Here is a 57,671-nt window from a genome sequence, read left to right as displayed (position 1 = left end):
TCAGGGCCGTTCAAGCGCGGTTGGCTGCGCGGTCGTGCTCATGTCATGTTCACGCGGCCATTTGCATTGGCGCTGTTCTGCGCGGCTTGGCGGTTGGGGCGGGGCAGCCCATTCTTTGTTCCAGTCGCTCGCGGTCCAGCACCGCAATGCGGCCTCGGCTATAGCTGATCAGGCCGGCCTGGCTGAGCTTGAGCGCGGCGGCGGTCACGCCCTCGCGGCGCACGCCGAGCAGATTGGCCAGCAGTTCTTGCGTCATCATCATGGCCTCGCTGGGCAAGCGGTCCAAGCCCATCAGCAGGCGTCGGCACAGGAGTTGGTCGATGGAGTGGTAGCGGTTGCAGGCGGCGGTCTGGGCCACCTGCGCCATCAAGGTCTGGGTGTAGCTCAGCAGCATGGCCTGGAGGGCGCCGGCGTTGGTGACGGCCTGCTTGACCAGATGGGCCGGCAGGCGCAGCCCCATGCCCGCGCTTTGCACCACCGAGCGGCTGGGCGTGGCGTTGCCGCCCATGAAGAGCGAAACGCCGACCATGCCGTCGCGGCCCACCACGGCGATCTCGGTCGACTCGCCGTCCTGCGTCAGGTAGAGCAGCGAGACAATGGCCGTGGTCGGGAAATAGGCATAGGCCGCCGTGCTGCCTGACTCGCACAGCACCTGGCCCAGGCTCAGCGCCACCGGTTCCAGCGCTGCAGCCCAAGGTGCCAGATCCTCGTAAGGTAAATTGGCCAGCAATTGATTCTGGCGCGGCTCGCAGCTCGGGAAGAGCTTTGGTTTCATGACGGGCTCCGATGCGTTTTGGAGCTTCCATCTTTGCCTTGCACCGCCTCGCTGAACATCAGCCGGGGGCTGATGCTGCTGTCAACTCTGTCCTACAGATGCAGCCAAACTGGGGAGCTTGGTTCGCTGGCTCGAAGCAGCGCGAATCAAACTGCCAGGATGCTGGGCAGCAAGCGCTTGTATTCCTCTTTCACCACGGCATAGCATTCACAGCTGCGCCGCTCCAGCCCGGGGCGGTCCAGCACCGTGATATGGCCGCGCGCATAGCGGATCAAGCCGGCTTGGCTCAGCTTCAAGGCACTCTCGGTCACGCCCTCGCGGCGCACGCCCAGCATATTGGCGATCAGCTCCTGGGTCATGACCAGCTCTTGGCCGCGCAGGCGGTCCAGGCTCAGCAAGAGCCAGCGGCAGAGTTGCTGGTCGAGCGAATGGTGGCGGTTGCAAACCGCGGTTTGGGACATCTGCGTGATCAGCGCCTGCGTGTAGCGCAGCAGCAAGTGCATCACCGGGCCGGAACGCTTGAACTCGTCCTTGATGGCCTGCGCCTTCATCCGCAGGCCTTGGCCCGCGCTTTGCACCACCGCACGGCTGGGCGTCGAATCGCCGCCCATGAAGAGTGAGATGCCCAGCAGGCCCTCAAAGCCGACCACAGCGATCTCGGCCGAAGCGCCGTTTTGCATCACGTAGAGCAAAGACACGATCGCGCTGGTGGGGAAGTAGACATGGCTGAGCGTGCTGCCTGGCTCGTACAGCACCAAGCCCAGCGGCATGTCCACGCTCTCCAGATGAGGCAGCAGGCGCTGCCACTCCGGCTCGGGCAGGGCGTCGAGCAGGTGATTCTTGCGAAGGTTTGAGGGGGCACCCATCAGAAACTCCAGGCGGCGAATATTGGCGAATACGGCCAATAACGGCGAAAGCTTGCGGTGAGGGGCCTGGTCAGGTTGAACCGGCAGTGTAGACGGCTACCGTGGCTGAAACGGCCCTGCTGATGAAGTTAGGGGGGCTGACCGGTGAGCGCGTTGCTCTGGCGCAATGCAGGCGAGAAATGCCGCCGCTTGTGTGCGCTGGCGCACAGACCGAGCGTGTCGCCGCCGAGCTAAATGCCGGGCAGCAAGCGCGGCCCTGAGGGCCAGCGTTGCGCATTCACTGACAGCGGAAGCCCCAAGCCATGGAGTTCAAGGACTATTACCGCACGCTAGGGCTTGAGCGCAGCGCCACGGCCGATCAGATCAAGCGCGCCTATCGCAAGCTGGCGCGCAAGTACCACCCCGACGTCAGCAAAGAGCCCGACGCGGAGGCCCGCTTCAAAGAGGTCGCGGAGGCGCATGAGGCGCTTTGTGATGTGGAGCGGCGCGCCGCCTATGACGCGATCGACAAAGACGCGCAAGGCGGCAAGGCGTTCAAGCCGGCGCCGGGTTGGAGCGATGGTTTTGCCTTCGAAGGCGGCGAATTCGCGGGTGGGCCGAACGGCGCGAACGGTCCGGACGGCAGCCACAGCAGCTTCTTCGAGGCCTTGTTTGGCCGCCAAGCCGGGCGTGGCAAGGGCCGAGGCGCGCCGCATGACTTCTCGCAACGCGCCGGTGCAGACCAGCATGCCAAGGTCAGCATTGCTTTGCTGGATGCCTATCGGGGCGCCGAGCGCACCATCACCTTGCATGTGCCCATGCTTGACGCGGGCGGCGCCGCGCGCATGCAAAACAAGCGCATCCAGATCCGCATCCCCAAAGGCATACAGGCCGGTCAGCATCTGCGGCTGGCGGGGCAGGGTCATGCTGGCGCCAGCGATGCGCCCCCAGGGGATCTCTATCTTGAGATTGCGTTTTTGCCGGATGCGCGCTTTCGGGTCGAGGGCGGCGATGTGTTCATGGACCTGCCGCTGGCACCCTGGGAGGCGGCCTTGGGTGCGACGGTGGCCTTGCAAACCCCTGACGGCGAGCTGGCCCTGACGGTGCCGCCGGCGTCCGAAAGCGGGCGCAAGCTCCGGCTCAAAGGGCGCGGCTTGCCGGCCTTCAATGCCGGTGCGGCCGGCGATCTCTACGCGGTGTTGCAAGTGCAGCTGCCGCCGGCCGACACGCAGGCGGCCGAAGACGCCTACCGCAGCATGGCGGCGCAGTTCAGCGCTTTCAACCCACGCGTTTCGGTGCAGGCTTGAGGAGCAGCATGATGGCAATGACTATGGCCCCACAACTCGAGCAAGCGATGCTGGTCGAGCGCGAGCTGAGATTCACGCTGAGCGGGCTCAGCCAAGCATGCCAGGTGGAGAGTTTGTGCCTGGTCGAGTTGGTGCGCGAGGGCGTGTTCGGGCGCATGGACGAGGACATGTCGCAATGGATGTTCGAGGGCGCCGCGTTGCGCCGTGCTCGCTTGGCGCTGCGCCTGCAGCGCGAACTCGATCTGGGCCCGCACGGCACGGCCCTGGTCTTGGATCTTCTGGATGAAATTCAGCAATTGAAGCGGCAGCTCGCAGCGTTGCCTAACGCACAGACCCGGCAGACTTGAGATCGTAAGTTTGAAGCTCCTTTTTGCGGAGACTTCTATGCAGAACTATCAAGTGGCCCTCATCGTCGGCAGCCTACGCCGCGAGTCCCTCAATCGGCAGTTGGCCGGCGCCGTGATGCGCTTGGCGCCAGATTGGATCAGCTTCAAAGCAATCGAGATCGGAGACTTGCCGCTCTACAACCAGGACGACGACGCCAATCCCGCAGCTGCCGTTCAGCGTCTGCGGGCCGATGTGCAGGGCTCGCAAGCCCTGCTTTTTGTGACGCCCGAATACAACCGCTCCATCCCCGGCGTACTCAAGAACGCCATCGATCATGGCTCGCGCCCGTCCGGCCAAAGCGTTTGGGCGGGCAAGCCGGCCGGGCTCTTGGGCGTGTCGCCGGGGGCGGTAGGCACTGCGGCGGCGCAGCAGCATTTGCGCAATGTGCTGTCTTGCCTGGATGTGCCGCTGATGCCCGCGCCCGAGGCGTTCTTGCAGGCTCAGCCCGGCCTCTTTGATGCAGACGGAGGCTTCGGGGCCAGCGCCAAGGATTTGATGCAGCGCTGGGTCGAGCATTACCTCGCTTGGCTCAAGCGGCACGCAGATTGAATCTCGCGGCCTTGCTGTAGGCCCTGTCCGACAAGGGCGCGCGGGCTCTGCTGATGGTGGCCGCGCCCCCCCGCCAGCATGATGGCTGCAGTCCTTGATCACCTATGGAGAAGCCATGAAAAACATCAACACAACAGCAGCAATGCAAGCAATACCGGCCCAGCGCCCCGCCATGAAGGCCGGGCCCAAGCTGGCTTCGGCCGCTGTGCTCGCTTGGGTCGCCGTGTTGGCGGCTTGCTCCAGCACGCCGCCCACCGCACAAATGGCCGTCAGCAAGGCTGCCGTGGAACGCGCCGACACCTCGGCCGCAGTCGACGCGCCCGTCGAAGTTGCCGCCGCGCGCGCCAAGCTCAATCTGGCCAATGCGGCCTTTGCCAAGCAGGACTTTGAACTGGCCCGCCGCTTGGCCGAACAGGCCGAAGCCGACGCGGCCCTGGCCGAGAGCCAAGCCCGCTCGGTGCGCTCGGCGCGCGCGCTGGCCGAGGTGCGCGAAGGCATCCGTCAGCTGCGCGACGAGATGTCGCGCAAGTAAGTGAACAAAAGACTCGTTTGCCGCCGCCAAACCCACAGGAAACCAGCCCCATGAAATCATTCGCCTACTCTCCCAAGAAGACTTCCAGCCTGCTGTTGACCAGCCTCTTGCTGGGTGCTTGCGCCAGCACGCCGCCGGCGCCACCGGCCGCCTTGACCCAAGCGCGGCAAGCCGTGCAAAGCGCCGAGGGCGACCCGATGGTGCGCACGCATGCACCGTTGGAGTTGAAGACCGCGTCCGACTCGCTCGGCCGCGCCAACGCCATGTTGGCCAAGGGCGATGACGGCCCCGAGCTGGCCAGCGCGGCCTATGTGGCCAATCAACAAGCGCGTCGCGCCGTTGCAGTGGCCTTGGCCAAAAGCAATGACGCAGCCGTGGCCGGCAGCGTGGCCGAGCGCGAACGCGCCCGCGCCGATCAACGCACCCAGGAGTTGGCCAGTTCGCGCAAGCAAACCGGCGTCGCGCAGCGTCAAGCCGCTGCGGCCGAACAGGTCACGGAAATAGCCGTCGCGACAGCCGCAGGAGCGCAGGCAGACGCGGCCAAAGCGCAAGCCGAGTTGTCGGCATTGCAGGCGCAAAAGACCGAACGCGGCATGCTGGTGACGCTGGGCGACGTCTTGTTCGAGCTCAACCGCGCCGAAGTCAAGCCGGCGGCCCAGCAGGCTATGCGCAAGCTGGCCGACTATCTGCAGCAGAACCCCAAGCGCCAGGTCTTGATCGAAGGCCATACCGACAACAGTGGCGGCAGCGCCTTGAACGATGCCTTGTCGCTGCGCCGCGCCGATGCGGTCAAGGCCGCGCTGCTGAGCGCCGGCAACGGCCTGCCGACGGTAGCCATCTCAACCGTGGGTCACGGCGAGCGCTTTCCGGTGGCCGACAACAGCAATGCCAGCAACCGGGCCTTGAACCGTCGAGTCGAGATCTATATCTCGGAGAACGACCAGCCCGTGCGTCCGCGTCGTTAAGCGAATGGGGCAAACCATGTCTTACAAACACGCTGCCGGCACCTGGAGTACCTCGTCATTTGGCGACAGCGCCGACACCTCGCCCGGCGAACTCCAGGCCATGGGCGAGCACCTGGGCCTGTGCCGGGCCAATAGTGGCGCCGTCTTCAGGCTGCGCTGTGCGGCCGAGAGCTTGCACGGTTTTGTCGCTCCCCGCTTCATCACCAGCCTGATTCTGGCCCTCTTGCTTTTGATGGTCGGCAGCGTCTTGCTGGGCTGAGCGATGGGCAGCTCTGAGCGCCCCCAAGGTCGCAGCATTGCTGCGCCCGCCGCCCCGAGAGGGGGCCGGGAGACCTTTGGGGCTGCCGCGTTTCCCCGCGAGTTGCAGCGCCTGCTGCCCGAAGCCTCGCCCCTGCTATGCGACATCCTGGGCAGCCAGCATGGCGCCCTGCAAGCACCGATCCGGGCCGAGATCTTCGGCCAGCAGCGCTTTGCCCAGCATGGTCGCAGCCTCGGTGCGACCCACAGCGCCGAGCGCGCCAGCGCATTTGCGGCGAGTTTTTTTCCGCGCCTGCGCAGCAATGTTCAAGCGCTGCGCCAGGCCCATCGCTATATCGGCGAGCGTGCCAAAAGTGGCTATGACATCAGCCCCGCAGCCGAATGGCTGCTGGATAACTTTCACCTGGTTGAGGCGCAACTCAAAGAAGTCCACGAAGGGCTGCCGCGCAGCTATTTCCGCGCCTTGCCGGTGTTGGTGGATGAGCCGCTCGCTGGCCTGCCGCGCATCTATGGCGTGGCCTGGGCTTTTGTCGCCCATACCGACGGCGCTTTCGACGAGGACTTGCTGCTGCAGTTCCTGTCCGCCTACCAAGAAACGCGTGAGCTGAGCCTGCGCGAGATCTGGGCGCTGCCGACCACCTTGCGGGTCGTGCTGGTGGAAAACCTGCGCCGCTTGGCCGAGCGGGTGGCGACCAACAAGGCTGCACGCGAAGTCGCTAACCTTTGTTTTGATCGGCTCGACAGTTTCACCACCGGTGCGCTGGAGGACTTACTGGCGCTGCTGAATCGGCGCGGCGTCGGGCGGATTTTCCTCGCCCAGATGGCGCAGCGCCTGCAGGATCAGCGCATGACCGGGGAGCGCCTGAGCGACTCCTGGCGGGCGCGCTGGTTGAGCGAGGCCTTGCCTGACTTGGCCGCCGCACAGCTGCAGCAAACCGCCGATCAGACCGCCGACAACCTGAGTGTCAGCAATGCCCTGACCAGCTTACGCGCCATCGGTGATGCCGACTGGCCCGACATCGTCGCGCGCAGCAGCAGCTTGATGCATGTGATGATGGGCTCGCCGGTATTCGCGGCCGAGCATATGGTCAGCCGCGACCAAAGCCTGCACGCGATCGAGCGCCTGGCGCGGCGCAGCGGTCGCAGCGAGGTGGCCGTGGCGCAGGCCTTGTTGGGCCTGATGGACGTGTCGCATGGGGCGATCGACGCCAAGGACAAGGTCGCTGGTCAAGCGCACGCCAGCAAAACAGACGCCAGCCATTGGCTCAGCGGCGCCGGCAGGCCCGCCCTTTGGGCCGCCCTGGGTCTGCCGGGGCGGCAGATCGGCCTGCTGCAGCGCTACACGCGGCGCCTGGCCCTGCCTTTTTATCTCTGTGCACTGCTGTGCGGCAGCATTGGGCTGGTGGCCTGGGGCTTGCCGGCGCAGGCTACTTGGCCCTTGGTGGCCTTGCTGATGTTGTTTCCGGCTTCAGAAGCGGTGGTGGCGGTGATCAATCGGCTGGTCAGCGAGTCGGCCCGCCCCAGCCTTTTGCCGCGCCTGGCCTTGGCGCAGGGCATACCGCCGGAGCATCGGGTGATGGTGGTGATGCCGGCGATGTTGAGCAGCGCGGCGGCCGTGGCCGAGTTGGTGCATCGCCTGCACCTGCACTATCTTGCCAATCCAGAGCCTCAGGCCCAGTTCGCCTTGTTGAGCGATTGGCTCGATGCGCCCACGCCCGAGCTGGCAGGCGATGCGGCTTTGCTGGCGCTGGCCCAGTCACAGCTGAGCAAACTCAATCTGCGCCATCCGCAGCTGAGCGAGCAGCGCGCGCCGCGCTTCATCTTGCTGCACCGCCGCCGGGCTTTCAGCCCCACCGAGCAGGCCTGGATAGGCTGGGAGCGCAAGCGCGGCAAGCTGGAGCAACTGATCACGTTGCTGGCCGAGCCCGGCGGTGAGTCCAGCTTCGTCGACCTCGGCGAGCTGTCCACGCCCATGCAGAACACGCGCTACATCGTCACCCTGGACAGCGACACCCAGCTGCCGCCGGGGCGCTTGCGCGAACTGGTCGGCGTGGCCGCCCATCCGCATAACCAACCCAGGCTTGATCCGAGCGGGCGCTTTGTCGCCCAGGGTTATGGCATCTTGCAGCCGCGCGTGGTCACGCCGCTGCCGGCGCCCAAGGACTTCACGCTCTATCACTGGTTCTTCGCTGGCCAATGCGGCATCGACCCCTACAGCGCCGCCAGCTCCGAGGTCTACCAGGACTTGTTCCAGGAGGGCAGCTTCAGTGGCAAGGGCCTGCTGCATGTGCAGGCGCTGCATGCCGTGCTGCATGCGCGCCTGCCCGAGGGCCAGGTCTTGAGTCACGACCTGCTGGAGGGCGCGCTGGCTCGCTGCGCAGCGGTCAGCGACATCACCGTGGTCGAGGACGCCCCTTTCCATGCCGACGTGGCCGCGTCGCGCGTGCACCGCTGGACCCGTGGCGATTGGCAGTTACTGCCTATTCTGTTGAACCCCTGGCGTTACCCCTTCCGGGCCGTCAGCCGCTGGAAGATGTTTGACAATTTGCGCCGCTCCCTGGTGGCGCCGGCGTCCATGGCTTTGCTGGTTTTTTCGCTGGCGGGCTCCGGTGTGCCGATCTGGGTGGCCTTGGGCCTGGTGTGGGCCGCGCTGGCGGCGGGGCCCTTGCTGGGTGCCTTGGCTGGCTTTGCGCCGAGCCGAGATGATCTCGCCCTGCGCCATTTTTACGGGCGCGCCGGCAGCGATTTGCTGCGCGCCTTGCTCAGTGGGGCCTGGCTGCTGGGGCAGTTGATGCAGCAGGCGCTGATGGCGCTGGACGCTGTCGCACGCGCGCTGTTCCGTATGTTCATCAGCCGCCGCCGGCTGCTGCAATGGACTACCGCCGCGGCCGCGCAAGCCGCCGCCAAGACGGCGCTGCCTGCGGTTTTGCGCCAACATTGGCGCGCTCCCTTGCTGGCCCTGCTCTTGTTTGTGGGCCTGCTCTACACGGGCACCGAGCATCCCCTGTTGGCGGCCTTGCTCTGCGGCGCCTGGCTGACGGCGCCGCTGCTGAGTTGGTGGGTGAGCCGCCCGAATCTGGCCTGTGAGCAGCCCGTGCTGCTGGCCGCCGAGCAGATCTATCTGCATGGCGTGGCGCGAGATACCTGGCGCTTTTTTGAGCGCTGCATAGGCCCCGGCGACCGCTATTTGCCGCCCGACAATTTTCAGACCGACCCGCAAGACATGCTGGCGCATCGCACCTCGCCGACCAATATCGGCCTGTACCTGTTGGCTGTCCCTTGCGCACGCGAGTTCGGCTGGATAGGCACGCAGGAGCTCTTGAGTCGGCTCGAAGCGACGCTGGCCAGCCTTGCCGCGCTGGAGCGCCACCGAGGTCACTTCTTGAATTGGTATGACACCGAACGCGGTGCTGCGTTGTTGCCGCGTTATGTGTCCACCGTGGACAGCGGCAATCTGTGTGGCCATTTGCTGGCCGCGGCACAGGCCTGCCGCAAGCTGGCGCAAGCGCCCTTTGACACCGAGGCGGGCGCGCGTGCGCAGCGCATCGCACAAGAACGGCTCGCCCCTTTATTGACCAGCCGCTGCGGCGCAGGTGCACCTGTGCGCGAGCAATTGCGCTGGTGCCTGGCCGATCTGCGAGCCACGCGGCGCTCGGCTGCGCTGGACTTGGTGGCCGCCGAGCAGCCGGCGGCTATCGGCCGCTTGCTGGCGCTGGCCGGCGCCTTCGAGCGCTTGGCGATGGAGGCGGATTTCAAGTTCCTCTACCACCCCAAGCGCCATCTTTTCCATATTGGCTACCGCGTCGCCGAGCAGCAGCTGGACTCGGGCTTTTACGATTTGCTCGCCTCGGAGTCGCGCTTGACCAGCCTGTTTGCCGTGGCCAAGGGCGATGTGCCGGTGCGCCACTGGTGCGCACTCGGGCGGCCGTTTTTTGCGGTCGAGAAGGTGGCGGGCCTGCGTTCCTGGTCGGGTTCGATGTTCGAGTATTTGATGCCCAGCCTGGTGCTGGACGAGCCGCATGGCAGCGTCTTGCGTGAAGCCTGCCTGGCCGCGCTGCAAGAACAGGTGCGCTTTGCCGCGCAGAACCAGACGCCTTGGGGAATTTCAGAATCAGCGATTGCCGGGCGCGATTACACGCTGGCCTATCAGTACGCGCCCCAAGGTGTGCCCAGGCTGGCGCTGCGCCGCACGCCGAGCGATGAGCTGGTGATTGCACCTTACGCCACCGCGCTGGCCGCGCAGATCGCGCCGCAGGCGGCCTGCCGAAATTTTGCCGTGCTGGAGGGGCTGAGCCCCGCTGTGCGAGGGCGTTATGGATTTATCGAGGCGCTTGACTATTCACCCGCCCGCCAGGCCGGCAAGGCCCGCTTCACCCCGGTCAGCACCTTTATGGCTCACCACCAGGGCATGAGTGTGGTTGCGCTGGCCAATGTCTTGCTGGGCGGCGTGGCGCAGCGCTGGGGCATGGCGCCGGCGCAGATTGAGGCGGTCGCCTCGCTGCTGCATGAGCGTGCGCCGCGCGAGGTGCCGGTCTTGTTCGAGCCTCCGCAAGGTTGGGTGCAGCCCACGCGGGAGTTGCGCGCGCCCAGCTTGCTGCGCGAAGTGTTGCCGGGCGAGACCGCCGTGGCCCCGACCCATCTGCTGTCGAACGGGCGCTACAGCGTCTCGCTGCGCGCCAATGGTGCGGGCTGGAGCCGTTGGGGGCGGGTCGGCATCAGCCGCTGGCGCGACGATGCCTTGCGTGACGCGCTGGGCAGCTTCTTCTATCTGCGTGGTTTGACGCCCTCTGCCGGGCCCGGCTTGGTGTCGCTCACCCAGCATCCGGCGCCCGATCCGGCCGCTCAGTACCGCAGTACTTTTCATGCCGATACCGTCTGCTTCGAGGCGACATGGCCGCAGCTGCAGGCCAAGCTGACCGTCTGGGTCAGCCCTGAAGACGATATCGAGTTTCGCCAGGTCGAGCTGCGCAATCTGAGCGAGCGAACGCTGAACTTCGAGCTGATCTCGGCCTTCGAGCCGACCCTGGCCGAGCCGCGCGCTGACGAGGCGCATCCGGCCTTCTCCAAGCTCTTCTTGCGCGCCGAATGGCAGGCCGAGGATCAGGCGCTGCTGTTTGAGCGCAAGCCACGCCTGGACACCGAGCAGGGTGTGTTGGCGGCGCATTTTCTGGCCGACGGCGGGCCGCATCTGCTCGGCCTGCGCTGCCAGACCGACCGCCACCAATGGCTGGGCCGCAATCGGCAAGCTGGCCGGCCCTTGGCTGATTTTGAGACCCCCCTTGACGCCGATGACAGCGCTGAGCCGGGCATGCCGGCCGAACAGGACACCGGTCTGGACCCGGTCTGCGCCCTGGCCGCGCGTATACACATCGCGCCGCAGGCCAAGGTGGTGCTGACCTTTGCCACTGCCGCTTGCGACAGCCGCGCCAAGCTGGACGCCATCATCGACAAATACCGCCAACCCAGCCATGTGCAGCGGGCCACGCTGATGTCGGCCACCTTGACTTGCATCCGTTTGCGCACGCTGGGCCTGAGTGCCGAGAACTTGGCCGCGCTGCAGTCGGTCACGACCGCGCTGCTGCTGAGCTTGGCGCGGCCGCAAGCCGCCACGCCGGACGATGGGGACCCCGCACTGTTGGAGGCCACGGCGGTCTGTGATCGACGCGTGTTGTGGCGCTTCGGTATCTCGGGCGACAAGCCCTTGATCCTGGTGTCGGCAGGGGTGCTGCAGGGCCTGGGGCTGCTGCGCACCTTGGCCAAGGCGCTGCGCCTGTGGTCTTGGGGCGGGGTGGCCTGTGATCTGGTGATCATCAACGGCGAGCCGGCCTCTTATCTGATGACCTTGCAGCGCGAACTGCTGGCCCTGCGCGAGCGCCACTTGGCCGAAAACCAGGCCGGCGCCGCAAGCGGGCAAGACCTGAGCGGCCTGCACGTGCTGCGCGCGGAGGAGCTCTCGCCCTCCGAGCTGAGCAGCCTGCGCACGCTGGCCTGCCTGCGCCTGCATGCTGACGGGCGGCCGCTGCCGCACCATATTGCGGACTGGCTGGGCCAGCATGAGCAGGCCTTGGATGCACGCCTGGAGGCTTCAAGCACGGTCGTAGGCCCCGAGCTCGGGCCCCATGTGCAGACCTCTGCGCAGCAATTCCAAGGCAAATTTGGCGGCGCCGCCACACCCGAGCTGGGCGAGTTCAGCTTCGAGGTCGACGCACAGCGCAAGCCGCAGCGACCTTGGATCAATGTGCTGGCCAACCGCGACTTTGGCGCGCAGCTGTCCGAGTCGGGTGGCGGCTACAGCTGGGCCTTGAACAGCCGCATGAATCAACTCACCCCATGGGCCAATGATGCCGTGGCCGACCCGCCGGGTGAATGGTTCTTGCTGCAGGATATGGCGACGCTGGCGGTCTGGAGCGTGGCGCCTGGCGCTTGGGGCGAGGCCGAGCTTGGCTACGAGGTGCGGCACGGTCAGGGCTATAGCGTGATCAAACACCGAAGGGGCGACCTGGGCGTTACGGCGACCTGGTGTGTCGATGCGGCGACCTCGGTCAAGCAAATCGAGCTGTCCTTCGTCAACCATGGCAGCCGCAGCTTGACCTTGCGGGTGCTGGGCATGGTGGAGTGGCAGATGGGTGCCGGCCGCGCCGAGCGCAGCACGCTGCAAACCCTGGCCAAACCGACCCGCGCCAGCGACCGGCGCTTGAACACCTTGCTGGCGACGCAACGCGAGCAGGGGCAGGGCTTTGGCGAGGGCACGGCCTTCTTTGCACTGGCGGCGCCCACCGAGCCTGCCGGCAAACATGGGCCTGCGGCCGAGAGCGTGGACTGGACCTGCGATCGGCGCGAGTTCTTCGATGCGCGCGGCCGCCTGGTGATGCCCGACTTTTTGGGCAAGCGCGATGGTGCTGGCCTGGACCCCTGCGCCGCACTGGCGACCGAGTTGCAACTGGCGCCGGGTGCCAGCGCGCAGCGCGTGTTCCTGCTCGGCTATGGCGCCAGCCCCGCCGCGGCCTTGGCGCTGGCCGAGCAGGCCGCCGGCGTGCCCGCCGCGCAGCGCCTCGGCGCCACGCAGGCGAGCTGGGATGCGCTGCTGGGAACCACCGAGCTGGCAACACCTGACCCCTTGTTCGATGCCTTGGTCAACCGCTGGCTGCTTTACCAGACCGTGGCCTGCCGGCTGTGGGCCAAGGCGGGCTTCTACCAGGCCGGGGGCGCCACCGGCTTTCGCGATCAGCTGCAAGATGCGATGGCATTGGCCTGGGCCGCTCCGCAGTTGCTGCGCCAGCAAATCGTCTTGTGTGCGTCGCGCCAGTTTGTCGAGGGCGATGTGCAGCATTGGTGGCACAGCCCCTTGGGCGCAGGGGTGCGTACGCATTTCTCCGATGATTTGCTGTGGCTGCCCTTGGCCTGCGCGCATTACCTGCGTTGCACCGGCGACGCCGGGCTCTTGGACGAAGGCGTGCACTTCCTTGATGGTGCGCAGATCCCTGCCGGCGCCGAGGATGCGTACTACACGCCGACGCAGAGCGCAGAGGCTGCCTCGGTCTACGAGCACGCGGCGCGCACGCTGGACCGCAGCCTGCGCGTCGGCGTCCATGGCCTGCCCTTGATGGGCAGCGGCGACTGGAACGACGGCATGAACCGCGTGGGCGCTGAGGGGCGCGGTGAATCGGTCTGGCTGGGCTGGTTCTTGTGCCGCGTGGTGACTGACTTTGCGCCGCTGGCGCGGGCGCGCGGCGAGAGCTTTCGTGCTGCTACCTGGGAGTCGGCCGCTGCTGGCTGGCGCTCGGCGCTGATCGGGCCGGCTTGGGACGGGCAATGGTTCAAGCGCGCCTTCTTCGATAACGGCGAGCCGCTGGGCAGCAGCCAGAACGCCGAAGCCCGCATCGACTTGATCGCGCAGGCTTGGAGTGTGCTGTCGGGCGCGGCGCCGCCGGCCTTGCAGCGCATGGCCATGGCGGCCGCGCAAAGCCATTTGATCGACGCAGACGCAGGCCTCTTGCGCTTGCTCGACCCACCACTGGCCAAGGCTGTGCCGAGTGCCGGCTATATCCAGGCTTATCCGCCGGGTGTGCGCGAGAACGGCGGCCAGTACTCGCATGCCGGCGTCTGGGCCTTGATGGCCAGGGCGCAGCTGGGGCAGGGTGCTGCCGAGCGCGCAGATGGGCCTGAGGGTGAAGCTGCAGGGGACGCCGTCTACCGCTACTTCAGCTACCTGAGCCCGGCGCACCGGGCCGCTCACCCGCAGCGTGGCCCGGTCTACGGCGCCGAGCCCTATGTGCTGGCCGGAGATGTTTACAGCCAGCCGCCCTATGTGGGGCGCGGGGGCTGGAGCTGGTACACCGGGGCGGCGGCCTGGCTGCACCGCGCCGCCATCGAGTCGATCTGTGGCCTGCGCTTGGAGGCGAGCCAACTGTCCTTCCAGCCCTGCCTGCCCGGTCACTGGCCGCGCGTGGAGTTGACGCTCAGGCGGGACGGGCGGGTGATGCATTTTGTGCTGCTGCGCTGCAACTTCGCTCAAGCCCTGGCCAAGGCCTCTTCCCTTGGGGCTCAGGTCTTGCTGCCGGGTGAAAGCCTGGCCTGGTCCGACCTGCCGGCCAACGCGGTGCCGAGCAACTTTGTCGTGCCTCTTGTGCCGGCAGCAGCCCACAGCCCCGCGCGGCCTTCTCCTACAGCGGCGGGCGTTGCGCTCTGATGGTGAGTCCGAGCCCGTTTTTTTAAAGTGGGCTTATCGCTTGGGGCCAGCCCCGGCCCAGCAGATCAAGCCAGCCAGCAAGCCCAAACAGGACCGCGCCATGACACACCACAAAGACCACGACCGAGCACCGCAGCAGCCACAACTGCAGCCGGCCATGCAACTGGATATGGCGGCCGTCGAGGCCGCCAAGAACAGCCTCGATCAAGGCGCCGTGACGCCCGGTTACGGGCCTTGGGCGACCGACATCATCAAGCTGCTGAATGACTCCTTGGCCACCGAACTGGTCTGCGTCTTGCGCTACAAGCGCCACCACTTCACGGCGCAAGGCTTGGCCTCGCCCAAGATTGCCGAGGAGTTCATGGTTCACGCCAATGAGGAGGCGGCGCATGCCGACTTGCTGGCACAGCGCATCGTGCAGCTTGGCGGCGAACCGGACTTCTCGCCCGCTTCCTTGACCGAGCGCAGCCATGCGGCCTACGACGAGTCCAGCGATCTGAAGGACATGATCCGCGCCAACTTGATCGCCGAGCGGGTCGCGATCGAATGCTACAGCCAGCTGATCCGCCTGATAGGCGACAAGGACAGCACCACCCGCCGCATGCTTGAAAGCATCCTCAGCGATGAGCAAGAACATGCCGACGAATTGAAAGACTGGTTGGTGGCCTAAGGCCACAGCCTGCGTATTTTTTTAACCCCAACGGAGACTGACCATGAACACATTCAATGCACGCAATATCTTGGCTGGCGTGATCGCCGCTGTCGCTCTGCTGTCCGCCACAGGTTGCGCCGTCACGCGCGGCCAAGAGCCGGTCGGCGCCTATATCGATGACAGCGCCATCACGACCGCCGTCAAGGCCCGCTTCGTCGAGAACACGGAAGTCGACGCCGCCGCCATCAGCGTGGAAACGATGAAGGGAACCGTGATGCTGTCGGGCTTCGCCAAGAACCAGAAAGAAAAGGATACGGCTCAAAGCCTGACCTGGAAGGTCAATGGCGTGAAGGCCGTCAAGAACGAAATCACCGTTCGTCCTTGAACCTCATTCAATCACCACATTTCAGGAGTTAGCTATGAATTGGGACCGCATCGAAGGCAATTGGAAACAGCTCACCGGCCGCGCCACCGAGCAATGGGGCAAGCTGAGCAAGGACGACTTTGATGTTGTCGCTGGCCGCCGCGAAATTCTGGCCGGCAAAATTCAGGAACGCTACGGCGTCGCCAAGGACGAGGCCGAGGCGCAAATCGGTGCCTGGGAACGTTCCGCCACCGACGACTGGTTCACACCAGCTAACTAAAGAGTTAGTTTGGCGATTGCTTGTCAATGTGCGTCAGCGTACAGACGGCAGACGCCTTGTAGGCGACTATTCAAGCGCCCAAGTTCCTAAGAGCTTGGGCGCTTGTTTTCCTTCCTCGCCTTGTTCGTTCGACCGCTGGCTAGGTCGGCCCGATGAGCGTTGCCCTGTGTTCGGGGTTTGTGTACGCTGTTCGAGGATCGCCCCATGTTGGATGCTGTTTTACCCCTTGCGCCAGCGGTGCAGGATTTTGCCGATGCCGAAGATGATGGCGACGCCGGTGTCAGCATTGGCTCCGCACTGAGCGCCGAGCAGCGCCGCCAAGCCGCCCTGCTCAAAACCGGCGCGCTGCAAAACGCCATTCTCAACAGCGCCAATTTCTCCAGCATCGCGACCGATGAGAAAGGCGTGATCCAGCTTTTCAATGTCGGCGCCGAGCGCATGCTGGGCTTTGCCGCCGCCGATGTGATGAACAAAATCACCCCGGCCGATATCTCCGATCCGCTGGAAGTGATTGCGCGTGCCCAAGCGCTCAGCGTGGAGCTTGGCACCACCATCACGCCGGGTTTTGAGGCGCTGGTGTTCAAGGCCTCGCGCGGCATCGAAGACATCTATGAGCTGACCTACATCCGCAAGGACGGCAGCCGCTTCCCGGCGGTGGTGTCGGTGACGGCGCTGCGCGACGCGGCCGGCGCCATCATCGGCTATTTGCTGATCGGCACCGACAACACGGCGCGCAAGCAGATCGAGGAGGAACGCAAAAAGCTCGACCAGCGCCTGCGTGACCAGCACTTTTACACCCGCTCGCTGATCGAAGCGAATATCGACGCGATCATGACCACCGACCCGGCCGGCATCATCTCCGACGTCAACAAGCAGATGGAGGCGCTGACCGGCTGCACTCGCGATGAGCTGATTGGGGCGCCGTTCAAGAATTATTTCACCGATCCGCTGCGTGCCGAGGCCGGCATCAAGCGGGTGCTGGCCGAGAACAAGGTCACCAATTACGAGCTGACCGCGCTGGCGCGCGACGGCAAACAAACCGTTGTGTCCTATAACGCCACGACTTTTTACGACCGCGACCGTAATCTGCAAGGCGTGTTTGCTGCCGCGCGCGATATCACCGAGCGCAAAGCGCTTGATCTGGTGCTGCAGGATGTCAATGTGGCGCTGGGCAGCGCCAAAGTGGTGGCGGAAAAAGCCAATCAAGCCAAGTCCGATTTCCTCTCCAGCATGAGCCACGAACTGCGCTCGCCGCTGAATGCAATTCTGGGCTTTGCTCAGCTGATGGAGACGGGCGAGCCGCTGCCCGTGCCCAGCCAGCAGGCCAGCATCGATCAGATCCTGCAGGCCGGCTGGTATCTGCTGGAGCTGATCAATGAGATTCTTGACCTGGCCTTGATCGAGTCGGGCAAGCTGTCGCTGTCGCCCGAGCCGATGTCGCTGGCCGAGGTCTTGCTGGATTGCCAGGCGATGATGGAAGCGCAGGCCCAGCGCGCCGGCATCAGGATGAACTTCACCGCACCCGAGGGCCCGGCCTTCATCACCGCCGACCGCACCCGGGTCAAACAGGTGCTGATCAATCTGCTCTCCAACGCGATCAAGTACAACCGCAGCGGCGGTGAGGTGCGGGTCATATGCACAGCCGCTGCGGGCAACGCAGGCGCTGAGGCGCGTCTGCGCCTGAGCGTCGAGGACGATGGCGAAGGCTTGAGCGCGGCGGCGATCGAACAACTGTTTCAGCCCTTCAACCGCCTCGGCCAAGAGGGCGGTGCGACCGAAGGTACCGGCATCGGCTTGGTCGTCAGCAAGCGCTTGATGGAGTTGATGGGCGGCGAGATCGGCGTGCGCAGCCAGCCGGGCATTGGCAGCGTGTTCTGGATCGAGTTGCAACAAGCGCTTGCCCCGCAGTGGGATGCTGAGGCGGCCCTCGCTGATCATTCGCTTAGCCCGCCGGTCAAGCCTGAGCAAGTGCCGGCGGGAGTGGCCACCTTGCTTTATGTGGAGGACAACCCGGCCAATATGCTCTTGATTGAAAAGCTGTTGGCAAGGCGAGCCGATCTGCGCCTGCTGAAGGCGCGCGATGGGCGCCAAGGCTTGGAGCTGGCGCTGATGGCCCTGCCCGACGTGATTCTGATGGACATCAATTTGCCCGGCATCAATGGCTTCCAAGTCTTGCAGGTGCTGCGCGGCAATCCTTTGACGAGCGCTATTCCGGTGATTGCGCTAAGCGCCAACGCGATGCCGCGCGACATTGCCAAGGGCCTGGAGGCGGGGTTTTTCCGCTACCTGACCAAACCGATTCGGGTCGACGAATTTGTCGCCACGCTGGCGCTGGCCTTGCAGGAACGCCAGTTGAGCGGCGCTGCAAGACCGGCGTTTGAGAAAGAGAGCACATGATGAGTGATGAAGCCAGTATTCTTCAAGCGCGCATCTTGGTCGTCGATGATCTGGATGCCAATCTGCAGTTGTTCGAGCGGCTGCTGCACGGTGCCGGCTACACGCAAGTCTGGTCGACCATGCAGCCCACCGAAGTCTGCGCCTTGCACCAGACGCATGATTTCGATCTGATCTTGCTCGACTTGCAGATGCCAGGCATGGACGGCTTCGAAGTGATGGCGGCGCTGCAGCCGCTGCACGCCGACGGTTACTTGCCGGTGATCGTGTTGACGGCTCAACCGGCCCACAAGCTGCGCGCCTTGCAAGCAGGGGCCAAGGACTTCATCAGCAAGCCGTTCGACCTGCTGGAGGTCAAGACGCGCATTCACAATATGCTGGAAGTGCGGCTCTTGTACAAAAAGCTGGCCAGCTTCAACCAGCTCTTGGAGCGCACGGTGGCTGAGCGAACCGCCGAGCTGCGCGAGAGCGAAAGCCGCTTTCGGCGCTTGACCGAGTTGGCCGCCGATTGGTACTGGGAACAAAACGAGAGCGGCGACTTCACCACCGTGTCCGGCCCGGTGCAAGAGCTATTGGGCCTGGGTCTGGGCGCATTTCTAGGGCACGCAAACAAGGGCAGTGTCAGCGGCTGGAACGAAGTCGAGCGAGCCCAGGTGCAAGCGGCCATTGCGGCCCGTCGGCCCTTCTTGGACTTCAGCTTCAGCCGCACCGGCGCTGACGGCGTCGAGCACCGATACCGGGTCAGCGGTGAACCGATGTTCGACCAGCGATCTGGTTTTGTCGGCTACCGCGGCATTGGCTGCGAAGTCTTGACCGAGGCTTGCAAGGTTTGCAAGCAGTCCCTGCTGCTGACGCCAATGCAAGCGCCGCCTGCGCATAAGCCTAGCCGCTTGTTAGTCGGGCAGCCAGTTGACCAGGTCGAGGTTTGATGATTTCTCCAGCCTGGCAGCCCGGAAGCTCAGTGGCTCAGCATCAGTTGCAGGATCACGCCGGTCGCAATCGCCACCAGCAGATAGTCATCCCCCGATTGCACCCAGTGGTAGCCGCGTGGCGGCGCATAGAGCTGGTGAGCGCGCCAATCTTGCACCACATAGGGGTGTTGCCGATATTGCGAAGGCAGGCGCTGCCCGCGGTAGTAGTTGAAATCCGGGCCGGCGCCGCGTCCTTCGTAGCGGCCGCCCTGGCGGCTGTCGTAGCGACCGTCGCTGCGCTGCTCATAGCGGGGGTCTCGGCGCTGCTCCCGAGGCTCATCTCTGCGCTTGTCATCGCGCCGCGGTGGCTGCTGCTGATGTTGGTCTTCCCGATCGTCGCGAGCGCCGCGTTCGCTCTTGTCGCTCTTGTCGTGCGGCTGCGCCTGCACCCCGCCACTCAGCAGCAGGCTCATCACCAGCAGGCCGCTCAGGCATTGTTGCTTCTTGCTCATAGGGAACTCCTCGTGGCGGCTCGGAGCGAGCGACCGTGCTTTGGAGCCTAGAGCCAGCGGCGTGTGCTGACTGTGCGTCAGCGTACGCCTGCACACGCGCCTTAGAGCGGGCTCACTCCAATCAGCGCCGCATGCCCCCAGAAGGCAAAACCGGCCCAGACCAAAGCGCCGATCAAGAGCGTCAGCGCGGTGCCGCTGGCCTTGGCCGTCAGCACAGCGGGTGGGTTCAAGCGATCACGCTGGCGAGCAGCGCGAAAGCTCAGCACGGCCCACACCAAAAAGCTGCCGAACAGCAGCAGATCGGCCAAGCTGTTGTTGGCCAGCAAATGCCCGAAGGCCCAGAGCTTGACGCCCAAAACCATGGGGTGATGCAGCCGGGCTTTGATGGCATTGCGCGGTATATAGGCGGCGGCCAGCATCACAAACGCGATCAGGGTCAGCAGCGCGGCGAGGTGGTTCATGCCTTTGGGCGTGGCCCAGAGGATTTGAGGATTTTGACGAGCCAGGCCATAGCCCCAGAGGATCAAACCAAAACCCAGCAAAGACAGCGCCGTGTAGCCCAGCTTCCAGGCTGCGGCGCCGCGCCGGCGCACTTGCGCACTGCGCCAGTCATTGGCAACAATGCGCACCGAGTGCACGCCCAAAAATATAAACAGCCCCAAAACCAGTTCAAGCATCAATGTTCTCCGCGCGGCAACGCTGCCTCTGGCTCGCTTTGTACGCGATCAGTAGCTGATGACGACCTTGCTGGTTGGGATATTATGTAAATATATCTAAAGGACTAAACAATGACGATAGGGGTGGGCGGGCAGACCGCCGAGCAGGCCTTGGCGGGGCTGAGCTCAATGATGGCCGGCGCCGAGCCGATTGGTGTGGCCGAGTACCGCACGCGGGTCGCTAGCGTGCAGGCGCTTTTGCGCGAACGGGGTCTCGGCGCGCTCTACGCGCATGCCGGCACGAATATGCGTTACTTCAGCGGCACCGTCTGGTACCCCAGCGAACGCCTGGTGGGTTTGATCATCCCGGCCGAGGGTGAGCCGCAATACGTGGCGCCGGCTTTTGAAGAGGGCACTCTGCGGGAATACATGCAGCTGCCGGGCGACTTGCATGTCTGGCAGGAGCATGAAAGCCCTTACGCCTTGTGCCGGCGAGTGCTGGCGCAAGCGGGCGTGGCCAGTTCGGCGCGCTTGGCCGTCAGCGAGGACACGCCGCTCTTCGTCCTTGACGGTCTGCAGCGCGAGGGGCTTGCCTGGGTCAATGCCAAGCCGGTCACCGCCGCCTGCCGCATGCACAAGTCAGCGGCCGAAATCGCCCTGATGCAGCGTGCGCATGACATGACCATGGCCGTGCACCGCGCCACGGCCAGCATGCTCAGACCGGGCATCACGACCACCGAGGTCGAGGCCTTTATTGCGGCGGCCCATCGCAAGGTGGGTGCCAGCGGCTCCTACTTTTGCATCGTGCTGTTTGGCGTGGCCAGCTCCTTCCCGCATGGGGTCAAGGAGGCGCAAGTCTTGCAGGACGGCGATATGGTCTTGATCGACACCGGCTGTCTGGTCCATGGCTATATGTCGGACATCACCCGCAGTTATGTGTTTGGCGAGCCCAGCACGCGCCAGCGGCAGATCTGGAATCTGGAGAAAGCCGCGCAGGCGGCCGCCTTTGCGGCTGCGCAGTTGGGCACGCCTTGCCGCGAGTTGGACCGTGCCGCGCGCAGCGTCATCGCTGCCGCTGGCTTGGGCCCAGGCTATCAATTGCCGGGCCTGCCGCACCGCACCGGCCATGGCTGCGGCCTGGACATCCACGAATGGCCTTATCTGGTTGAAAACGATGAAACACCGCTGGCCCCCGGCATGTGCTTCAGCAACGAGCCGATGATTTGCGTCCCCGGTGAGTTCGGCATCCGGCATGAGGACCATGTCTATATGAGCGAGGACGGGCCGCGCTGGTTCAGCCAGCCGGCGCATTCGGTCGACGATCCCTTTGGGCTGCAGGCCTGATCAGCTCGCGTCGCAGGCTAAAAAAACGTGCTGTTTTAGAAAGCTGGCACGGAAGCTGCTACACCTAGATATCTTCAGTTGTCTCCTCCATCGCCCCTGGATGGATTTATGCCCCGGGCCTCGTGCCTGGGGCTTTTTTTTGCCTGTTCTTGCCAGCTAGCTGCAAGGGCTGCCTGTTCTTGGTGCGTGTGCGGGTTTGCCTTGCACCAAGGCGAGTCGTGGGGGTCAAAAATGAGTGCAGGCCTCGCTGGGCCAAGCGAAGTGAAGCCGCGCAGCGCTGTGCAGCGGCCCACTGGCGAATCTGCTCAGAGTTGCACCAAGCTTCCAACGCCCCACAGCAAGGCGGGGTAAATCAAGCCCCACACCAAGGCGACCAGCAACAATGCTTTGAGGGCCAAGGTTGCGCTCTTGGCGCGCTTTTGATCGGCTATCAGCTTCATGGATGCTCCTGTTCAGAGGTGATTGCGGTGGCAAGCCGCACGCAAGAGCCATGCCCAGGGCCTCAAGCGAGGGTGAAAGCAGCGGGCGGTGTTTCCAGTCAAAATGCCGAGCTTGATTCCCAGGAGTGTGTCTCGCATGAAGCCCTTGTTTGATTTGTTCCGGCCGCGCCTCGGCGCATCGGCCATTGCCTTCTTGATGGCCTCAGGCGCCGTACTGGCCCATACGCCCATGCCAGCGCCTGCGGCCGCCGCGTCTGAGCCGGCTGCGGCCGTGCTGGCGCCTAACGCCAATTTGTTGGTGCAGGGTATTCCGCCGGTGCCGCAGAGCCTGGCCGATGCGGTGGGCCGCTATAACGACTTCCGTGGTCATGGTTTTGTGGCCTGGCACCCGAGTCAGCGTGAGATGCTGGTGACGCACCGCAAGGCCGGCGCCAATACGGCCCAGCTCTACCGGGTCAGCAAGCCCATGGCCGAGCCGGAGCAGCTGACCGACGCCGCCGACCCCGTCAGCAACGCCAGTTATGAGCCGCGCAGCGGACGCTACATCGTGTTTGCCCGCGCCAGCGGCGGCAACGAGGTGGCCCAGCTCTATCGCTTGGACGCAGCCAGCAAAGAGCCGCTGCTGCTTACCGACCCCAACCAGCGGCATGCGATGAGCGGCTGGTTGCATCACAGCAGCCAGATGCTGTTCACCTCGGTGCCGCTGGACCGTACGGCCGCAGGCGGCAGCCGCGCCCAGGTGCTGACGCAGCTGTGGCTGATGGATCCGCTCAAGCCGGCGCAAAAACGCCTGTTGGCCGAACTGCCGGGTGGCGGCTGGGGCGTCGGCGCTGTGTCAAGGGACGACAAGCAGATCGCGCTGAGCGAATACATCTCGGCCAATGAGTCGCGCATCTGGCTGCTCGATATTGCCAGCGGCGAGAAACGCCAGATCTTGCCTGCAGCGGGTGAGCAGCTGCGCGCCAGCCATCGGCCTGCCGAGTTTTCGCACGACAACAAGTCGCTGCTTTTGCTGACCAACCGTTTTGGCGAGTTCGTCGAGCCAGCGCGTTATACCTTTGCCGACGCCAAGCTCTCGCGCATAGATACCCAAATCCCCTGGGATGCCAGCGGCATCACGCTGACCGAGGACGGCAAGCGCCTGGCGCTGCAGTTCAATATCGATGGGCGCGACGAGCTGCGCTTTTATGACGCGCGCAGCTTCAAGCCGCTGCCGACCCCGAAGCTGCCCGCCGGCAGCATAGGCAGCGCCGAATTCGACCGCAAGCGCGGTGAGCTGGCGTTCAGCATCAACGGTGCCCAAGGGCCAAGCCAGCTCTTCACGCTGGACGCCAAGGGTGCTGTGCAGCGCTGGACGCAGGCCTATGCGCCGGCCGGCATTGACACGCAGCAGTTCACCGATCAGCAAGTGGTGCGCTGGAAGAGCTTTGATGGCCGCGAGATTTCGGGCCTGCTGAGCCTGCCGCCGGCCAAATTCACCGGCAAACGGCCGGTGGTCATCAGCATCCATGGCGGGCCGGAAGGGCAGTCCACGGTCGGTTTCCTGGGCCGCAACAACTACTATTTGCAAGAGTTGGGCGTCGCCTTCATCCAGCCCAATGTGCGCGGCTCGGCTGGTTTCGGCAAGACTTTTCTCGATTTGGACAATGGCTTCAAGCGCGAAGATTCGGTCAAGGACATTGGCGCGTTGCTGGACTGGATTGCCACGCAGCCGAATCTGGATGCGTCCCGTGTGCTGGTGATGGGCGGCAGCTATGGTGGCTATATGACTCTGGCCGTGGCCACAAACTACCCCGAGCGCATCGTCGGCGCGCTCGACGTGGTGGGCATTTCGCACTTTGTCACCTTCTTGAATAACACCGAAAGCTATCGGCGTGATCTGCGTCGGGTCGAGTATGGCGACGAGCGCGATCCGGCCATGAAGGCTCACTTGGAGAAGATCTCGCCGCTGAGCAATAGCGCCAAGATCAAGGCTCCGCTGTTTGTGGTGCAGGGCAAGAACGATCCGCGCGTGCCCTACACCGAGGCTGAGCAGATTGTGACCAAGGTGCGTGAGCAAGGCACGCCGGTTTGGTATTTGCGCGCCGACAACGAAGGCCATGGCTTTGCGCGCAAAGAGAACCAGGACTATTTGTTCTACTCCACCATCATGTTTATGCAGCAAACCTTGCTGAAATAGGGTCAGGTCTTGCCCGCTGTGGCGGGCTGAATTTTCAAAGTATTTTCAGCTTCGGCCGAAATGCTTGAATTTCAATGCTAAAGTCCGGCCTCTTCTTAGGAAGACACCTTGCCCAGGTGGCGGAATTGGTAGACGCACTAGTTTCAGGTACTAGCGGGTAACTCCGTGGAGGTTCGAGTCCTCTCCTGGGCACCAAACAAGAAAGGCCAGCACGCAAGTGCTGGCCTTTTGCGTTTGGGGCGCAGGAAGCAAGGCCCCAGCGGGCCTTGCGTGAGGACGAGAATGGCGTCCGCATGCTTGCGGCGCCGGGGTCGAGGGACGTGACCGAGTCCTCTCCTGGGCACCAAACAAGAAAGGCCAGCACGTAAGTGCTGGCCTTTTGCGTTTGGAGGCCAGGAAGCAAAGTCCCCCTTGCGCCGGGGTCAGGTCTTGCTCCATTGGCGTTCAAAGTCGGCCGCCAATATCGGCCGGCCAAACAAATAGCCCTGAGCGTAGTCACAGCCCGCTGCCAGCAGCAGCGCAGCTTGCTCGGGCGTCTCGACGCCCTCCGCCACCACCTTCATGCCCAGTGCATGGGCCATGGTGATGATGGCCGTGCAAAGCGCCAGGTCTTTGGCGGCGGGGCGCAGGTTGCGCACAAAGCGTTGGTCGATCTTGAGCAGGTCGATCGCGTACTTTTGCAGATAGGCGAGCGAGGAAAACCCAGTGCCGAAGTCATCCAGCGAGACTTGAAAACCGGCCGCATGCAGGGCGGCGAGTTGGGCCTCTACTTGGTCATCGGCCTCCAGCAGCAAACTCTCGGTGATTTCTATCGTCAAGGCGTCGCCGGCCAGATCGAGTTGCTGGAGGGTGTCGCTCCAGTTCGTACTGACCGGCATGTTGTCGGCTTGCTGGCGAAACTGCACCGGAGATTTATTCACACTGATCTGGAAGCCGCTGTCAAAGCGACTGCGCCATTGCTTGGCCTGCTGCGCGGCCTGCATAAACACCCAGGCTCCGATTTCGAGTATCAAGCCACTGGTCTCTGCCAAGGGCACAAAGACGCCCGGGCCGATCACGCCCTGGCTGGGGTGCCGCCAACGCAACAGGGCCTCGGCCTTGTGCACCTCGCCATTGCGCAGGTCGACGATGGCCTGGTATTCGATGAACAGCTCCTGCCGGGCCAGCGCTTCGCGCAGGTCGTTGCTCAGGCGCATGCGCTGTAGCGCGGCTTGTTGCAGCTCCGGCGTGAAGTAGCCCAGGCGGTTGCGCCCGGCTGCCTTGGCCGCGTACAAGGCTTGATCAGCATGTTTGAACAAGCTCTCGATTTCTTCGCCGTCGTGCGGGAAGTGGCTGATGCCAATGCTGGCCGAAACAAAGACCCGCTCGCTCGACAGCTGAAAGGCGGCGGACAGCGTGGCGATGATGTGCAGAGCGACTTCGCGCGCGCGGGCTTCGATCTGCAACTCGGCCGGCTCGACGCGCAGCAGCACCGTGAACTCGTCGCCACCCATGCGCGCGACGGTGTCGCCGCGGCGCAGGCAGGCCTGGATGCGGGCACCCGCCTCAATCAGCAGGCGGTCGCCCATATCGTGGCCCAGCGTGTCATTGACCTCTTTGAAGTGGTCGAGGTCAATGAACAGCAGGGCCAGCTCGGCGCCTTGTTGGCGCGCCTCGCTCAAGCTCAGCTCCAACTGCTCCCGCAGGCTGCGCCGATTGGGCAGGCCGGTCAGCGGGTCGAAGTGGGCTTGCTGCCAGATCAAGTCTTCGGCGGCTTTGCGCTGTGTGATGTCGGTATGTGTGCCCACCATGCGCAGTGGCCGGCCCTGCTCATCGCGGCTGATGACCATGCCGCGGCTGTGTATCCATTTCCAGTTGCCTTCCTTGCAGCGAACCCGGTGCTCGTTGCTGTAGCTGCTGGTGAGGCCGGCAAAGTGGGCTTCGCGGTCAAGCTGCATTTGGGCCAGATCGTCGGGGTGGGTGCGGGCATCGAACTCCGCCGGTGTCGGCCTGACATCGTTCTCGGCATAACCGTAAATTTGCAGGTAGCGGGGCGAGTACAACTCGACGCCGCTTTGCACATACCAATCCCAGACGCCGTCGCCATTGCTCTCCAGCGCCAACTTCCACAAATCATCGGCGTCTTGCAGTTCTGATTCGATGCGCTTGCGCTCATGGATATCGCTGTGCGTGCCCAGCAGCAAGACTGTGCTTTCGCCGGGCCCGGCCGCCAGTGCATTGGCCTGCAGCAGATGCCAGCGATAGCTGGCGTCGGCCGCTCGCAGCCGGTAGTCCCGCGTCAAAGGCTGAGGCAGCGGCAGCGCAGGCGCGCTGCTCTGGTAGTCGCGGCAGGCCTGCTCGAAGCCCGGCCAATCATGAGGGTGAACGATGGCTTGCCAGCCCTGGCGCTGCAACTCGGGCCAGCTCAGGCCGGCGTAGCGCAGCAGCGCGGCCGATGCGAAGCGGATCTTGAATTGATCGTCGAGCACCCAGGTCAAGGTCATCAAAGCGTCCAGCACCAAGCCCATGGGCCTGCCTAGTTGCGCCAGGTCCAGATCGGCGGCTTGAGTCGCGGCCTGTTCTTGCTGCAGATCTGCGTTGACGTCGAGTTTCATCGGTCCCGTTGAGTGAGTCCGTCCACGCCTGCAGCTTACTTGATTCCCGTCAAACTCCATCATTTGGGCCGGCAAAACTGGTTTCTAGATGCGTCCGAGCCAAAGATTGCCGTCTTGAGCCTTGTTTCATGCGGCTGCCCATCGGCAATCGCGCGGTTTGGGTGAAAATGGCGAGGCCCGAGATCGTCGGGTTCCACCGTGAGAAGAGATTCTGGAATGAACAAAACCGAACTGATTGCACACCTGGCTGCCAAGCATGAGCTGACCAAGGCCGAAGCCGGCCGTATCCTCGAGACCCTGCTTGAAGCAGTGGTTAGCACCGTGAAAAAGGGCGGCGCCGTGGCTATCCCCGGCTTTGGCTCCTTCAAGCAACATGCCCGCGCAGCGCGTACCGGCGTCAACCCGAGCACCGGCGACAAGATCAAGATCGCCGCTGCCAAGCTGCCTAAGTTCACACCCGGCGCCGGTTTCAAGGCCGCTGTTGACCCGAAGGCCGCTGCCCGCAAGGCCGCCAAGGTGGCAGCCGCTCCAGCCAAGGCTGTAGCCGCCAAGCCAGCCGCCAAGGCTGCCGTGAAGAAGGCGAAGAAGTAATCTGCTAGCGCATGGGCTCGCCGGTGTCAGAAGGCACATGGCAGGCAAATGGCAGGCACAAGCAGACCAACAGCGGCCGAGCACCTTTGTAGGTGCCCGGCCGTTTTTTTTGGCGCTGCTGTGGCACAGTGCGGGCTTCTATGTTGAGCAAGGACGCGACCAGTGGCAAGCAAAGTAGGGTCTAGCCCGACGATTGTTGATGTGGCCGAACAAGCCGGCGTGTCGATCAAGACCGTTTCCCGCGTGCTCAACAAGGAAGCCGGCGTGCAGGACAAGACCCGTGAGCAAGTGCTCAAGGTCGTGGCCGAACTGAAATACCGGCCCAAGCTGGCCGCGCGCAGCATGGGCGGCGGGCGCTCCTTTTTGATCGGCCTGCTCTATTACGACCCCAGTGCAGCCTTTGTCGGCGGGGTCCAGCAGGGAGCGACGCTGCGCTGCCGAGAGTCAGGCTACCACCTGGTGGTGGAGTCTCTGCACAACGACGCTCCGGACATCTACAACCAGGTTGACCGCATGGTCTCGGCGCTGCGCCCGGACGGCATGATTTTGACGCCGCCCCTGTGTGATAACCCCAAGGTTCTGCAGGCTCTGCGCGACAACGAAACGCCTTTTGTGCTGCTTTCGCCTGGACAAGAGCCGGCCGATCAGTTCAGCGTGCGCATGGATGACGAGCTCGCCGCCGAAGAGGTCACGAACTTGTTGATCAGCCTGGGCCATGAACGCATTGGCTTCATCCGAGGCGCACCCGATCAGGCGGCCTCGGAGCTGCGCTACCGGGGCTTTGTGCGTGCCATGCAGGCCCATGATCTGACGGTTGAAGAGAGCCTGGTGTGGGAGGGCGACTTCACCTTCCCCAGCGGCGTGGAAGGGGCGCACAAGCTGCTGAGCCGCAGCGTGCGACCTACGGCCGTCTTTGCCAGCAATGACGATATGGCTTTGGGTGTGCTGGCTGCGGCGCAGCGCTTGGGGTTGAACGTGCCGGCCGATTTGTCGATTGCCGGCTTCGATGATTCCAGCGCAGCCAGCCTAGTCTGGCCGCCGTTGACCACCGTGCGCCAGCCGACGCACGAGATGGCCAGCGTGGCGGTGGAAATGCTGATCACCGCCAAGGGCAATGACGCCGAGGCGGCGACGCCGCAAAGCTCACACCGGGTGCTGCCGCACCAACTGCTGGTGCGGGACTCCAGCCGCGCCCTGCACCCATCAGCACATCCGCACCTTGCGCCGAAGAAGGTCTGAATCGAGGGGGATGGGCAAGGGCGGCGGGCGCGCCCTCAAGCCGCCAGCTTGGCGCTCTGGAAGAAAGCGTTGACGGTCAAGCGCCCCAGGCCCGCCTGGTAGGCTGCGCTGGCGGCCTGAATGTCGCCGGAGTGGAAGATGCTGCCGTCGTAAAAGACCGCGCGGTTCCATTTGGCCGGCACGCGGCCAATCACCTCGAAGTAGCGGTTGCTCTGCGTCATATAGCCCGCCGGTATGCCATATTTATTGCCGAAGTCGCTGCCGCTCAGGCTTTTTGCGTCGGCCAGAAAGCTTTGGGTGTCGGCCTCGGACATCAGCGAGCGGAACAAGACGGTGCCGCCCAGCCGCTCATCCCCGAACAAATAGTGGACGAGCGCGCACATCATCTGCCCGGGCTCCAAACCAGAGTCATCGCGGTGGCAGGTGCGCTGGCGGGCATCCAGCGTGCTGGCTTCTTGGGTGACGCGCGAAAAGCGGCCATACATGCCCAAAGGAGGGCCGGCCTGCAGCCGGGCGCGCAGATGGTGGCGGAAGTAGTCGTCAAGCTGCGCGGCCATCTCGGCGGGTAAGTCCAGCTGCGGGCCAGGGTAGGGGTGGCCGGCAGGTCTGTGGAACTGATTCGAGACCGACTGCGCCAAGCGCACCAAGCCATCCGGGTCCTGCACGAAGTCATCGATGACGAAGACTTCTTGACCGTTGCTCAGCGGGATGGTTTGAATATGGGGCTTGGGATTCAGCAGCAATGCAGGGCCGGAAGAGGTGTTGACTTTGGGGGCTGCTGACGGACTGGTTGTTGCCGGCTTGGGCGCGCCGCAGAACCGGCCGACATAGTCCTGATGCTTGGGCAGCTTGATGAGGCTGCGCGCGGCGTCTTTGCGGATCTCGCCGAGAAATTCGCCCAGGTCGGCGTCATTCATCTGACGTGTCACCGGATGGTGGGCGCTGGGCGCAATGCCCTGGCCCATCATCACCTGAATCCACGAGTTATCGCGGAACAGCTCGTCGGAGTCGAGGCAAACCCGTGCCGAGTCCTTGAAGAGCTGGATGCGATGGGCCAACAAGTTAGGCACCGCCATCTCGCGGCAATCACGCCAGAGTTTGGCATCGGTGCGATTGTTGACGTGGTAATGCAGGATGATGAAGTCTCGAATCGTCTCGATGGCGCGGCGCGATTGGTCGTTGTATTCGTCAATATCGCTTTGGCAAATGCCATCGGCCGGGAACATCTGAATCAAGCGCGTCAAGCCGCGTTGAATCAGGTGAATGCTGGTGGACTCCAGTGGCTCCAAAAAGCCGCTGGACAGGCCGATGGCCACGCAATTGCGCTTCCATACCAGCTCGCGCTGGCCCGGCGTGAACTTGATGACGCGCGGCTGGCGCATCACCTCGCCCTGCACATTGGCCAGCAGTGCGACCTTGGCCGCCTCGTCGTCGAGATGGCGGCTGCTGAAGACCAGGCCGTTGCCGACCCGGTGCTGCAGCGGAATCCGCCATTGCCAGCCCCAGGGGTGGGCGATCGAGCGGGTGTAGGGCACGGCCTCGCCGACCGAGGCGGTCTGCACGGCCACGGCGCTGTCGCAGTGCAACCATTCCGACCAATCTTGATAGGCCACGCCGAGGGTCTCGCCCAGCAGCAGTGAGCGCATGCCGGTGCAGTCGATGAACAGATCGCCTTCGATCAGCGAGCCGTCATTCAAGCTCAGCCCGGTGATGCCGCCATGGCTGGCCTCGCCGCTGAGGTCGCTGTGCACCTTGACGATCTTGCCCTCGATGCGCCGCACGCCCAGGGCCTCGGAGTAACGGCGCAAATACTGGGCATAGAGCGTCGCGTCGAGGTGGTAGGCGTAGTTCAGGCCGGTGTTGGGCAGATGGGCAAAACGATTGTCCATCGCCGCGCGCAACTCCAGGCAATAGTCACCATAGTCGCTGGCCAGTCCACGCTTGCGGCCCTCCAGCCAGAAATGCTGAAAGCCGGCCGTCCAATGTGGCTTGCCGGTCGTGCCGAAGGAGTGGAAGTAATGCTCGCCGACATTGCGCCAGTTCTCGAAACTGATGCCCAGCTTGAAGGTGGCCTGCGTGGCGGCCATGAATTCGCGCTCATCGATGCCGAGGATCTCGTGAAAGAAATGCAGGGTCGGGATGGTCGCTTCGCCGACGCCTATGGTGCCGATTTCTTCCGACTCGATCAGGCGGATGTCGTACAGGCGGCCCAAGCTTTTGGACAGGCCGGCGGCCACCATCCAGCCGGCGGTCCCGCCGCCGGCAATGACGATGCGGCGCACGGGCTTGGAGGCGTAAGGTGTTGGTGTTGATGTTTGGGTCGAGGGGTTCATGGGCAGGGCCTCACTCACTAACTAGCGATTCAGTCGGTTCAGCAGCACCGAGCGCAGATGGCGCGCACGGTCCGGCGTGATGGGTGCCAGCACGCCTTGAGCGTGGGGCGGGATATGGGCGGCGGTTTGTGCGTCCGCGTGGAAAACATAGTGATCGAACAAAGCCTCCCAGGCTTGGCGCTGGGCCGGCGGCAGCTCACGCAGCGTCATCAGGGCCAGCATCAAGGTGTTCATTGGCGAGTCCATAAAGGCAGGGCTTTGCCGCCACCAGAAGTTCACCAGCGCGCTGATAGGCTCCAGCGCCTCCACCGCATGCCACCACAGGCTGGGGATGAACACCGCGTCCCCAGGCAGCAGTTCCACCGTCTGTGCCTGCGCCAGCGCTTGCGCATAGCGCGGGAAGCGCTCGAAGTCTGGCTTGGCAATATCGACCAGGCTGATGGCTTGACCGGCCGGGGTCAGGTCCAGGGGGCCGATGTATAGATTGGCGACCTGTTCGGGCGGGAACAGTGTGAAGCGACGCCGCCCGGCGACGACGCAGGCGATGTTGTCGGGCAGGTCGAAATGGGCGGCCACGCGCACCCGATTGCCCAGCCACAGGCTGACCAAGGGCTCGGCCACATTCAGCGGCAAGTCATTCGCTTGGCGCAGGCCGGGGAAGGAGCCGTCAAGCTCGGTGGAGCCCAGATAGAGTGCGGGCGGATTCGCCACTTTCGCCTGCGCCAGCAACTCGTCCAGCAGGGCGCCGAAGCCGGCAATCTCGCGCTGATAGTTGAAGCCGCTGAAATCGGTGTTGTAGAAGAATCGGCCTTCGATGGCCGGCGCGCCGCGCCACAGCCCGACCTTGGTGGCTGCACCGGCGGCGCCAAAGCCGCGCAGGTAGTCGCAGAACTGCTGATCTGATTGCTGCGCAGCCTGAACCATCGGCCAATGGCGCACCAAGCCGCGCAGCAGTACCGGCTCGGTGCTTTGCAGCAGATCGGCGGGCAAGGCGTCGGCGCGGATGTCGCTGCGCTCGAGCATGGGTCGGCTCATGGCTTCAAGCTTCGCGTGCGAGTTGCAGGCGGATCAGCGTGTGTAAATGGGACAGCGAGGCCACGGCCATATAGATGGGCATCAGATAGTCCGCTTGGTGCAGCAGGCCCACCGTCTTTTCGTCCAGGGCCGCGAGGCGCTCTTCATGGATGGTGTACAGGCCGACCAAGCGGCCATGCGAGCCGTCTGGCCGCTCTACATCCAGGACAAAGGGCTCCAGCAACTCATGCGCGAGCAGGGCGTCTATGAAGGCGGGCGTCGCTTGCAAGCCTTCGTGCAAGGTCTTCAGCACCGAGTTGGCATGTTCCAGAAACTCGCTTGTGCCGCCCAGCGGCAAGAACACCGCCTCGCCTTCGGCGCCCTGGCTGATGCGCGGGCTGGCCATATCGACCAGCATCCGGAGCTCATCCTCGTTGACGCCAATCATGAAAGGCTCGCGCTGCATGGCCAGGGGCACATAAGGCACCGTCCAGCCCTCGGGGCCGAGGAAAAGGTTCTGACCTTCTTGCAGGCCGAACAGGGCCAGCGGCTGCATCGCGCCTTGATCGTTCTTCTGAAACACGATGGGGTAATGCACCTGCAGGCGGCGAAACTCGTCCGGTGTGGCGATACAGGACATCCTTGCGTCACCCCATTCGGCACCACGGCGGGTGATGATGCGCAGGTCTTTGTGCGTGATGTTGTCGAGCAGTTGTGGGTTTTGCATGGCGTATCAGTTGGGGTGAATAGGGGGCTTGGCTTGGTGCTTAGGTCATGCCGTGCGCCTGGATGTGGCGTATCAAATCGCGGTGGCGCGGCAGGCCGCCCAGCATTCGTTTGCTGGCGCTGCTCACCTGCTGGAAGCAGGCTTGCGCCTGTGCCAGGCGGTTCGCGCGGGGGGGCGGCAGCTGCGGTTTGAAGCCCATGCCGTAAAGCACATATTGATAGCTGGCGGCGGGAAACACTTCGTCGACGCGAAACAGATCGCCGCGCAAAGGGGCCCGGTGCCGCCACAGCTGCAGCAGCTCGCCCAAGCGTTCGGGCATGGAGGCCGCTTGGCGATGCTCGCGCCAGTAGTCGGCGTCATTGCGCTGATTCAAGGCGTAATGCAGTTTGAGGAAGTCGATGATGCGGGCCCAGCGGTAGTCGAAGGCCTCGTTGAAGCGTTTGGCCACGAGGGCCATATCGGCGCGGGTAGCGGGCAGCTCATCGCGGATCATCGCGGCCGACAACTCGACCAGCGCGAGTGCCGAGGCCTCCAGCGGTTCGATAAAGCCTGAGGACAGGCCCACCGCCACGCAGTTGTGATGCCAGAAGCGTTCACGGTAGCCCGGCGCGAAGGGGATGTGGCGCGGGCTGGGCAGCTCGGCCGCGGCCGGGCCGCCGCTGCGGGCAATATGCTGGCGCAGCGCCAGTTCTGCTGCCTCGCGGCTGGTATGGGTGCTGGAGTAGACCAGGCCAACGCCGCGCCGGCTGGGCAGGCCTATGTCCCAGGTCCAGCCTTCGGCATGGGCCGTGGCGATCGTGACCGAGGCCAGCGGGCCCTGTGTATCGGAGTAGGGCACTTGCAGGGCCAAGGCGCTGTCATTGAACAGCACATGCTGTTGCGAGCGCAGCCCGATGCCGTAGTGCTGACCAATCAGCAAGGCCTTCAGGCCCGAGCAGTCGATGAAGAGATCACCCTCGATCGCGCCGTGGCTGCGGGTCTGCAGGGCTTTGAGGTCGCCGTTTTCATGGGTGAGCACCTGGGTGACTTCGTCGGCCACATGCCTCACGCCAAGTTTCTCGGTGGCGTGCTTGCGCAGCAGGACGCCCAGCTTGACGGCATCGAAGTGGTAGCCGTAGTTGAGGGCGCCGCCGAATTCTGGCGTTGTCACTTGCTTGGGGGCCAAGCTCGCATCGCAGACCAGGGGTTGAGGGCTCACGCTAAACGCAAAATCCTGCGCAAAGCCCTGCTCGGTGCCGGCGTGCAGCCAGGCGCCCACGAGATCGACCTCACCATGGCCCTGCGGCAGCGAGAAGGGGTGGTAATAGCGGTCGGACTGTTTGTTGCTGGCCTTGTCGCTGGCCTCGCCGCTCACGTCGCCATTGACCCAGCCGTCGAAACGCGAACCTTGTTTGAAGGCAGTGTCGCAGTCGCGCAGCAGGTCAAGCTCGCGCAGACCGATGCGCTGCAGCGTCTCGCGCATCGAGGGCCATGTGCCTTCACCCACCCCGATGGCGGGAGCGTTGGGCGATTCGATCAGGCTGATCTGCAATTTGCCGTCTTCCAAACCACCATGTTCTGCGGCCAACAAGGCTGCGCTCAGCCAACCCGCCGAGCCGCCCCCCAACACTACGATGCGCCGCACCGCTTCCGTCATATCAAGTCTCGCGATCACTGTAGGACTGCTTCTATACGGACCCGAACCGACATGGCCTTTTGAGGGCCATGCCGGTTCGGTGTGCTTGCCGTTTAGAACGAGTAGCGTGCCCCCACCAGATAGCGGCGGCCCGTTTGAGTCACGGATACTAGCTGCTCTTTGGTGCGGCCGTGCTGGCGGATAACCCCGTCGTTCAGGTTGAGGAAGTCAGCCTGGAAGGTCAGGTTCTTCGTCATCCGGTAGGCGATCGTCATGTCCATCTGACCATAGGGCTCGGTGTAGATAGGGTTGTTGCCGGCGCCATCGGTCGTTGCCGCCAGGAACTCGCCGCGCCAGTTGTAAGCGCCGCGCACCGAGAAGCCTCCGCCTTCATAAAAGCCCACCAGGTTGTAGGAGTTGCTCACCCCGACCAAGGCCGACTGTGCAGCCGTGCTGTGGTTGTCGTAGGACAGTCCGGATGACACCCGGGTGTAGTTGCCCGCGACGCCGAAGCCGGAGTTGCCGAACAGATGCTGCGCGTTCAGCTCAACGCCACTCAGGTTATCGCCCTTGGCATTCGCCGGCGTGGTGACCGCAAATTGCAACAGGGGATCGGTCGCCTGGCCCACGATGGTGCCCTGGATTTCGCCGGCCGCATTGACGCCGGTTTTGGTCACACCCGGCTGGCCGTTGAAGTTGTTGAAGATGTAGTTGCGCTGGCACTTGGGATCGGTGGCCGAGCAGCCGCTGGCTATTGCCGCAAGGTAGTATTTGCCCCCAATCGGCGTGTGAACCTGGCCGACCGGCTGCCTGACCGTGGTGCTGGAGATGAAGTTGGTGATGTTCTTGCGGAACAGACCTGCGGCCACATAGCTGGACTTGCTGTAGTAGTACTCAAGCGAGGTGTCCCAGTTTTTGGACAGCAGTGGCAGCAGCGCGGCATTGCCGGTGGAGCCGGTGCCGCCGCCTGCGTTGGCCGTGTCACCCACCGTCACGCCGCCTGCGAGCGCAGCCCAACCGGGGCGGCCTATGGTCTCGCCGTAGCTGGCGCGCAGCTTCATATTGGCCGTCAGGTCGGCATCCCAATCGATGCTTGGGAGCCAGTAGCTGTATTTGCCGCTGGATGAACCGAAGGTCGTTCCGCCGGACTGCACCGAGATCTCGTTCAAAGAACCCCAGCTGGCACCCGTCAGCGACAGCACTTGCGAGCTGGATTCGACCTTGGTCGATTCGCGCCGCACGCCGACCGACACGCTCATCGGAATGGCGGTGTCGAAGCTGTGGTCGTATTGCAAGAAGCCGCTGGTCGACTTTTCCGTCGTGCGCAGGTCGGCGCCCTTGGTGAAGTCGGTATAGGCCGCGAAGTAGGCCTCTGCTTCCTCGCGCGTCAGCGGTGTGGGGTGGCTGGAGGTGCCCGACTTCATCGCAATTTCAATCGCGCGGGCGCGCATGGCGTTGAAATCAAAGGAGTAGAACTTCTGCAGCAGGCGCGGATCGTCGCTGCCCTTGACCTGGCCGAAATAGCTCGGCAGGCTTTCGGTATTGAACAAGCTGGCGGCGTAATCGCCTTGCTTGCCGACACCGCCCCAGTCGCCGTTTTGGTGGTTGACGGAGGCCGAGCGGTTGTTCACCTTGGTGCTGGAGATGCCGAAGTTCAGCTTGTCGTCGCTGCTGAGCTTGTAGGCGCCCCGGAACTGGGCCTGATCGATCTTCTGATCGCTCAAGGCATTGTCAAAACGGGTGCCGGCGACCTGGATCTTGTTGGTGTCAAAGACCGTGTTGGGCAGGCTCAGGATGGGCATGTCCTGGTTGTAATAGCCGATGGCATCGCCTTGGCTGAACATGCCCGAGCCGATCACAGAATAAGTGCCGTAAGGACTGTTGGCCCCCGTCTTGGCGGTGGAGCTGTGTGCATCGAGCTCCACGTTCAGTTGCTCGTTGATCTTCCATTCCGCGTTGAAGCCGGTGGAACGGTTCTTCGCCTTTTCGCCGTACTGACCACCGTCGATGGCGAGGTCATGATCCTTGGCCGGGAACAAGGCCGAGTAAGAAATCGGGCCAGCGACCGGGCCGTCAGTCCAGGCCGAAGGGCCGCCTTGGAAATTGAACCACGTGCCGACCTGTACGTTCTTCTTGTTGACCGTGTTGTCGGCCATCGTGTAGTCAAGCGTGAACTTGAGGTCTTTGCTGGGCGCGTATTGCAGCACCAATTGGCCGTTGGTGCGCTCGCGCTCCAAGGCGGTCAACGCATAGCGCAGGTCCACCGGCGTCGAGTACAAAGTATTCGGGCCTGGACGGTTGGTGATTTGCTCGTAACCGGGCTCGCCCTTTCTCGGAATCGCACCCCAGCCGCTCTCGTCGCCAAGGAAGGGGTGCCAGCCGTTTTGCGTGTAGGCCTTGTTGGAGCCGGAATCGCGCCGCGAGAAGCTGCCGCTGATCGAAATGCCTATGGTGCCGTTGGCAAAGGTGTCGCTGTAGATGCCGGACAGATCAGGCGTTATGCTGCTGCCTTGATACATCTCGGGCAGGCGATCATTGGAAGCGTCGTGATTGGCCTTGACGGAGAAGCTGGCGATGCGTTCTTTGCTGTCGAGTGGACGCGCGGTCTTGATATTGATGGTGGCGCCGATGCCGCCGGCCGGCTTGGCGGCGCGGCTGGTCTTGAACACCTCGATCGCCGAGACCGAGTCGGACGAGAGATTGGAGAAGTCGAAGGCGCGCGACGAGTTGGCTGAGCTGCCGCCCTCGGCGCTATTGAGCAAGGCGCCGGGCATTTGACGGCCGTTCAAGAGCACCATATTGAAGTCGGCGCCGATACCGCGCACGGTGACGCGGGATCCTTCACCGCTTTGACCGCGTTCGATCGACACGCCTGAGATGCGCTGCATCGATTCCGCCAGATTGGTGTCTGGGAACTTGCCGATGTCTTCCGCAACGATGCCGTCCACCACGCCGTGGTTTTCGCGCTTGAGCGAAACGGCGGATTCGAGCGATCGGCGGATGCCGGTGACGACCACCGTGTCGAGTTGCTGCGCATCGGCAGCGAGGGTGGGTGTGGCTGCTTGCTGGGCCTGGCTGGCGGGTGCAAACAGAGTCAACAAGGCCGCGCAAGCGCTGGCCACGGGTTTCACGTTCAGGGCACGCCGCTGGGCGATCGTGCTCGGACGGTGTTGGAACTGAGCTCTTTTCATATGTCTCCTATGGATTCTGCGCTGGGTACCGTGAACTGGATTTCCATCCACTGCGGTTTGATGGAGAGGGTGCAACCGCGGCCATTTGAGACCTTGGATGCAGTGTCGTTTAGCGCATGGTGTTTGCCACGCGGGTCGCTTCTATGAGTTCCTCTGGACTTGCTCCGGTCGTCGCCCTCGGGCGCTTCCCTTTGACAAGGCGAGGCCATGATACGAATCAAAAGACAACGTTGTCAACGGCGATATGACAGCGTTGTCGTTTTCCCCTAGTTGAAAAAAACAACAGCCCCTTGTGCAGAGCCAGAATGCCGTCGTTATCGGCACCCTGGGCTTTTGTATGTGCGAATAGGGGTAAACGACAGCGTTGTCTATTTCTCGTTGACAACGTTGTCTTTTTTTAATTATTATGGCCGCGCACCATCGCAAAGAGCGCCGCCTTAATTTGAAACCCGAACCCATGACAGCCAACGACAATTTCAAGCCCGCAGACACCAACTTGGCGACGCACTTTCCTGCCGGCTTTCAATGGGGCTCAGCCACCAGTGCGGCTCAGATAGAAGGTGCATCGGCGCTCGACGGCAAGGGGCCATCGATTTGGGATACTTTCTGCGGCGAGCCAGGGCGCATCAATGATGCCTCCAACATCGATGTGGCGTGCGACCATTACCACTTGTTCCGCGAAGACATTGCGCGCATGAAGTGGTTGGGCCTGGAGGCCTATCGCTTCTCTATCTCCTGGCCGCGTGTGCAGGCCTTGGGCGAAGGCGCGTGGAACGAAGCCGGCTTTGCTTTTTATGATCAGCTGATTGACGCCTTGGTAGAGGCCGGTATCAAGCCCCATGTCACGCTCTATCACTGGGACTTGCCGCAAGCGCTGCATGACAGCATGGGCGGCTGGTTGTCGCGCGAGATCGTGCCGCACTTTGCCGCCTATGCGGCCGAAGTGGCCCGCCGCTTTGGCGCCAAGGTCGCCAGCATCGCGACATTGAACGAACCCTGGTGTGTGGCAACCTTGGGTTATGAAACCGGCCAGTTTGCGCCGGGCATGCGCAGCCGCAAAGCAGCAATGCAGGTTTCGCATCATTTGATGATGGCGCATGGCGCGGCGATCCAAGCGATGCGCGCCGTCACGCAGACGCAACTCGGCGTGGTCTTGAACCACACGCCGGCATTTCCCGCCGAGCCGATCGAGGCCGATCGCCAGGCAGCGCGTATCGATGATGGTTTGAATGTGCGCTGGTATATGGACCCGATTTTTCGCGGCAGCTATCCGGCCGATGTGATCGAGCACCTGGGCGAAGACGCCCCGCAGATAGAGCCGCAAGACCTGACCCTGATCCAGCAGCCGCTGGACTTTCTGGGGGTCAATTTCTACACCCGCAGCTTTATCAGCACGCAGACACCGGCGGTACCCGCGCCGGGCAAGCTGGGCTTCACCGATATGGGTTGGGAAATCTACCCCAAGGCATTGACCCAGCATTTGGTGCGCATCACCCGCGAGTACTCGCCGCCGCCCATTTTCATCACCGAAAACGGTATGGCCAATGCCGATGAACTGGTGGACGGGCAGGTGATGGACGTCGAACGCATTGCCTATCTGAAAGCGCATCTGGCCGCTTTGGCGCAGGCGATGGATATGGGGGTGGATGTGCGGGGCTATTTCTACTGGAGCTTGCTCGATAATTTCGAATGGAATTCGGGCTACCTCAAGCGTTTCGGCATCTTCCATGTGGACTACAGCAATCAGCAGCGCGTGGCCAAGGCCAGCGCACATTGGTACCGAGCGTTGATCGAGGCCTTCGGGAGCGCGAGTCGTGGCGGCGCCTGAGCGGGCTGCGCTGACGCAGTCAATCCTGGCACAGCAGCAAATGCACAAGCCCACGCAGCCGGCCCAGAAAGCGAACCCCATGAATCCTTCCGCGGCCTCGCAAGGCTTTCCGCGCTTGCTCGCCGATGTGGGCGGCACCAATGTTCGCTTCGCCAGCCAGCTCAGCGCTAACGGCCCCTTGCAGCAGACCGGCAGCTATGCCTGTGCCGATTTTGAATCGCTCTGTGACGCGATCTGCCATCACCTCTGGCGCGAGGGCCTGGAGCGGCCACGCGCCAGCGCGATCGGTATCGCCACGCCGGTCACCGGTGACCATATCCGCATGACCAACCATGCTTGGACCTTTTCGATCAAGGCCATGCAAGAGGCTTTGGGGCTGCAGCGCTTGCTGGTGTTGAACGACTTTTCGGCGCTAGCCCTGGCCCTGCCGACGCTGCATGCCGACGCGCTCTGCCAGCTAGGCACGGGCCAAGCGGTGCCCGGCGCGCCGATCGCCTTGATTGGGCCTGGCACAGGGCTGGGCGTGTCGGGCCTGGTGCCGGCCTATGGCGCTGGTCTGGTACCGCTGGGCGGCGAGGGCGGCCATGTGACCTTGAGTTCTTACGAGCCCGAAGAGCAGGCGGTGCTGGACATCTTGCAGCAGCGCTTCGGCCATGTGTCGGCCGAACGGGCCTTGTCGGGGCCGGGGTTGGAGAATCTCTATTTGGCCCTGGCGCAGTTGCATGGAGTGCGCGTGGAGGCTTTGGCGGCTCAGCAGGTGACGCAGGCCGCGTTGGCGCGCAGCGATGCGATGGCCGACGCCGCGCTGGAGATGTTTTGCAGCTTGCTCGGCGGCGTGGCCGGCAATCTGGCGCTGACCCTGGGCGCTCGAGGCGGGGTCTATATCGGCGGGGGCATTGTGCCGCGGCTGGGCGCCAGGTTTTCCGAGTCAAAATTCCGCCGCAGCTTTGAGGCCAAAGGACGGTTCCGGGCTTATTTGAGCGACATCCCGAGCTATGTCGTACGCTCTAGCGAGCAGGCGGCCTTGCAAGGTGCATGCCGCGCCCTTGACCTTGATACGGCGCATTGAACAATGGACTTTTCGAGCTCAATGAAGCCCACATCGCCGGTCAAAGCGGCGCCTCTCTCGGCGCTGCGCAATATTTTTTGGGTCGCCTCGCTGTACTTGGCCATGGGCATTCCCTACAACGTGATCAACGGCACTTCGGTGCGCATGTTCAAGTCGCTGGGTTTTCCGGACAGCCAGATCACCGTGGCGGTTGGCAGCATAGGCATCGCCTGGTCCTTGAAGCCGCTGTGGGCAGCCTTTCTGGACATGTACCGGACCAAGCGCTTCTTTGTGCTGACGATGGAACTGCTGTGCGGCTTCTTGTTTGCGGCCATCGCCATGTCGGTCGGCGAGCCGGGCTTCTTCCAGATCGCGATTGCCTTGCTGTGGGTGGCGGCCTTCGCCTCATCGACCCAGGACATCTGCGCGGACGGGATCTACCTGACTGCGCTCGATAAAACCGCGCAGACGCGTTTTGCCGGGCTGCAGGGCGCGTTCTGGGTGCTGGGCAAGGTCTTGGCGACCGGGCTGCTGATCTCTCTGCTGTTCAAGCTGCAGGCCACCCAGGGCTGGTCCGATCAAACCATGTGGCGCCATGTGATGTTGAGCTGCGCCGCTGCCATGGGGCTGCTGGCGCTGTATCACCTGTTGATGTTGCCGACCGGCAGCGTGGCGGCGCGTCCCAGCGGAGCCGCACAAGTATGGCGTGACTTCAGCGGCACGGCGACAACGTTTTTTCACAAGCGCGCCTTCTGGGGCATGATTGCCTTTGTCTTTCTGTATCGGCTGGGCGAAGGGCTGATCCTGATGGAAGGCCAGCTCTTTTTGCAAAGCAGCACCGAGCAAGGTGGTCTGGGCTTGAGCGCGGGCCAGGTCAGCGATATCGACGCTGTTTACGGCACGCTCGCCAGCATCGTGGGCGGCCTGCTCGGCGGCGCCTTTGCCGGCAAGCTGGGCCTGCGGCGCTCGCTCTGGATACTGGGATTGAGCCTTAACATCCCGCACTTCACCTTTGTGTTGATGAGCCACTTTGCGGCGGCCGGCCATGGCCTGGACTACAGCGCCGTCGTGACCCTGGTCAGCATCGAAAAGTTCGGCTATGGCTTTGGCATGGTTGGGAATATGGTCTATCTGATGCAGCAGTTGGCGCCGGGGCGCTCGACGATGACGCATTACGCCTTTGCCACCGCGCTGATGAATCTGGTGCTGGTGCCCACGGCGATGATTTCCGGCCCTTTGGCCGAATGGCTGGGTTTCTCCAGCTTCTTCTTGCTGGTGATGTTGGCTTCAGTGCCCTCGGTCTTGGCGGCTTGGCGAGCACCCTTCCCTCAGCAAGAAGATGAGACGCGCTCAGTCTTCGACGCGGGTGCCGGCGGCGTGCAGCTGACGGTGGACGACCCGACGCGGCTGAGTGCCGTGGAGCAAGAAGTGCAGGCTATTGCGGGGCGTGCTTCGATGTTCGCAATGCTGGGCATCTTGGTGATTCTGATTGCCGACGCCAAAGTGCTGGGTTCGCTGCAAGGGGGCGAGCCTGGCACGGGTCTGACGCAGTTGCTGCTCCTATTGGCCCTGCTGTGCCCCAAGGCCTTTTTTGCACGCCGGACCTTTGTGCTCGCGGCCCAGGCGGCGCGGCTTGCTGGGCCGACCGGTGAAAAGCATTATTCGGGCAACGCCCAGGGCGCCAAGATCGCCACCTTGATCAGCGCCGCAGTGTCGCTCGCGGTGCTGGTTTTTTGCGCACAGCGCCTGCTGGCCTGATGAAGTTCGCTAAGCGCCGCTTCCTGCTCGCGCTGGCCTGCTTGGTCGGTTCTTCCGGCCTTGCCTTCGCGGACGGTGGCGCATCAACACATGCGCAGGCCTGGCAAAACAGCCCGGGCTGGTGGAACAGCACGGAGGACTTGCCGAGCTTTGACTTGGGCGCAAGCGCCCGCCAGCTGCCCTTGGTGAAGGTGCAGGGCAATAAGTTTGTCAACGAGCAGGGCGCCGTCGTCGTGTTTCGCGGCGTGAACATGTCTGACCCGGACAAGCTCGAGGCGCAAGGCCAGTTCAGCCGCGCCTACTTTGAGGCCATCCAGTCCTGGGGCGCCAATGTGGTGCGCATTCCTGTTCACCCCTCGGCCTGGCAGCGGCGCGGCAAAAAGGGCTATCTGGCGCTTTTGGATCAGTCCGTGCGGTGGATCAACGAGCTGGGCATGTATGTGATTGTGGATTGGCACTCGATCGGCAATCTCAAGTCCGAGCTGTTTCAAAACAGCAGCTATGCCACCAGCAAAGGCGAAACCTTTGATTTCTTCCGCACCGTGGCGGCTCGCTACAAGGGCGTCCATGCGGTCGCCATGTATGAGGTATTCAATGAACCGACCGTCTTTGGCGGGCGGCTGGGTGTCGTCAGCTGGGCCGATTGGAAGGCGATCAACGAAGAGGCGATCACCATCATCCAGGCTCACAACGCCGATGCAATTTCTTTGGTGGCCGGCTTCAACTGGGCCTATGACCTGAGCCCGGTGGCGATGGCGCCGATAGAACGCAAGCAGGTCGCTTATGTGAGCCATCCTTATCCGATGAAGGTGGCGGCGCCCTATGAAGAAAACTGGCAACGCGACTGGGGTTTTGTCGCGGATAACTATCCGGTGATCGCGACCGAAATTGGCTACCAATTGGCAGGCGATAAAGGCGCCCATATTCCCGTCATTGACGATGGCAGCTACGGCCCACGCATCACGAACTATCTGGGCGGCAAAGGGATCAGCTGGGTGGCCTGGGTGTTTGACCCGGACTGGGCGCCGCAGCTGATCAAGGATTGGCGCTACGAGCCGACGCTGCAGGGCCGGCATTTCCGGGCCGTGATGCTGAAGGAAAACAAACAATAGTCCAGCTGAGTCGATGTTTTCCCGCACTCACGAACTTGCTGGCGCGAGTGTGTCGGATGTCACAGCTGGACTGAGTCGGCCAGATTTGAGGGCCAAACCGGCATCCAATCAGGCGGGCAATCATCAGAAGGAGGCGTAGAGTGCAAAGAACTCGATAGGCGCTGAGATGGAATTATTCCTGCCCAAAGTTGAAGTGATCGCGCTGGAGCAAGGCTTGCTCGGGCAGTCGGGCTTGGCGCGCACGCAAACCCTGGTGGCTTTGGCCTGGTACTGGCGTCAGACCGATAGCCGGCAGGCCTTGGCTTGGGTCGAAGCCGGTGAGCGCAGCCTACAGGGCTTGGGAGTTCAGATCCAGACTACCGAAGTTGAGCCCCTTGCAGCGCGCCTGACGCTGGTGCGTGCCGAGTTGAATTTGCTGTCCGCCGAGCTTGGCGCGGCCTTGCAACTGGTGCTCGCAGCGATTGCGCAGTTTGAAGCTTGTCGGGACATGGCGGGGCTCGGTGATGCCTATTGGCTGCATGCGCAGGTCTTGGAGGACAGCGGTAGACAGGGCCAGACCAAACCCAGTTTGGACGCAGCGCGGGTGGCCTATGCGGCAGCGGGAGACATAGATCGGCAGGACGCATTGCATGCGCGTTGTTTGACGATGGCCTTGTTTGACGAGCCCGTGGCGGCGTCGGCGGCCATCTCGCAGAGCTTCCCGACTGAGCAGGCTCGGCCATTGCCCGTAGCGTTTTGGATCAGCAATGCGCATGGGCTGGCTGCAGCACTGGCCGGCGATCCTGCCGCCTCGATCAAGCATTTTTTACGTGCCCACGAAATCGGCCTGGAAATCGGCCAGCTGCGGCGGGCCTTGGTGGCCGGCAGCAACGCGGCCGAGTCGTTTTTGCGCTTGGGAGACTTGGACACGGCCTTGGCCATGCATGAGCGTGATTTGTTGCTGGCGCGCGAAGTCGGCTGGCCGGCCTGCTTGGGGCTATGTCTGGCCAAGATAGGCAGCGCGATGCGGCAACTCGGGCGTTATGGCGAAGCGCGCGGCTTCATGCTTGAGGGCGCCAAACAAATGGCGCGCCTGCCGGGTTCGCGCTCGCAGGCGCAGGTGGCGATAGACCTGGCGGAGTTGGAGTTGGCGGACGGCCAGTTTGCCGAAGCGGTTCGGGCCTTCACGGACTTGGCGGCGCAGCGCGAGCTGAAGCTGGCGCCCGACTTGTTGTTGCTGGTGCAATGTGGTTTGGCCACCGCACTGGTGAAGGTCGGTCAACATCAAGCGGCCGCCAAGGAGGCCACGGCTGCTTTGAGCTTGGCCACGAATTTGGGCGATGTCTTGGGTCAGGTCAATGCCATGCAGGTGCTGGCGCAATTGCCGCCGGACGCGGGTTTGCCGCTGCCGCCGCAGAGGCAAGCCCCTTCGTTGACGCTTCACTATCTGCGCGGGGCGCTGGCGCTGGCGGCCACCATTCCCGACTATGAGCCCTCGCCGGAGCTCAGGCAGCAATTGGCGGCGGCCGAGGCCTCGGCGGGCAATTACAAGCTGGCTTACGAGCATGGCTTGGCGGCCGATATGGCCTTCCGCCGCTTGCAAACAGCCACCGTTCAAAGCCGTGCAGTGGCGATGCAAGTCAAGCATGAGCTGGAGCAGGCCCAGGCCCAGGCGGCACTGCACCAGCAAGCGGCCGAGGCCTTGCGGGAAACGACGGCGACCTTGGAAGTCCTGGGCGTGATGGGGCGCGACATTACCGCCAGCTTGCAGGCCGAGAGCGTGTTTTTGACGTTGCATCGGCATGTCGAGCAGCTGCTGGATGCCGCCAGCTTTGTGGTCTTCATGGTGGAGCCGGCGCAGGCCGCAGCGGGCACGCCGCAAAAGCTGGTGCTGACCTACGGCTCGGAAGGCGGGCGCAAACTGCCCAGCGAGAGCCTGGATCTGCATGGCAACTCGGTCTTTGCGCGCTGTGCCCGCGAACGGGAGGAGTTGCTGATCAATCTTGCCCCCGAGCAGAGTGACGGGCCGCGCCTGATTCCGGGTACCTTGGAGACGCTTAGCCTCTTGTTTGGCCCCTTGTTGGCGGGCGACAGGCTGTTGGGCGTGATCTCCATTCAGTCCAACCGCCAGCATGCCTATGGCGACCGGGAGCGTTTTATCTTCAAGGCTCTGTGCGCCTATGCGGCCATCGCCCTGGACAATGCGGCCGCCTACGCCTTGACCGAATCGGCCCAGCAAGAGACCCACGCGGCCTTGATGGAGCTGCGCCAGATGCAGCGTGACTTGATCGAACGTGAGAAGCTCGCGGCACTGGGGTCCTTGGTGGCCGGCGTGGCCCACGAACTCAACACCCCGATTGGCAACAGCCTGATGGTGGCCAGCACCTTGCACGAGGGCAGCGAGGAGTTTTTGACGCTGGTCAGCCAAGGCCAGCTGCGCAAATCGCAGCTGGAGCAGTTTTGCCGCAATACACAGGATGCCAGTGGCTTGTTGATGCGCAATCTGGAAAAGGCCGCGGCCTTGGTCAATGGCTTTAAGCAGTTAGCGGTCGACCAGACCTCCGAGCGCCGCCGCGTCTTCAATTTGCGCCAGACCTGCGAAGAGGTGTCTTTGACCCTGGCGCACCTGCTGCAGCGGGCGGGCCATGAGCTGGTCGTCGATGTCGCCGAGGATGTGGCCCTCGACAGCTACCCCGGCCCCTTGGGTCAGGTGCTCAGTAACTTGGTCATCAACGCCGGCCTGCATGGCTTTGCTGGCCGGCAAGGCGGCCATATGCGGCTGAGTGCTCGGGTGCTGGAAGAGCGGCAAGTTTTGCTGTGCTTTGAGGACGATGGCCATGGCATCGCGGCCGAGCATCTAGACAAGATTTTCGAGCCTTTTTTCACCACCCGACTTGGCCAGGGCGGCAGCGGCCTGGGCCTTCACATCAGCTACAACATCGTGCGCAATCTGCTCGGTGGCAGCATCACGGTCAGCAGCATGCTTGGTCAAGGCACGCAATTCGAGATAGTGCTGCCCTTGGTGGCGCCGGGCTTGGGCGAGGCGCTCCCCTAGCTTGCACTACAAGGCGTGCGTCACCCATTTGAAGTCGGGGTCCTCGGCATAGGGCTTGATGGTGAAGCCCAGGCTTTTCATCAGTTTGAGCATGCCGGGGTTCTTGGCCAGCACCAGGCCCTCGATCTCGCTCAAGCCTTTTTCGCGCGCCACGTCCATGATGCTTTCCATCAGGCGTGAACCCAGGCCCTTGCCGCTGAAGTCATCGGCCACCACCAGCGAAAACTCGCAGCTCGATTGGTCGGGGTTGGTGATGTAGCGTGAGACACCGATGATGCGCTCGGTCTCTACGGTTTCGCCGTTAGCGTCGAGGCTGCGTTGCTTGGATACCGCTACCAGTGCCATCTCCCGGTCATAGTCAATCAAGCTGAAACGCGCCAGCATGGCCGGCGGCAACTCCGTCATCGAAGAGACAAAGCGGAAATAGCGACTCTCGGCCGACAAGCTGTGTACCAGCTGCTGCAACATCTGCGCGTCGTCCGGGCGAATCGGGCGCAGCGTGTATTCGCCGCCGCCGCGCATAGGCCAGACCTGCGCATGCCGCGCCGGGTAGGGCAGGATGGCCAGATGGGCGTATTGCTGCGAACCGGGGCCGATCGCCAGTGAAGCGCTGTCGATGACGATGCGGGCATCCACCGCGACGGCGCCAAACTCGTCCACGATGATGGGGTTGATGTCCATCTCGCGCAGCTGCGGCAACTCGCACACCATCTCCGACACGCGCAGCAGCAGCTGCTCCAGAGCGTCCATATCGACGGCGTTGGCGCCGCGCCAGTCACCCAGGGTTTCGGCCACGCGCGAGCGGTCGATCAGGCGGCGTGCCAAGTAGCGGTTCAGCGGCGGCAGCTCCATCGCCCGGTCGTTGAGCAACTCGATCATGGTACCGCCGGCGCCAAACACCACCACCGGGCCAAAGGGGTCATCGGTGACCAGGCCGATATAGATCTCGCGGCCGCGTTTGGCAGCCGCCATTTTCTGCACGGTGACGCCGTTGATGCGGGCCTGCGGTGCCAGGCGCGCGACGCGCTCCATCATTTCGGTATAGCCATCCTTGACGGCGGCGCCATGCTGCAAATTGAGCACCACGCCTTGCACATCGGACTTGTGCGAGATATCGGGTGAGTCAATCTTCAGCGCGACGGGATAGCCCAGCTGGGTGGCAATCATCATGGCCTCGTTGGCCGAGCGCGCCAGAATCGTGTGTGTGACGGGGATCTGAAAGGCCGACAACAGCGTTTTCGACTCGATCTCGGTCAGCACCTTGCGGCGTTCGGACAAGACGCCCTCGATCACCAGCCTTGCCGCCTCGATATCGGGTTTAGTCAGGGTGGACAGCGGGGCCGGTGTTTGCTGCAAGAGCAATTGGTTTTGGTAGAAGGACGAAATATTGCCGAAGGCGCCGACCGCTGCCTCGGGTGTGCGAAAGCTCGGAATCGAAGCCTCGCTGAGGGTGCTGCGGGCCGTGCCCACCGACGCGTCGCCCATCCAGCAGGCCAGCAACGGCTTGCTTAAGCTGCGCTTCATCTCCGCCAGCGCGCGAGCGACGGCGGTGGTGTCAGCGCCCAGCTTGGGCGAGTAAATCGCCAGCACGCCGTCGACCTGCTTGTCGCGCCCGGCCGCTTCGATCGCCGCCTGGTAGTGCTGACCCTCAGCGTCTTCTGACAGGTCGATCAGGTCGCACAGGCTGGCCAGCTCGGGCAACAAGGGCTTGAGCGCGGTGACTGAATCCGGCCCCAGCCGACCCAGCTCAAGGCCGATCTCGTTGATCCAATCGGCCGCCAGTACGCCGGGGCCGCCGCCGTTGGTGACGATGGCCAGGCGCTTGCCGACGGGACGGTAGCGCGAGGCCAGACATTTGGCGGCAGAGAATAACTCGACAAACGAGCGCACCCGGACCGCACCGGCACGCCGCAGGGCCGAATCGAAAACATCGTCGCTGCCGACGATGGTGCCACTGTGGGTTTGTGCGGCGGCGTTGCCGGCGGGCTTGCGTCCGGCCTTCAGGATCACCACAGGTTTGGCGTTAGCGGCCGAGCGCAGCGCGCTCATAAAGCGCCGCGCATTGCCTATGCCTTCAAGGTAGACGATGATGCTTTGCGTCTGCGCGTCATTGGCGAGGAAGTCCAAGACCTGGGCAATATCGACGCCGGTGTTGGGGCCCAAGGAGACCACCGACGAAAAGCCCACCGCGTTGCTGCGCGCCCAGTCCAGCATCGACGCCGTCAGGGCACCTGACTGCGAGACCAAGGCCAAGGAGCCGGCCTGTGCCAGCGGCCCGGTGGCGCTGGCATTGAGCTGCAGGCCCGGGCGTTGAAAGCCCAGGCTGTTGGGGCCGAGCAGCAGCATGCCTTCACGCCGGGCGATTTTCTTCAGCATGGCGGCCTGTTCGGTGCTGACGCCGCTGGAGATCACCAGCGCGGCGCGGCAGGTGATGCGCCCGGCCACCTCCAGCGCGGCAGCGATGTCTTGCGGCGGCAGCGCGATGATGGCCAGATCGGCCCGCGCCTGCGCCAAGTCGGCCAAGGTGCCGGTGCTCTGGATATCCAGGAAGCGCAAGCTGCCACTGAAGCGTTGGGCTTGCAGCGCTTGATGCAGCGCCAGGGCGTGGGCGCTTTGCCCCTCGCTGCTGTCCGGCGAGCCGGCAAAAACAACAATCGACTCGGGGGTAAACAGTGGGGTCAGGTAATGCTTGTCCATGGTGTCGCTTTTTTGCCCCAGCGGGGCTGAGATCAACCGCAGTCTAGCCAAGCGTTATGGCTTCCGGCTTGACCTGAGACAAGCGCTTAGCTGGCCCTTCACCGCATCCGCTTAAATGACGCGTTCGAAATGCTCCACCCTAGGCGGCTGAGCGAAGAAGGGGCCGACGATGGCGCGCCAAGCTGGGAACAAGGGGCCGCCGCGAAAATGCACGGTATGGTCCTCAAGGCTGGCCCATTCGATCTGCAAGATGTAACGCTCGGGTGACTCCAGCCCATGTTGGACGCTCGCGCTCATAAAGCCCTGGGCCTGTGCGATCACGGTCTTGATGCCATGCGCAATGGCGGCTTCAAAGGCGGCCTGCTGGCCAGGCGGAATTTGAATTTCGGCGATCTCGAGAATCATGAAGAGCCTTTGGGGGTTCAGTGGAGCTAAGGATTAAATCGAATGATTGAATCAAGTGTCGGCCCGCCCTTCGATCAGCGGTAGTGCACCCGTTTGCGAAATTCATCTTGCAGGCGCTGATAGCTGCCGTCGCGCCGCATCTGCGCCAACCCAGCGCTGAAGGCTTGGGCCAGGCTCTCGCCCTGCGGGTGTTGCTTGGAAAAAGCCACCCAGAAGCCATCCATTGAGAGCAGGCCCACTCGCTTGGCGCGGCCCTTGAACTCGGGTGTGTTGTTGATGCGCATGCCGCCGGGCGTGCGATTGAGCAAGATGTAGTCGACCCGCTTGGCCAGCAGCATGCGTATCAAGGCGGCATCGGAGACAGCCACCGATTTCAGAATCCGGCTGTCGTGCATGAATTCGCTGGGGTAGGTGTAGCCGTTGGTATAGGCCACGCGCTTGCCCCGCAGGTCGGCCAACCGGAGTTCGGGCACATCGGCGTCAGCGCGAGCAAAGATCGACAACTCCTCCTCGAACATGGCCGGCTGGTGCCAGACATAGTCGGCGCGGTTGTCATCGGTGATGGTGGCGTTGAAGCAGCCCGCGACCTGGCCGGATTTAGCGTAAAGCATGCAGCGCGCAAACGGTACGTTGATGATCTTCACCTGTATGCCTTGGCTTGCAAGAGCGGCGCGCACCAGGTCAACACTGAAACCGACCGGGCTGCTGTCGGTGTCGGCGCCGGGCTTCTCGGCGGCGCTGTACGGCGACCAGTCATCTTCGCCCGCGAGCACCAGCGTCTTTTTGTCGTTGCTAAATGATGCGGTGGCTGAGGTGGCCGAGAACTCGGCCGGGGTCTGCGCGAGTAGCCCAGTGCTGAACGCCAGGCAAACAGCTATCGAGACGGCACGGTGTAGGTAGCAAGCGAACATGGCCGACAAGCTTATTGACTGCTGCGCTCAGGCCGACTCGGCCAGCAGCTTTTCGACCAAGGCATGCAGGGCGGTGAAGTCCGGTTCACCGACATAGCGTTTGACGATCTCGCCGCGCTTATTGATCAATAGCGTGGTTGGCGTCAGCTGAATCTTGCCAAACTGATGGGCGATTTTTCCGTTGTTGTCGATCGCCACGCCGAAGGGCAGCTTGCGGCTCTCGGCGAAATTGGCCACGAAAGCCGGTGGGTCGTAGCTCATCGCCACGGCCAGGGTGTCAAAGCCCCGGGCCTTGAACTTTTCATGCGTTGCGACGATTTGCGGCATCTCTTTGACACAAGTCGTGCAACTGGTGGCCCAGAAATTGACCAGCATGACCTTGCCTGCCCATTGGCTGGAGTCGGCCGGTGCGCCGTCCAGCAGCACATAGCTGACGGCCGGCGCTACTTCGCGGGAGCCAAGGCTTTGATAGGCAAAGAATCCGCCGCCGGCCAAGGCCGCCACCAGCAGGGGCAGAAAAATACGTTGCAGCTTCATGGCGGCAGTTTAGCCTGGGCTTTGAACCAAGGGCGGCGGGTGGGTCATCCGCCGCAAGCCAGGGTCAAAGCCCTTTGGACAACTCGAACATCAGCACCGAGGACAGCGCATCGTTCAGGTGCAGGCGCGAGATGCGTGCCAGGCCGTCTGCAGTGGCGGTGGAGAGCTGTGTCAGGTGGGGCTCGTCGAGCACTTCGACAAAGCAGAAGTCCGGCACTTCGCGCATCACGTCGGCAAACAATTGCTCAAAGTCGTCGCCGCGCAGCGCGCTCTCGAACACGATGCCATGCGGCAGGCCTTCCTGGCAAAACTGCGCCGCTTCCGCCATGCTGCCGGCCAGGTCGATGATCAGCCCCATATGCTGCATGGCGGCCTGAATCTGGCCGCGTAGCTCGCGCTGCGCGGAAATGATCAGCACATGGCTGCCGGCCAATGGCTTGGAGTTGTTGGACGGCTGGAACTCGGCCACGCGCTCGCTGCTTTGGGCGAGTTCCCGGCCGGCCTCTCGCTCGCTGCTTGCCGCGATCAAGCCGGGCTCGTCTCCGATGATTTGCGGGAACTCGAGGGTGAGCACGGTGATGCCTGCTTCGTCCTCCCGCAGTGGCAACACACCCATGGTCAGTGCGGTTTGCTCGACCAGGCGCCAGGCCAGGGAGTTCAAGGCCAGCGGCAATTCCTTGAAACGAGGGTCGTCGATCAGGTCCAGCGAACGGTGAGCAAAGCGGCACACCAGTCGGGCTTTAGCCGGCCATGGGGTCAGATCCAGCCGCAGGTCGATCGAGCTGTGAGTGCTGGCCAGAGCCCAATCCATCAAGGCGTTGAGCAGTGCGAACAGCAGCGAGCCGTCCGCCATGATCTCAACCGGCTTGAGAATTTGCCGCACCTGGATGCCGCGCGCCTGGGTTTCGCGGCTGCGTTGCGCCAGCACGCCGCGCAATATTTGCGTGAGGTGCATGCGCTCGCGGCTCAGTTTGAGTCGGCCGGAGGCGAGGCGGGCGAGTTGCTGGCCCAGCATGCCGGCCTCACGCGCCTGGCTGACGCTTTCACGCAGCGCACGCAGGCTCTGGCGGTCGATCTGACCGGTGCTGACCAGGTCGTGGATGCGTTCCAAGGCCGAACTCAGAGGCCCCGCAATTTCAGCACCCAGTTGTTGCACGATTTCGGTCCACTGCACGGGGCTTGGCTCGCCGGCCACATCATTGGCGGCTGAGCAGGCGGAGGCAGTTGAAGTGGACGGCGGGATTGACATGGGCAGGCTTGAGGATCGGCGGCTGTTTTTCTTTTAGGGGCGCTTGCGGGCCAAATTCCCGCAACGGACGCCATCGTCAACGCGATGGTCCTCAGCGTCCATCCCCTGATCCGGGGGAGTTGGCGCTGAAATTGTCATTTGTCTGCAATAAGCGCGAAATTTGCGCACTTTCACACGTTTTGACGCAGTGGCCTGCGCCTATGCGATCACCCCGGTCTGCAACAGTGCCGCAATCTCGGCTTCGGTTCGACCCGCTTCAAGCAAGAGCTCGCGGGTGTGTTGACCCAAAAGCGGCGGGGCCCGGCGATAGCTCACCGGCGTGGCTGACAAGTTCATGGGGCTGGACACCAGCTGCAAGCCGGGGCTCAAGGGGTGCGGCATGGGTCTTGCCATGCCTCGCGCCTGGACCTGCGGGTCGGCGAAGGCTTCGGCGAGGTTGTTGATGGCGCCGCAGGGTACTTTGGCGGCTTCAAGGGCGCTGAGCCAGGCGTCGCGGGGGCGGGTTTTGATTGCGGCTGCGATTATGGGCACCAGCAACTCGCGTTGCCGAACGCGTTGAGCGTTCGTGCTGAAGCGAGGGTCTTGTGCCCAAGCCGGGAAGCCCGCGATGGCGCAGAACTTGGCAAATTGATGGTCATTGCCGATGGCCAAAATCAAATGGCCATCGCTGGCTTCGAAGGCTTGGTAGGGCACGATGTTCTGGTGGGCATTGCCCATGCGGGTGGGTGCTTGGCCCGTGCAGAGGTAGTTGGCGCCCAAATTGGCCAGCATGGCCAGTTGCGTGTCGAGCAGGGCCATGTCGATGACCTGGCCCTGGCCGGTCGCGTCGCGGTGACGCAAGGCGGCCAGAATCGCGACGGTGGCGTAGAGGCCGGTGAAGAGGTCGGCCACGGCCACACCGACCTTCTGCGGCCCGCCGCCGGGCAAGTCGTCACGTTCGCCGGTCACGCTCATCAGGCCGCCGATGCCCTGCACGGCGTAGTCGTAGCCGGCACGGTCTTTGTAAGGCCCGGTCTGGCCGAAGCCGGTAATGGAGCAAACGATCAGGCCGGGATTGAGCTCGCGCAGGCTTTGCGCGTCCAGGCCGTAGCGGGCCAGGTCTCCGACCTTGAAGTTCTCGACCAGCACATCGACGCCGGCCGCGAGTTCGCGGATCAGCGCTTGGCCTGCTGGGCAGGCGATGTCGATGGCGATTGAGCGCTTGTTGCGGTTGGCGCCTAAGTAGTAGGCGGCCTCGCTGGTGTCGCGGCCCTGCTCATCTTTCAAGTAAGGCGGCCCCCAGGCGCGGGTGTCGTCGCCGCTGCCGGGTCGTTCCACTTTGATCACATCGGCGCCGAGATCGGCCAGGGTTTGCGTGCACCAAGGCCCGGCCAACACGCGCGACAGGTCGAGTACGCGCACGCCACCCAGCGCCATCGGGGGTAGGGGCGCTTGGCAGGATTCTTTGGGGGGCTCGTTGGGGGCGGCTTGGTTTTGCATGGGTGAGATTGTCGGGCAGGGCTATGGCCGCCGCCCTTGGATAATGCCGCCATGACCTCACGTGCCCCTCTTCTCGTACTTGCCTTGAGCTTGGCGGCTTGTTCGCCCAAGCTGGATTGGCGCCAGACTCACCCCGTCGGCGCGGGCATCACGGCAATGTTCCCTTGCAAGCCGGTGGTCAACAGCCGCCCGGCCACGGCGGCCGAACCGGCAGCCATGGGTTTGGCTGAATGCAAGGCCGACGAGTGGACCTTCTCCCTGGCCTGGGCCGACCTCAAAGATCCGGCCTTGGTGGGTCCGGCCTTGCTTGAAATGCAGCGCTCGCTGACGACTAAATTGAATGCACAAGCGGTATCGACCGAAGCGCTGACCGTGGCCGGCATGACGCCCAACCCGGCGGCCGGGCAGCAGTTGCTGCGGGGCACGCAGCAGCACGCACGGCTGGCGGTGTTCTCGCGCGGCTTGCGGGTCTATCAGGTGCTGATGTTGGGCACGCAAGACAAGCCGGTCGCCTGGGAGAGTTTTATCACCGGGCTGAAGCTTGATTCGTGAGCAGTTTGGCGCCGTACGCAAGTCAGGACGGGAGGGCTTGCGGCGCGCAGCAAATGCAGCGTTGATAATGAGGTCATGCCCGGTTTGCTTTTGATCGCCCATGCCCCGCTTGCTACAGCCTTGAAGGTGGTGGCGGAGCACACCTTCCCGCATTGCGCGGCCCAATTGACGGTGCTGGACGTGACGCCGGATATGTCGGCGGACGACGTTGAGGGCGCTGCGCGGGCGCTGCTGCAAGCGGCCGGCCATGCAGAAGCCTTGATTCTGACCGATGTCTTCGGCGCCACGCCTTGCAACGGCGCGCAGCGTTTGCACAGCGAAACCGTGCGCGTGGTCAGTGGTGTCAATGTGCCCATGCTTTGGCGCTCCCTTTGCTACATCAGCGAGCCTTTGGCGTCCTTGATCGCGCGGGCCGTTCAAGGCGGTGCGGCCGGCATCATGTTGAATGACATTCCCGTGAACCCCAATTCGGAAACCTGAGATTCAATGATCAAGTCGACGCTCACCATCAGCAATAAATTGGGCCTGCATGCCCGCGCATCGGCCAAGCTGACCAAACTTGCCGGTAGCTTTCAGTGCGAGGTTTTCATGAGCCGAAAGAGCCGGCGCGTCAACGCCAAAAGTATCATGGGCGTGATGATGCTGGCGGCTGGCCTGGGTTCGGAGGTTGAACTCGAGACCGAAGGGCCTGACGAGCAGGCCGCTCAAGACGCCATCACCGCCTTGGTGAATGACAAGTTCGGCGAGGGTCAGTGAGCGGCCGCCTGCGGCTTATTCGATGAAGTGACGACGGTAGCGAGCGGGTAGTTCGGCCAGTCGCATCATCATCGGCAGATCGGCCATATTGAAGTCGGGGTCCCAAGCCGGCGCGCCGAGTATGCGGGCACCGCAGCGCAAATAGCCCTTGATCAGAGGTGGCGCCTCGACCTTGAGATCGTGGCGCAAGTCATCGACAGGCAAGGGCAAACGGGGCCGCACCTGCCATTCAATCCCGGCCAAATGGGTCTTCTCCAGTTGCTTCCAAAGACTGGCCGCGAAATGACCGCCATCACACATGCTGATGCTGGCGCAGCCGACCATGGTGTCGAGTTTGTTTCTGATCATGAACTCGGCCAATGCACCCCAGAGCAGCATGATGACGCCGCCCGAGCGGTGGGCCGGATCAATGCAAGAGCGTCCCAGCTCCACCATGTTTCCCCGCAGGCTGCGCAAGCGTGTGAGATCGAATTCGGTCTCGCTGTACAGGCCGCCGGCGCGCTTGGCTGCTGCAGGGGTCAGCACCCGGTAGGTGCCGACAACGCGGCTTGAATGGTCCTTGGGGTCAATCTCGCGCACCAAGAGATGCTCACAAAAGGCATCGAAGGTGTCGATGTCGTGACCGGCCGGCGTTCCTTTTGGTACGGTCAGGCGTGCGCCCATTTCTTCGGCAAAGACGCGAAAGCGCAGCTGCTGCGCCTCGCACACCTCTTGTTCTGTTTTGGCCCAGCAAACTTCCAGCCGGCTTGGTGTCGCTCCATGCGCTGGCTGCTGCAGCTGTACCGGCGGGTGCTCCAGCCTTGCGGGGCGGAGTTCGGAATAGGGCAAGGTGGACAGCGGAAGATCCCTCATGAGCGGCCTCGTCTAGGTCGTTGGTTGGCAGGCGGATGCTCGGTTGTTGCGGTGACGCTGCCATGACGCATGAATGACGATTCGGTGACGAGGCAGCAGGGCCGAGTGGCTGCTAAAGTCGGTGCATGAGCTTTCAGGTGTTTGGCATCCCGGTCTCGCGCGGCGTGGCCATCGGCCGCGCGGTCTTGGTGGCGTCGAGCCGCGTAGACGTCGCGCACTATTTTGTTGCTTCAGCTCAGGTTGAAGGCGAGATCCAGCGCGCTTATCGGGCCCGCGATGTGGTGGCGCGCGAGTTTGAAACGCTCAAGCAGGACTTGCGGGGCGATACGCCTCAAGAGCTCGCCGCCTTGCTGGATGTGCACTTGATGCTCTTGCACGATGAGGCTCTCATTGGTGCGGCCACGCAATGGATTGTTGAACGGCACTACAACGCTGAATGGGCCTTGTCCGCTCAGCTTGAGGTGCTGGCGCGCCAATTCGACGAGATGGAAGACGACTATCTGCGCGAGCGCAAGGCTGACCTGGAGCAAGTGGTCGAGCGGATCTTGAGTGCCTTGGCGCGCGAGCAGGGTTTGAATCCGGCCGATGCGGCCAGCGTTGTGCAGCGCGACTTTGCCGGAGAAGATCCCTTGTTGTTGGTGGCGGCCGACATTGCACCGGCCGACATGATGCAGTTCAAGCGCAGCGTCTTTCACGGTTTCATTACCGACATCGGCGGAAAGACCTCGCACACGGCCATCGTTGCCCGCAGCATGGACATTCCCGCCGTGGTGGGCACGCGCGAAGCCTCGCGGCTGATTCGCCAAGATGACTGGATCATCATTGATGGTGATGCGGGCACCGTGATCGTCAATCCGTCACCCATCATGCTGGAAGAGTATCGCTTCCGGCAGCGCCAGAGCGAGTTGGAGCGGGCGCGCCTAGCGCGTTTAAGGCATACGCCGGCGGTAACGCTGGACGGTGAACGTATTGAGTTGCACGCGAATATTGAGCTCCCTTTGGATGCGCTCGGCGCCATTGAGGCGGGCGCCACCGGGGTTGGTTTGTTCCGCAGTGAATTCCTGTTCATGAATCGCGATGGTGAGTTGCCCGGCGAGGATGAGCAATTCGCTGCTTACCGGGCGGCCGTAGAGGCAATGCAAGGCATGCCGGTGACCATTCGTACCGTTGATGTGGGTGCGGACAAGCCGCTGGACCGTATGAGTGCGAGTGAATTGCGCCATGAGCATGTGCTCAATCCGGCCATGGGTCTGAGGGCGATTCGCTGGAGCCTGGCCGAACCCAGCATGTTTCGCCAGCAGCTGCGCGCCATCTACCGGGCAAGTGCTTTTGGCAAGGTCCGGCTGCTGATCCCTATGGTGGCGCACCTGCATGAAGTAAGGCAGATTCTGGAGGCCGTCAAAAAGGTTCAGCAGCAACTCAATGACGCAGGCCATGCGTATAGCCATGTTGATCTGGGCGTCATGATTGAAATTCCTGCGGCGGCCGTGATGCTCCCCTTGTTGTTGCGCCATGTTGACTTCGTCTCGATCGGCACCAACGACCTGATTCAATACACCTTGGCGATTGACCGCGCAGACGAGGCGGTCGCTCATCTTTATGATCCTTGGCACCCCGCCGTCTTGCAGTTGTTGGCAAGCTCGATCGGGCAGGCGCGAGCGGCCGGCAAGTCGGTCAGCGTATGTGGCGAGATGGCCGGTGACCCCGCGTTCACGGACTTGCTGCTAGGGATGGGTCTGCGTAGCTTTTCCATGCACCCGTCTCAAATCCCCTCGGTGAAACAGCGCGTGTTGCGCGCCGATGCGGCGCGCCTTGCCTCCTTCATGCCAGAAATCTTGGGGAGTGAAGATCCCCGGCTAGAGGCGGAGCAAGCTTTCGCCAGAAACAAACCGGCGCGGACTTTGCAGTAAACCGTGCGAACGTTCGGCGCGACTGAGCTGACCCTCAAGCTACCGCGTGGACGGGTAATTGCATATTTTTCAGCGAGTTGGCGTTGCAGGCTTGATTCTTCGTGCTACAGTCGTGGGCTTCGCTGCTGAGGTTCACGCCACGGCAGCGGCAGAGGTAGCAAAAAGGAAGTGCAAAAGAAAATTTCGATGCACTTGACGGA

The 57,671-nt window shown here is 63.2% G+C and carries 43 protein-coding genes and 1 tRNA gene; 26 read left to right on the top strand and 18 right to left on the bottom strand.

Going from position 1 to position 57,671, the window contains the following annotated elements:
• Positions 1-49: 49 nt before the first annotated feature.
• Positions 50-775 carry a Crp/Fnr family transcriptional regulator gene (locus LNV08_RS16475; protein ID WP_263534822.1) on the bottom strand — a complete coding sequence of 242 codons (726 nt, stop codon included), beginning with the start codon at positions 773-775 and terminating at the stop codon, positions 50-52.
• Positions 776-921: 146 nt separating this feature from the next.
• Positions 922-1,641 (bottom strand): Crp/Fnr family transcriptional regulator, encoded by a 720-nt coding sequence (locus tag LNV08_RS16470; protein ID WP_263534821.1) that lies wholly within the window; start codon positions 1,639-1,641, stop codon positions 922-924.
• A gap of 302 nt (positions 1,642-1,943) precedes the next feature.
• Here LNV08_RS16470 and LNV08_RS16465 point away from each other — a divergent pair, with 302 nt between their 5' ends.
• From LNV08_RS16465 to LNV08_RS16410, 12 genes are all read left to right on the top strand, one after another.
• Positions 1,944-2,927, top strand: a complete 984-nt coding sequence (locus LNV08_RS16465) for a DnaJ C-terminal domain-containing protein (protein ID WP_263534820.1) — start codon at positions 1,944-1,946, stop codon at positions 2,925-2,927.
• Between the two features lie 8 nt (positions 2,928-2,935).
• Positions 2,936-3,274 (top strand): chaperone modulator CbpM, encoded by a 339-nt coding sequence (locus LNV08_RS16460; RefSeq protein ID WP_263534819.1) that lies wholly within the window; start codon positions 2,936-2,938, stop codon positions 3,272-3,274.
• 37 nt (positions 3,275-3,311) lie between these two features.
• Complete coding sequence (locus LNV08_RS16455) at positions 3,312-3,863, top strand: NADPH-dependent FMN reductase (protein WP_263534818.1); 552 nt, start codon at positions 3,312-3,314, stop codon at positions 3,861-3,863.
• A gap of 115 nt (positions 3,864-3,978) precedes the next feature.
• The gene (locus tag LNV08_RS16450; RefSeq protein WP_263534817.1) at positions 3,979-4,395 is read left to right on the top strand and encodes a DUF4398 domain-containing protein; all 417 of its coding nucleotides are present in this window, start codon (positions 3,979-3,981) and stop codon (positions 4,393-4,395) included.
• 50 nt (positions 4,396-4,445) lie between these two features.
• Positions 4,446-5,360 (top strand): OmpA family protein, encoded by a 915-nt coding sequence (locus LNV08_RS16445; RefSeq protein ID WP_263534816.1) that lies wholly within the window; start codon positions 4,446-4,448, stop codon positions 5,358-5,360.
• A 16-nt stretch (positions 5,361-5,376) separates the two neighbouring features.
• Positions 5,377-5,619: a hypothetical protein gene (locus LNV08_RS16440; protein ID WP_263534815.1), complete on the top strand. Its 243-nt coding sequence runs from the start codon at positions 5,377-5,379 to the stop codon at positions 5,617-5,619.
• A 3-nt stretch (positions 5,620-5,622) separates the two neighbouring features.
• Positions 5,623-14,307, top strand: coding sequence for a GH36-type glycosyl hydrolase domain-containing protein (locus LNV08_RS16435; RefSeq protein WP_263534814.1), 8,685 nt, complete (start codon positions 5,623-5,625; stop codon positions 14,305-14,307).
• A 157-nt stretch (positions 14,308-14,464) separates the two neighbouring features.
• On the top strand, positions 14,465-14,977 hold the full coding sequence (locus LNV08_RS16430; protein WP_263535062.1) for a ferritin-like domain-containing protein: 513 nt from the start codon (positions 14,465-14,467) through the stop codon (positions 14,975-14,977).
• Between the two features lie 43 nt (positions 14,978-15,020).
• A complete protein-coding gene (locus LNV08_RS16425) occupies positions 15,021-15,344 on the top strand; it encodes a BON domain-containing protein (protein ID WP_263534813.1) in 324 nt (107 codons plus the stop codon).
• Positions 15,345-15,378: 34 nt separating this feature from the next.
• Complete coding sequence (locus LNV08_RS16420; RefSeq protein WP_263534812.1) at positions 15,379-15,603, top strand: CsbD family protein; 225 nt, start codon at positions 15,379-15,381, stop codon at positions 15,601-15,603.
• Positions 15,604-15,807: 204 nt separating this feature from the next.
• The gene (locus tag LNV08_RS16415; RefSeq protein WP_263534811.1) at positions 15,808-18,000 is read left to right on the top strand and encodes a PAS domain S-box protein; all 2,193 of its coding nucleotides are present in this window, start codon (positions 15,808-15,810) and stop codon (positions 17,998-18,000) included.
• The gene (locus LNV08_RS16410; protein ID WP_263534810.1) at positions 18,000-18,926 is read left to right on the top strand and encodes a response regulator; all 927 of its coding nucleotides are present in this window, start codon (positions 18,000-18,002) and stop codon (positions 18,924-18,926) included. The genes LNV08_RS16415 and LNV08_RS16410 overlap by 1 nt, the downstream gene beginning before the upstream one ends.
• Positions 18,927-18,955: 29 nt before the next feature.
• Here LNV08_RS16410 and LNV08_RS16405 read toward each other — a convergent pair whose 3' ends face one another.
• Both LNV08_RS16405 and LNV08_RS16400 read right to left on the bottom strand, forming a co-directional pair.
• Entirely contained in the window at positions 18,956-19,420 is a 465-nt protein-coding gene (locus LNV08_RS16405; RefSeq protein WP_263534809.1) for an RcnB family protein, read from the bottom strand.
• Positions 19,421-19,521: 101 nt separating this feature from the next.
• Positions 19,522-20,097 carry an NnrU family protein gene (locus LNV08_RS16400; protein ID WP_263534808.1) on the bottom strand — a complete coding sequence of 192 codons (576 nt, stop codon included), beginning with the start codon at positions 20,095-20,097 and terminating at the stop codon, positions 19,522-19,524.
• 111 nt (positions 20,098-20,208) lie between these two features.
• On the opposite strand from LNV08_RS16400, the gene LNV08_RS16395 reads away from it, so the two are divergent.
• On the top strand, positions 20,209-21,420 hold the full coding sequence (locus LNV08_RS16395) for a M24 family metallopeptidase (RefSeq protein ID WP_263534807.1): 1,212 nt from the start codon (positions 20,209-20,211) through the stop codon (positions 21,418-21,420).
• A 305-nt stretch (positions 21,421-21,725) separates the two neighbouring features.
• On the opposite strand, the gene LNV08_RS16390 is transcribed toward LNV08_RS16395, so the two are convergent.
• On the bottom strand, positions 21,726-21,860 hold the full coding sequence (locus LNV08_RS16390) for a hypothetical protein (protein ID WP_263534806.1): 135 nt from the start codon (positions 21,858-21,860) through the stop codon (positions 21,726-21,728).
• A gap of 136 nt (positions 21,861-21,996) precedes the next feature.
• Here LNV08_RS16390 and LNV08_RS16385 point away from each other — a divergent pair, with 136 nt between their 5' ends.
• Positions 21,997-24,039, top strand: coding sequence for a prolyl oligopeptidase family serine peptidase (locus tag LNV08_RS16385; RefSeq protein ID WP_263534805.1), 2,043 nt, complete (start codon positions 21,997-21,999; stop codon positions 24,037-24,039).
• A gap of 110 nt (positions 24,040-24,149) precedes the next feature.
• A tRNA-Leu gene (locus tag LNV08_RS16380) sits at positions 24,150-24,234 on the top strand.
• Positions 24,235-24,461: 227 nt separating this feature from the next.
• Here the strand turns inward: LNV08_RS16380 and LNV08_RS16375 are convergent.
• The gene (locus LNV08_RS16375; protein ID WP_263534804.1) at positions 24,462-26,633 is read right to left on the bottom strand and encodes a putative bifunctional diguanylate cyclase/phosphodiesterase; all 2,172 of its coding nucleotides are present in this window, start codon (positions 26,631-26,633) and stop codon (positions 24,462-24,464) included.
• A 216-nt stretch (positions 26,634-26,849) separates the two neighbouring features.
• On the opposite strand from LNV08_RS16375, the gene LNV08_RS16370 reads away from it, so the two are divergent.
• On the top strand, positions 26,850-27,224 hold the full coding sequence (locus LNV08_RS16370; RefSeq protein ID WP_263534803.1) for an HU family DNA-binding protein: 375 nt from the start codon (positions 26,850-26,852) through the stop codon (positions 27,222-27,224).
• 162 nt (positions 27,225-27,386) lie between these two features.
• A complete protein-coding gene (locus LNV08_RS16365) occupies positions 27,387-28,463 on the top strand; it encodes a LacI family DNA-binding transcriptional regulator (protein ID WP_263534802.1) in 1,077 nt (358 codons plus the stop codon).
• Between the two features lie 35 nt (positions 28,464-28,498).
• Here the strand turns inward: LNV08_RS16365 and LNV08_RS16360 are convergent, their stop codons facing one another.
• The 5 genes from LNV08_RS16360 to LNV08_RS16340 all read right to left on the bottom strand — a co-directional run bounded on the left by LNV08_RS16360 (position 28,499) and on the right by LNV08_RS16340 (position 37,343).
• Positions 28,499-30,796: a tryptophan 7-halogenase gene (locus tag LNV08_RS16360; RefSeq protein WP_263534801.1), complete on the bottom strand. Its 2,298-nt coding sequence runs from the start codon at positions 30,794-30,796 to the stop codon at positions 28,499-28,501.
• 21 nt (positions 30,797-30,817) lie between these two features.
• Positions 30,818-31,831 carry a cupin-like domain-containing protein gene (locus LNV08_RS16355; protein WP_263534800.1) on the bottom strand — a complete coding sequence of 338 codons (1,014 nt, stop codon included), beginning with the start codon at positions 31,829-31,831 and terminating at the stop codon, positions 30,818-30,820.
• Between the two features lie 4 nt (positions 31,832-31,835).
• Entirely contained in the window at positions 31,836-32,537 is a 702-nt protein-coding gene (locus LNV08_RS16350) for a SapC family protein (protein ID WP_263534799.1), read from the bottom strand.
• A 40-nt stretch (positions 32,538-32,577) separates the two neighbouring features.
• On the bottom strand, positions 32,578-34,191 hold the full coding sequence (locus LNV08_RS16345; protein WP_263534798.1) for a tryptophan halogenase family protein: 1,614 nt from the start codon (positions 34,189-34,191) through the stop codon (positions 32,578-32,580).
• A gap of 74 nt (positions 34,192-34,265) precedes the next feature.
• A complete protein-coding gene (locus LNV08_RS16340; protein ID WP_263534797.1) occupies positions 34,266-37,343 on the bottom strand; it encodes a TonB-dependent receptor in 3,078 nt (1,025 codons plus the stop codon).
• Positions 37,344-37,800: 457 nt separating this feature from the next.
• Here LNV08_RS16340 and LNV08_RS16335 point away from each other — a divergent pair, with 457 nt between their 5' ends.
• From LNV08_RS16335 to LNV08_RS16315, 5 genes are all read left to right on the top strand, one after another.
• The gene (locus LNV08_RS16335) at positions 37,801-39,171 is read left to right on the top strand and encodes a GH1 family beta-glucosidase (protein WP_263534796.1); all 1,371 of its coding nucleotides are present in this window, start codon (positions 37,801-37,803) and stop codon (positions 39,169-39,171) included.
• Between the two features lie 79 nt (positions 39,172-39,250).
• The gene (locus tag LNV08_RS16330) at positions 39,251-40,240 is read left to right on the top strand and encodes a glucokinase (RefSeq protein ID WP_263534795.1); all 990 of its coding nucleotides are present in this window, start codon (positions 39,251-39,253) and stop codon (positions 40,238-40,240) included.
• Positions 40,241-40,261: 21 nt separating this feature from the next.
• Entirely contained in the window at positions 40,262-41,977 is a 1,716-nt protein-coding gene (locus tag LNV08_RS16325; RefSeq protein ID WP_263534794.1) for an MFS transporter, read from the top strand.
• Positions 41,977-43,089, top strand: a complete 1,113-nt coding sequence (locus tag LNV08_RS16320; protein WP_263534793.1) for a glycoside hydrolase family 5 protein — start codon at positions 41,977-41,979, stop codon at positions 43,087-43,089. Before LNV08_RS16325 ends, LNV08_RS16320 begins: the two co-directional genes overlap by 1 nt.
• A gap of 166 nt (positions 43,090-43,255) precedes the next feature.
• Positions 43,256-46,123, top strand: a complete 2,868-nt coding sequence (locus LNV08_RS16315) for a sensor histidine kinase (protein WP_263534792.1) — start codon at positions 43,256-43,258, stop codon at positions 46,121-46,123.
• A 6-nt stretch (positions 46,124-46,129) separates the two neighbouring features.
• On the opposite strand, the gene LNV08_RS16310 is transcribed toward LNV08_RS16315, so the two are convergent.
• The 6 genes from LNV08_RS16310 to LNV08_RS16285 form a co-directional block, all read right to left on the bottom strand.
• Complete coding sequence (locus tag LNV08_RS16310) at positions 46,130-48,820, bottom strand: bifunctional acetate--CoA ligase family protein/GNAT family N-acetyltransferase (protein ID WP_263534791.1); 2,691 nt, start codon at positions 48,818-48,820, stop codon at positions 46,130-46,132.
• A gap of 111 nt (positions 48,821-48,931) precedes the next feature.
• Positions 48,932-49,225 (bottom strand): antibiotic biosynthesis monooxygenase family protein, encoded by a 294-nt coding sequence (locus LNV08_RS16305; protein WP_263534790.1) that lies wholly within the window; start codon positions 49,223-49,225, stop codon positions 48,932-48,934.
• 74 nt (positions 49,226-49,299) lie between these two features.
• Positions 49,300-50,136 (bottom strand): substrate-binding periplasmic protein, encoded by an 837-nt coding sequence (locus tag LNV08_RS16300; protein WP_263534789.1) that lies wholly within the window; start codon positions 50,134-50,136, stop codon positions 49,300-49,302.
• A gap of 27 nt (positions 50,137-50,163) precedes the next feature.
• Positions 50,164-50,673: a TlpA family protein disulfide reductase gene (locus LNV08_RS16295; protein ID WP_263534788.1), complete on the bottom strand. Its 510-nt coding sequence runs from the start codon at positions 50,671-50,673 to the stop codon at positions 50,164-50,166.
• Between the two features lie 64 nt (positions 50,674-50,737).
• Entirely contained in the window at positions 50,738-51,922 is a 1,185-nt protein-coding gene (locus LNV08_RS16290; protein ID WP_263534787.1) for a hypothetical protein, read from the bottom strand.
• Positions 51,923-52,120: 198 nt separating this feature from the next.
• On the bottom strand, positions 52,121-53,338 hold the full coding sequence (locus LNV08_RS16285; RefSeq protein ID WP_263535061.1) for a CaiB/BaiF CoA transferase family protein: 1,218 nt from the start codon (positions 53,336-53,338) through the stop codon (positions 52,121-52,123).
• Positions 53,339-53,452: 114 nt separating this feature from the next.
• Between LNV08_RS16285 and LNV08_RS16280 the strand changes: the two genes are divergently transcribed.
• The 3 genes from LNV08_RS16280 to LNV08_RS16270 all read left to right on the top strand — a co-directional run bounded on the left by LNV08_RS16280 (position 53,453) and on the right by LNV08_RS16270 (position 54,709).
• A complete protein-coding gene (locus LNV08_RS16280) occupies positions 53,453-53,953 on the top strand; it encodes a hypothetical protein (RefSeq protein ID WP_263534786.1) in 501 nt (166 codons plus the stop codon).
• A 75-nt stretch (positions 53,954-54,028) separates the two neighbouring features.
• Entirely contained in the window at positions 54,029-54,433 is a 405-nt protein-coding gene (locus tag LNV08_RS16275) for a PTS sugar transporter subunit IIA (RefSeq protein ID WP_263534785.1), read from the top strand.
• 6 nt (positions 54,434-54,439) lie between these two features.
• Positions 54,440-54,709, top strand: a complete 270-nt coding sequence (locus LNV08_RS16270) for an HPr family phosphocarrier protein (protein ID WP_263534784.1) — start codon at positions 54,440-54,442, stop codon at positions 54,707-54,709.
• Positions 54,710-54,724: 15 nt separating this feature from the next.
• Here LNV08_RS16270 and LNV08_RS16265 read toward each other — a convergent pair whose 3' ends face one another.
• Positions 54,725-55,561 (bottom strand): GNAT family N-acetyltransferase, encoded by an 837-nt coding sequence (locus tag LNV08_RS16265; RefSeq protein ID WP_263534783.1) that lies wholly within the window; start codon positions 55,559-55,561, stop codon positions 54,725-54,727.
• 125 nt (positions 55,562-55,686) lie between these two features.
• Between LNV08_RS16265 and ptsP the strand changes: the two genes are divergently transcribed.
• Entirely contained in the window at positions 55,687-57,471 is a 1,785-nt protein-coding gene (gene ptsP, locus LNV08_RS16260; protein ID WP_263534782.1) for a phosphoenolpyruvate--protein phosphotransferase, read from the top strand.
• Positions 57,472-57,671: the final 200 nt, after the last annotated feature.

The organism is Paucibacter sp. TC2R-5, from assembly GCF_025717605.1.
GTDB lineage: Bacteria > Pseudomonadota > Gammaproteobacteria > Burkholderiales > Burkholderiaceae_C > Paucibacter_A > Paucibacter_A albus.
Note: the sequence above shows the minus strand (reverse complement) of the source record. Positions and strands in the feature narration are given on the sequence as shown.

Coding starts and splice junctions, on each gene's coding strand:
- LNV08_RS16415 (WP_263534811.1), top strand. CDS start 15,808: ATGTTGGATGCTGTTTTACCCCTTGCGCCAGCGGTGCAGGATTTTGCC.
- LNV08_RS16360 (WP_263534801.1), bottom strand. CDS start 30,796: ATGAACCCCTCGACCCAAACATCAACACCAACACCTTACGCCTCCAAG.
- LNV08_RS16405 (WP_263534809.1), bottom strand. CDS start 19,420: ATGAGCAAGAAGCAACAATGCCTGAGCGGCCTGCTGGTGATGAGCCTG.
- LNV08_RS16355 (WP_263534800.1), bottom strand. CDS start 31,831: ATGAGCCGACCCATGCTCGAGCGCAGCGACATCCGCGCCGACGCCTTG.
- LNV08_RS16275 (WP_263534785.1), top strand. CDS start 54,029: ATGCCCGGTTTGCTTTTGATCGCCCATGCCCCGCTTGCTACAGCCTTG.
- LNV08_RS16425 (WP_263534813.1), top strand. CDS start 15,021: ATGAACACATTCAATGCACGCAATATCTTGGCTGGCGTGATCGCCGCT.
- LNV08_RS16385 (WP_263534805.1), top strand. CDS start 21,997: ATGAAGCCCTTGTTTGATTTGTTCCGGCCGCGCCTCGGCGCATCGGCC.
- LNV08_RS16350 (WP_263534799.1), bottom strand. CDS start 32,537: ATGCAAAACCCACAACTGCTCGACAACATCACGCACAAAGACCTGCGC.
- LNV08_RS16325 (WP_263534794.1), top strand. CDS start 40,262: ATGAAGCCCACATCGCCGGTCAAAGCGGCGCCTCTCTCGGCGCTGCGC.
- LNV08_RS16460 (WP_263534819.1), top strand. CDS start 2,936: ATGATGGCAATGACTATGGCCCCACAACTCGAGCAAGCGATGCTGGTC.
- LNV08_RS16305 (WP_263534790.1), bottom strand. CDS start 49,225: ATGATTCTCGAGATCGCCGAAATTCAAATTCCGCCTGGCCAGCAGGCC.
- LNV08_RS16290 (WP_263534787.1), bottom strand. CDS start 51,922: ATGTCAATCCCGCCGTCCACTTCAACTGCCTCCGCCTGCTCAGCCGCC.
- LNV08_RS16465 (WP_263534820.1), top strand. CDS start 1,944: ATGGAGTTCAAGGACTATTACCGCACGCTAGGGCTTGAGCGCAGCGCC.
- LNV08_RS16265 (WP_263534783.1), bottom strand. CDS start 55,561: ATGAGGGATCTTCCGCTGTCCACCTTGCCCTATTCCGAACTCCGCCCC.
- LNV08_RS16315 (WP_263534792.1), top strand. CDS start 43,256: ATGGAATTATTCCTGCCCAAAGTTGAAGTGATCGCGCTGGAGCAAGGC.
- LNV08_RS16340 (WP_263534797.1), bottom strand. CDS start 37,343: ATGAAAAGAGCTCAGTTCCAACACCGTCCGAGCACGATCGCCCAGCGG.
- LNV08_RS16435 (WP_263534814.1), top strand. CDS start 5,623: ATGGGCAGCTCTGAGCGCCCCCAAGGTCGCAGCATTGCTGCGCCCGCC.
- LNV08_RS16400 (WP_263534808.1), bottom strand. CDS start 20,097: ATGCTTGAACTGGTTTTGGGGCTGTTTATATTTTTGGGCGTGCACTCG.
- LNV08_RS16420 (WP_263534812.1), top strand. CDS start 15,379: ATGAATTGGGACCGCATCGAAGGCAATTGGAAACAGCTCACCGGCCGC.
- LNV08_RS16300 (WP_263534789.1), bottom strand. CDS start 50,136: ATGTTCGCTTGCTACCTACACCGTGCCGTCTCGATAGCTGTTTGCCTG.
- ptsP (WP_263534782.1), top strand. CDS start 55,687: ATGAGCTTTCAGGTGTTTGGCATCCCGGTCTCGCGCGGCGTGGCCATC.
- LNV08_RS16285 (WP_263535061.1), bottom strand. CDS start 53,338: ATGGCGCTGGGTGGCGTGCGCGTACTCGACCTGTCGCGCGTGTTGGCC.
- LNV08_RS16295 (WP_263534788.1), bottom strand. CDS start 50,673: ATGAAGCTGCAACGTATTTTTCTGCCCCTGCTGGTGGCGGCCTTGGCC.
- LNV08_RS16335 (WP_263534796.1), top strand. CDS start 37,801: ATGACAGCCAACGACAATTTCAAGCCCGCAGACACCAACTTGGCGACG.
- LNV08_RS16430 (WP_263535062.1), top strand. CDS start 14,465: ATGCAACTGGATATGGCGGCCGTCGAGGCCGCCAAGAACAGCCTCGAT.
- LNV08_RS16395 (WP_263534807.1), top strand. CDS start 20,209: ATGACGATAGGGGTGGGCGGGCAGACCGCCGAGCAGGCCTTGGCGGGG.
- LNV08_RS16320 (WP_263534793.1), top strand. CDS start 41,977: ATGAAGTTCGCTAAGCGCCGCTTCCTGCTCGCGCTGGCCTGCTTGGTC.
- LNV08_RS16475 (WP_263534822.1), bottom strand. CDS start 775: ATGAAACCAAAGCTCTTCCCGAGCTGCGAGCCGCGCCAGAATCAATTG.
- LNV08_RS16470 (WP_263534821.1), bottom strand. CDS start 1,641: ATGGGTGCCCCCTCAAACCTTCGCAAGAATCACCTGCTCGACGCCCTG.
- LNV08_RS16445 (WP_263534816.1), top strand. CDS start 4,446: ATGAAATCATTCGCCTACTCTCCCAAGAAGACTTCCAGCCTGCTGTTG.
- LNV08_RS16440 (WP_263534815.1), top strand. CDS start 5,377: ATGTCTTACAAACACGCTGCCGGCACCTGGAGTACCTCGTCATTTGGC.
- LNV08_RS16410 (WP_263534810.1), top strand. CDS start 18,000: ATGAGTGATGAAGCCAGTATTCTTCAAGCGCGCATCTTGGTCGTCGAT.
- LNV08_RS16390 (WP_263534806.1), bottom strand. CDS start 21,860: ATGAAGCTGATAGCCGATCAAAAGCGCGCCAAGAGCGCAACCTTGGCC.
- LNV08_RS16280 (WP_263534786.1), top strand. CDS start 53,453: ATGACCTCACGTGCCCCTCTTCTCGTACTTGCCTTGAGCTTGGCGGCT.
- LNV08_RS16455 (WP_263534818.1), top strand. CDS start 3,312: ATGCAGAACTATCAAGTGGCCCTCATCGTCGGCAGCCTACGCCGCGAG.
- LNV08_RS16270 (WP_263534784.1), top strand. CDS start 54,440: ATGATCAAGTCGACGCTCACCATCAGCAATAAATTGGGCCTGCATGCC.
- LNV08_RS16370 (WP_263534803.1), top strand. CDS start 26,850: ATGAACAAAACCGAACTGATTGCACACCTGGCTGCCAAGCATGAGCTG.
- LNV08_RS16330 (WP_263534795.1), top strand. CDS start 39,251: ATGAATCCTTCCGCGGCCTCGCAAGGCTTTCCGCGCTTGCTCGCCGAT.
- LNV08_RS16310 (WP_263534791.1), bottom strand. CDS start 48,820: ATGGACAAGCATTACCTGACCCCACTGTTTACCCCCGAGTCGATTGTT.
- LNV08_RS16450 (WP_263534817.1), top strand. CDS start 3,979: ATGAAAAACATCAACACAACAGCAGCAATGCAAGCAATACCGGCCCAG.
- LNV08_RS16375 (WP_263534804.1), bottom strand. CDS start 26,633: ATGAAACTCGACGTCAACGCAGATCTGCAGCAAGAACAGGCCGCGACT.